Genomic DNA, 56,816 nt, shown 5'->3' on the forward strand with positions numbered 1-56,816 from the left:
GGGCGGCCACCAGGGCGGTGTCGGAGCCGTTCTGGCCGTAGAAGCCGCCCGCGAGGGTGCCGCCGGTCCAGGTGAAGCTGTCGTTGCCGTCGGCCGCGCTGGCCGTGCGGTCGTCGCCGTAGATGTTGCCGCTGAAGCTGCCGCCGGTGAGCGCCAGGCTGTCGTTGCCCAGGCCCAGGATGGCGTCGCCGGTGACGGTGCCGGCGGTGGTGACGACGGCGTTGCCGCCGAGGGTGTCGGTGCCGGTACTGGCGGCGTCGCCGTCGCGGATGGCGATGCCGGAGGCGGCGCCGTTGACCACTGCGGCTGCGCCGATGTTGATGGTGCCGCCGGCTGCTGCCAGGGTGTGGATGGCCGCGGCGGTGCCGCTGCCGCTGGTCACGCTGCCGCCGGTGGCGTCGACCTGGTAGGTGCCGCCAGCCGAGGTGGCGCGCAGGCCGTCCGCATTCGCGCCCGTCGCCGTCACGGTGCCCGCGTTCATCTGAATTGCAGCCAGGCCAAGGGCGGTGTTGGAGCTGACGATGCCCGAGGCAGAGGTGCCTGATGTGCTGACCGTTCCGCCGTTCATGATCGCCGTCGCCGTCGAGGTGCTGTTGACAGTTGCGACGCTCGCTGAAATACCAACCGAATCTTGGCCGACCGTTGTGATCGTCCCTGTGTTCAATGCCGTTGCATTGCCCACAGCGCCCTGATCGACTGCTGCCTGCAGGCCTTGGGCGGCGATACCGGTGGTGGATATCGTCCCTTGATTCACGGCCGTGGCGTCACCTGCACCGTAAAGCACGCGGGCTGCCGTGCCTTGCGCGAACTGCCCCTTGGTGGCGATGGCCCCCTGGTTGGTGGCAATCGCGTCCCCATAGCCCATGACGTCTGCAAAGACGCCGATGCCGTAGGGCGACCCATTGGTCGCGACGGTTCCACCGGCCTGGAGCGTCGCAATCGCAGTGCCGTGCTTCGACGAATCACCGTTGTCGATATGCGCACCGATCCCGGTGGAGTAGGGACCGTTGGTCGTGACGGCGCCGCTCGAGGTGGCTGTTGCAATGCCGTTTCCGGTCGTTGCGGCGTAGACGCCGTAGCCGAACGTGCCGCCTGTCGTGATGGTTCCGGTGTTGCCCGCAGTGGCGTTGCCGCCCGTAGCCAATGCGTAAGTGCCGAAGTTGCCATCGAGACCCGAGGCGCCGGTCGTCAGTATGGTTCCAGCGTTCGTCGCTGTCGCATTGCCGGTTCCCATGGCGTGGGCAAGGATCCCCTTGGCGCCGTCGGTACCGCTGGTCTGAATGGAAGTACCCGCCGAAGAACTGGCGACGGCATCGCCGGCCCCCGCTGTGCCGGCATAGACCCCGTAGCCGTAGCTGCCCGCAGTGCTGATGCGGCCGTTCAGCAGCGTGGCAGTGGCCGTGCCATTGCCTTCGTTGCGTGCGTAGATACCGGCGGCGCCGGTCCCCAGTGTGGTGATCGTCGACGCTGCGGCATCCATGGTTGCCGTTGCCGCGGCCGTGCTGGCCGGGTTCACGACAGCGGCCCAGATTCCGTAGCCGTTGCTGCCCTTGGTCGCGATACTGCCACCTGTCATGGACGCGGTCGCGGCGCCCGTGCCGACGGCCAACGCGGCCAGCCCGACGCCGTCCGCTCCGTTGGCGATCACCGTTCCCCCCGTCTGGCTGGTAATCGCGTCGCCGGACCCGTAGCCGACCGTGGTAACGACCGAGCTGGCGCCGTTCGTCGTCGCAGTGCCGCCAGACATGGTGGCGTACGCATCGCCGGAGCCCTGTGTCGCGGCGACGACGACCGAGTTACTCTTGGCCTGTGTGGTGGCCTCACCGCCCGTCATGGTGGCCACAGCATCGCCATTGCCACGCGCCAGCGCGAAAGCCGCGTGCGACCCGCCTGCCGCAGTGCCGGTGCTGATCGAACCGCCGTTCACCGTGACCGTCGCCGTGCCCGTGCCTTTCGTTTCGGCATGCAGACCGACCCCTGAACCCTGCGTGCCGTTGGTGGAGATGGAGCCGCTGTTGAGGATCGAGGTGGCATTGCCGTTGCCGACGACGCTGGAGGCGACGCCAGAAGCGTATTCGCCTTTGCTGGTGATGTTCGCACCATTGATGACGATGCTCGCATCACCGTTAGCGCCGCTTGTGAGTGAGTTGGCCAGCACAGCCCAGGCTGCACCGGACGCAGGATTGCCCGCCGGGGTGGTCAGATTGATCGTGACGGGGCCGTTGACTTCGATCAGTCGATTGCCTGTGCCGAAACCACCCGAATAGACAGCATTGTTGGTTACCGGCGCGGTGACCGGCGCGATGGTGAAGGGCGCTGCGGTGCCGTCCACGATGACAGTGATGCCGTCGGTGCCATATGCAATGCCGGTGGTGTTCGGGTTCGCATCCCCCACTGGCGTTCCGTCACCGTTGCAGATGACGGTTCCACCAACGGCGACAGCTCCGCACTCATTGGCCGCCCAAGCGGACGATGCGCCGCCGAAAACCGCCGCCGCCAGGAGGGCGGTGCCGAGCGCGATGCTCGAGGATTTCTTGCCGCGTGCGGCGCAGACCTCACTTGCAGCAACCCATGTGCCCAGTGCCTCGTTATAGACACTCTTATAGAACGTATTCATGTTGTCTGGAACCTCCCTAAGGTCCAAGACGGTGCGGTCTGTCAGACCTATTTCCGGCAATCCCACCGCTTGGAAAGCGCCATACGTGCGCTTGCGGCGGAGACTAGTTGTTTAACTTTGTTAACGCCAAGGAACTAGGTCACGCTTATTTATCGATAGCGTGAAGCGATCAGAGCCCGTGCCAGTTTTTTCACACTTTGTGGGTTGGACTGCGGAAGTTCGGGGCGTGGCCGAGGGTGGGCCAGTGGGAGCAACACTCCCGCCGGATGCGTAGCGGGGAGTTCGGAGACCGAGCACCAACTGAAGGGGGGGCTAGACGCCGGAGCCGAAAAGCAAAATGCCTGCAACAACCGAAGTCATTGCAGGCATTCACTTTTTTTCTTGGTCGGGGCGAAAGGATTCGAACCTTCGACCCTCTGGTCCCAAACCAGATGCGCTACCAGGCTGCGCTACACCCCGACAAGCCTTCCATTCTAGCTTGAATATCGAGGCTCTCAGCGCTTCTCGTACTGAGTCTTGCCGAAAAGAATCTCGCGCTCCTTGTCGCCGGTGATCGGCTGGCGCAAATCGGCCAGCACTTTCACGCCCCGCTGCACTGCGGGCCGTGCGGCAATCGCGTCGAACCAGGCTTTCAGGTGTGGGTAGTCGGTGAGGGTGATGCCCTGCTTGTCCCAGCTGCGCAGCCACGGGAAGATGGCGATGTCGGCAATCGAATAGGTCTTGCCTGCGATGAACTTGTTCTTCGACAACTGCTTGTCGATCACGCCGTAGAGCCGCTTGGCTTCGTTGCTGTAGCGCTCGATGGCGTAGCTGATCTTTTCAGGCGCATACATGCGAAAGTGATGCGCCTGGCCGAGCATGGGCCCCACGCCGCCCATCTGGAACATGAGCCACTGCAGCACGTCGTAGCGCTCGCGGTCGGTCTTGGGCAGCAGCTTGCCGGTCTTGCCCGCCAGGTACACGAGGATGGCGCCCGATTCGAAAAGCGAGATCGGCTTTCCGTCCGGCCCGTCGGGGTCGGTAATCGCGGGGATCTTGTTGTTCGGACTGATCTGCAGGAAGTCGGGCGCGAACTGGTCGCCCTTGCCGATGTTGATCGGGCGTGCGTTGTACGGCAGGCCGCACTCCTCCAGCATGATGTGAATCTTGTGGCCATTGGGCGTGGGCCAGGAATAAACCTCCATGGGCGATGCGGGCATGTCTGGCGCTCCGATATGCGGGTTGTGATTTGGGGGTTGTGATTCGAGGCAGGCAGCATATACGCGGCCATTCAAATGCGTGCAGCGCCGGGAATTGCAGCGCGCCGCGCCACCGCCTGGCGAAGCCGCTCAGGCAACGGCCGAGTTGGACGACAGGTGCTGGTGAATCAATGCCACCACCGCAGCCCCTTCGCCGATGGCGCCGCCCACGCGCTTGACCGAGCCCGAGCGCACATCGCCCACGGCAAAGACGCCTTGCACACTCGATTCGAGCGCGGTGGAGGGCCGCGCCGGAAAGCCGCTGCTCGCGGCGGCGCCGGTCAGCACAAAGCCGTGCTTGTCGACCGAAACCCCGCAGCCCTCCAGCCAACTGGTTTCAGGCTCGGCGCCAACGAAGAGAAAGATGTTGCGGGCCGCGCAATCGTGTTCTTCGCCGCTGGTCTGGCAGCGCCACCTGGCGCCGGTAAGGCCTTCGTCGGAGCCGCCGTTCAGCTTGACCAACTGGGTGTGCGGATGCAGTTCGATGTTGGGCGTGGCCTCGATGCGGTCGATGAGGTAGCGCGACATGCTGGCCGCCAGCGAAGGGCCGCGCACCAGCACATTGACCTTGGCTGCATGGCGCGACAAGAACACCGCCGCTTGTCCGGCTGAGTTGCCGCCGCCGACAAGCGCCACCTCTTGCTGCGAGCAGAGCTTTGCTTCGATGGCCGACGCCCAGTACCAGATGCCGCGGCCTTCGAACTCCGACAGCCGCGGCACATCCGGCCGCCGGTAGCGCGCGCCGCTGGCAATGACCACGGTGCGCGCATTGATGGTGCGGCCGTCGGCCAGCGCAATGCGCAGGCTGCCCATCGGGTTGTTGCGCGTGCAGTCCAGTGAGGTGACCTTCACCGGAATGAGCATCTCGACGCCGAATTTCTGGGCCTGCACGAAAGCCCGGCCCGCGAGGGCCTGCCCCGAGATGCCGGTGGGAAAGCCGAGGTAGTTTTCGATGCGCGCACTGGCGCCGGCCTGGCCGCCGAAGGCGCGGCAATCGAGCACGATCACGTGCAGGCCTTCGGAGGCCGCGTACACCGCAGTGGCCAGGCCGGCTGGGCCGGCACCCACCACGGCCACGTCGAACAGCTCGTCGCGCTCGGCGGTGTCCACCATGCCGAGGCAGCGGGCCAATGCATCTTCGGCCGGGTTGACCAGCACCGAGCCGTCAGGGCACACGGCCAGCAGCTTGCAGGTGCCGTACTGTTCGAGCAGCGCTGCGGCATCGGGATCTTCCGCCGCATCGACCAAGTGATAGGGGTGGCCGTTGCGGCGCAAAAAGTTCTCGAGCCGCGCCATGTCGGGCGACTCGGGCTTGCCGATGAGCACCGGTCCGCTCGCGCCCGATTCAATGAGCGCCACGCGCCGCAAAATCAGCGCGCGGGTAATGCGTTCGCCAAGATCCGCTTCGGCCACGAGCAGCGCGCGCAATTGCGCAGGCGGTACCACCAGCGCTTCGACTTCTTCGTCTGCATGGCCGTCGACAAGGGCAGGGCGGCCGCTCAGCTGGCCCACCTCGGCAAGGAACTCGCCCGGCCCCTGGCGAACGATAGGCACCACATGCCCGAGGCCGTCGCGCTGGGTGATGGCGACCACGCCCTTGAGCAGCACGAACATGCCCGGGCCTGTTTCTCCGGCGGTGAAGAGCCTTTCCCCGCGCGCAAACCGCTGCACCGTTCCGAAGCGTGCAATGCGCGCGATCTCGGCGTCGCTGAGAACGGGAAAGGTCTGGTGAAGGCGGTTGTCGAAATTGCTGCTTGCGTCTGTGGCCATTTAAAGAAACTCCAGTGTCGCGACCCACCGCATTAGACAGCCTTGCGGGCCGAATGGGGCAGCCCCGAAAAGGGCCCAAACACGCTGTAACACCGTCATGCAAATGCCATGCCGCTGACATGCCGGTTTCACCGCGAGTGCAGAGACTCCATCGGCAGAAAGGGTTCCCAATGAAAGAACTGCCCAATCCGACGTTTCCGCTGTCGCAGATCGGACTGCGCGCCGCCTTGTGGCCCGTCCCTGCCGTTGCAAACGCTGCGCGCACGTCGGTGCCGGAGGCGCCCGCCGCGGTTCTGGTGCCGCCGGTCGTCGATGCCAAGCAGGGCATCACGGTGAGCTGGGCACGCCACCTCGACGACGTGCGCGCCGCGCAGCGCCTGCGCTATGAAGTGTTCGTCGGCGAAATGGGCGCGCGCGTAAGCACGCCGGTGGCGGGACACGACATCGACCTGTTCGACGACTTCTGCGAGCACCTGCTGGTGCGCGACGAACTCACGCAGCAAGTAATCGGCACCTACCGCGTGCTCACGCCGGCCCAGGCCCGGCGCGTGGGCAGCACCTACAGCGACACCGAATTCGACCTGACCCGCTTGCGCGACCTGCGCGAGCGCATGGTGGAGCTGGGCCGCAGCTGCGTGCATCCCGATCACCGGCAGGGCGGAGTCATTCTTGCGCTGTGGGGCGCGCTCGCCGGCTTCATGCACCGCAACAAGCTCGACACAATGATCGGCTGCGCGAGCATTCCCATGTCACATAACGGCGTGACCAACGGCGACGCGGCGGCCAGCATCTGGCGCCAGCTGTCGGCCAGCCACATGGCGCCGATCCAGTACCAGGTGCAGCCGAGGCTGCCGCTGCCGGTCGAACGCCTGGACAGCGCGCTCGACGTCGAGCCGCCGGCGCTCATCAAGGGTTACCTGCGCCTGGGCGCCAAGGTGCTGGGCGCTCCGGCGTGGGACCCGGATTTCAACACCGCGGACCTGCCGATGCTGATGCGCATCGACGACTTGCCGGCGCGCTACCGCAAGCACTTTCTGGGCGCATGAAACCAGCGGTCGCCCGGCCCGCCGCCAGGCCATCTGCTTCTTCACCCGGTGCGGGAGAGCCGGGTGCAGGGGAATCGTCGTCACAGGGGCGTCACGGAATCGTCACAAACAAGGACGAAACTGTCATATTTCCGCCTATCTGCGCTCCCGTGCCCCTTGCCCCAGAATCAGTGCCCATGGAATCTGCTACCGCTCGCGGGCCGCTTGCGGCCGAGGCATCGGCGCTCACGCTGCTCGACCGCGACCACAGCATCCTGTCCTTCAATGAGCGCGTGCTCGATTGGGCGCACCGGCCCGAGGTGCCGCTCATCGAGCGCCTTCGCTACCTGTGCATCGTTTCATCGAACCTCGACGAATTCTTTGAAGTCCGCGCCGCGCCGCACCTGATTGCCAGCAGCGCCAGCGACCAGAAGGGCACCTACACCACCGAATCGTTCGAGCGGCTTGCCGAGGCTGCCCACACGCTGGTGGGCCGCCAGTACGCGCTGTACAACGACGAGCTGATGCCCACGTTTGCCAAGCACGGCATCCACATCATTTCGCACGGCGAGCGCAATGCGGCGCAGCGCAAATGGGTGAGCGAATATTTCGAGCGCGAAGTGCGCCCGTTGCTGATTCCGGTGGGGCTCGATCCGGCACACCCGTTTCCGCAGGTGGCCAACAAGTCGCTCAACTTCATCGTGCGGCTTGGTGGCAAGGACGCATTCGGGCGCGAAAACCCGATCCAGATCGTCAAGGTGCCGCGCGTGCTGCCGCGCGTCATTCGCATGCCGGCCAAGGTGTCCGACGGCAAGACGCTGTTCGTGGCGCTTTCGAGCGTGGTGCGCGCACATTTGTCGAGCATGTTCCCGGGCCGCGAGGTGGGCGACTTTTCGCAGTTCCGCGTCACGCGGCATTCGGATCTTGCGGTCGACGAGGAAGACGTCAAGAACCTGCGCACCGCGTTGCGCCAGGGCCTGCAGCACCGCCATTACGGCCAGGCCGTGCGGCTCGAGGTGTCGGCCAGTTGCGCCGAGTCGCTCGCGAGTTTTCTGCTGGCGCAGTTCAACCTGCCGCCGCAGGCGCTCTATCGTGTGCACGGTCCCGTCAACCTGGCGCGGCTCACCCAACTCATCGACCTGCTGGACGAGCCACAGCTGCGCTTTCCGCCGTACTCGGCTTCCTACCCGGTCACGCTGTCTCCGGCGCAGTCGTTCTTCGAGCGGCTGCAGCGCGGCGACGTGCTGATTCACCAGCCCTTCGAAAGCTTCGACGGCGTGCTCGCCTTTTTGCGAGAGGCCGTGCAAGACCCGCAGGTGCTGGCCATCAAGCAGACCATCTACCGCACCGGTGCCGATTCGGAACTGATGGACCTGCTGCGCGAGGCCGTGCGCCGCGGCAAGGAAGTGACGGTGGTGGTGGAGCTCAAGGCGCGCTTCGACGAAGAGGCCAACATCAACTGGGCCGAAATGCTGGAGTCGATTGGCGCGCAGGTGGTGTACGGCGTGGTGGGCCTGAAGACTCACGCCAAGATGCTGCTGGTGACGCGCCGCGAGGGCAAGCAGATGCGCCGCTACGGCCATCTTTCCACCGGCAACTACAACCCGCGCACCGCCAAGCTGTACACCGACATCAGCCACCTCACGGCCGATCCGCTGCTGACGGCCGACATGGAAGCGGTGTTCGTCCACCTGGCAAGCCAGAGCCGCCTGCCCAAGCTCAACCGCATGTGGCTGGCCCCGTTCGACCTGCACAAGAACCTCATTGCGCAAATCGATGCCTTGAGCGTGGCTGCCGCAGCCGGAGAGCCCACGCGCATCGTCGCCAAGATGAATGCGCTGACTGACGACCAGCTGGTTGCGGCGCTGATGCGTGCAGGGCAGCAGGGCGTGAAGATCGACCTCATCGTGCGAGGCGCCTGCACCCTGCCGGCGCAAGTGCCGGGGTTGACCGACAACGTCCGCGTGCGCTCGGTGATCGGCCGGTTCCTGGAGCATTCGCGGGTCTTCTACTTCCGCAGCGGCGAGGAAGAGTCGCTTTACCTCTCGAGCGCCGACTGGATGAACCGCAACATGATGCGGCGCGTGGAACTGGCCTGGCCGGTCACCGATCCGAGCCTTCGCCAGCGCCTGATCGACGAATGCCTAGTGGCCTACCTGCACGACGGCCGCGACGCATGGGACCTTGGCGGCGACGGCATCTACACGCGCGTCGACCACGACACCCATCGCGGCGAGGCGGGCGCTTCTCGCGCCGTCGAGGCGCACGGCGCGCAGACCGCGCTCATGAACCGATATGCATCGCGAGGGCATCACCCCGATGCATCCAGCAACTGACCATCGAAAGACGATGAGCATGGACTTGATCTTCTGGCGCCATGCCGAAGCCGAGGACTGGACCGAGGGCTGCGACGACCTGCAGCGCTCCCTTACCGCACGCGGCGAGAAGCAGGCCAAGCGCATGGCAAGCTGGCTCGACCGGCAATTGCCCGACGGCACCCGCATCATCTGCAGCCCCGCGCGGCGCTGCGAGCAGACCGCACTCGCGCTTGGGCGCAAGTACAAGCTGCGTTCCGAACTCGCGCCCGACACCACGGCCGAGGCCATGCTGGGCGCGGCGGGCTGGCCCAACGGAAAGTCGGTGGTGCTGATGATCGGGCACCAGCCCTCGGTGGGGCAGGCCATTTCGCTTCTGCTGGGACTCAAGCAGGACAGCTGCCCAGTGCGCAAGGGCGCGCTGTGGTGGATTCGCACGCGCGAGCGCGATGGCGACGTGCAGACCGTGGTGGTCACCGTTCAGTCGCCTGAGCTTCTCTGATGGCGACAAGGGCAGAAAATTTGCCCGAAACTGTAAACTAATTGGCCAAATCCGGGCCGCGCGGCAGCCATATGTAGGCACAATGGCCGCGCCAGATGCATTTAGTCACAAATTGCATCCATAACTTACAACCACAAGGCGATTGCGCAGCAAGTGCCTTGTGTGCCGCGGATTTCCGGGCGACGGGTGTCGGAGGCTGTTGCAGCCGTCTTTCACCGCGGATGCCCCATGAAAGCACTCGTTTCCCTGCTGGCTGCTGCAGCCCTCCTTGCCGGATGCGCCACGAGCACGCCCGAGCCTGCACCGCAGGTTCGCCACGACGCCGCCCGGTCGATCTCGAAGATCGAACTCGTCTACAACGATCAGGACCAGCTCACGGTCATGGACGGTGGCGGCTCCGCCATCATCGGATGGGCTGGGGTTTTCGGGCCAGTCGGTAGCTTGGTGGCGCTTGGCGTCGAGGTCGGCACCCGGGTGACCAAGGCCAGTCGCATGGAGCGGCGCACCCTCGAGTTCACGGCCGCCGTAAAGAACAGCGGGGCGGCGTCGCTCAACCGGCAATTCGCCGAGCAGCTGGCGGCGCGCCTGCGTACCGGAGGCCGCGAAGTCAAGCTGACGCCCGCGCCGCGCGTGGACGGCGAACTCGCGCAGTTGCACGCAGCCGGCTTCCAGCCCACGCCCGGCTACAGCACGTTGGTGGTTCGGGTCACCACAATCTATTCGGCGCCCGACATGACGTCCAGCTTCAAGCCCTTCGTGGCCATCGAGCAGTCGCTCAAGAACGAGCAGCAGGCCGTTCTCTACCAGACGACCCACACTTCCGACTTGGAGGAGCCGGCCTTCCTGGCCTACGACGGCCTGCTCCAGGACAACGCCAAGGCGCAGGACGGCCTGCGCCAGGGGCTTTCGAAGATCCTCCATCCTGCCTATGCGGGCATGTTCGGCGAAGACGAGTCGTCCCGCCTGGCCAGTGCGGAAGTTACCCGCACGGCCGGCCTCGAGGCGAAGTGAACCGGCTCAGGCGCCGTTGAGTTCCACGCGCCAGTTGCTGGTCTTCTGCCAGGCCAGCACTTCTTCGCGCAGCAAGTGCGCGGACTGGGGGTAGGCATCGGCCCAGTCGGGCGCACAGACGATCGTGAAAGCCCTGGCGCCCAACGCCGCGAGATGCAGCGCCTGCGGATCGGGATCGCGGCGCGCGTGGCACAGGATCACTGCCAGACGCAGGGACAGCAGCTGCATCACGAAGGTCTCGTCGTCGAGAGCGGCCTCGAGCTTGCGCAGCTTGCCGCGCTGGCCCAGAACCAGCTGGCCGAGCGCGTGCAGTTCATTCACGGCAAAGCCGGGCGCGTCGGTGTTGTCCAGAATGTAGGCGCCGTGCTTGTGATAGTCGCTGTGCGACACCAGCGTGCCAATTTCATGCAGCTGCGCCGCCCAGCCCAGTTTGCGCAATGCCCGCCCGGCGCGGCTGGTGGAGCTGCCGCCGCGTGCCGCCGGCGCCAGTTGCACGAAGAGCGCCGCGGCCGTTTCGCCCACACGCTTGGCCTGGGCCGCATCGACCGAGAAGCGGGTGGCCAGCCGCGCCACGGTGGCGGTGCGCAAATCGGCCACGCCTTCGTCTCGTTCCAGCAACTCGTAGAGCACGCCGTGGCGCAGCGCGCCCTGGGCTACTTTCATTTCCTCGATGCCGAGCAGGTCGAACACCGCCCGCAGCACGCTCACGCCGCCGCCAATCACGGGCTTGCGGTCTTCGCGCATGCCGTCGATGCGCAGCTTGTCGGCGCTGCCGGCCTTGAGCAGGCGGTCGACGAGCCAGTCGAGCCCGTCGCGGGTAATCAGCCCGGGCTCGCCGCCGGCTGCGGCCAGCACGTCGCCCACCGCGCCGATGGTGCCGGAGGCACCGTAGGCCACGTCCCACTGGTCGCGGGTGTAGCTTGAAAGCGCATCGTCCAGCACGGCCTTGGCAGCCACCTCGGCGGCGCGGAATGCGGCGGGGGTGAAGAGGCCTTCGGCAAAGTGCTTCATCGACCACGCGACGCTGCCGACGCGGTAAGACTCCATGAGCTTGGCCTCGAGCGCCTGGCCGATGATCATTTCGGTCGAGCGCCCGCCGATGTCCACCACCAGGCGGCGCTCGCGGTCGGAGGCGTCGGTGTGCGGCAGCATGTGCGCCACGCCCTGGTAAATAAGGCGGGCTTCCTCGCGCCCCGGGATCACGTCGATGCCGAACCCCAGGATGGTGCGCGCGCGCAATAGGAATTCTTCGCGGTTGCGGGCCTCGCGCAGCGTTTGCGTGGCCACGGCCCGCACCTGCGAGCGCTTGAAGCCGGCCAGCCGCTCGCCGAAGCGGGCGAGCGCGTCCCAGCCGCGCTGCATGGCCTCGGGCGTGAGGTTGCGGGCGCTGTCCAGGCCGTTGCCCTGGCGCACCGTCTCCTTGAGGTATTCGGTGCGGTGAATCTGACCGTGGTCGACCTGTCCGATTTCCAGCCTGAAGCTGTTCGAACCGAGATCGACCGCTGCGAGGCGGGTGCCGTTTTGCATTTTGTAGTGAAGAGGGCGGGGCTGTGATCGTAGCGCCATGGCCTGGCGCGCCGCCCCGGTCGCGTAGCGGCGAGGGTTGGAAGGCTAGAGACCCTGCATGACGGTTCCATGACAGCGTCACAAAAGCTCTCGCCGCAAAGATGGCTTTTCCCTCTATGGCAGGGTGTCACATTGATGTCACACAAGCTTTCTAGAGTCCGTCCCAAGCCCGAAAGGGACTACTTCTTACTTCTAAAAAAGGAAGCCTTATGAAAACGACTTTCAAGTTTGCAGCTGCCGGCCTCGTGGCCGCGGCCTTCGCCCATGTTCCCGCTTTCGCACAAGATGTGACCGGCGCCGGCGCCAGCTTCCCGGCACCGCTGTATGCCAAGTGGGCCTCCGATTTCAACAAGAGCACCGGCGTCAAGATCAACTACCAGTCGGTCGGCTCGGGTGCCGGCCTCAAGCAGATCGAAGCCAAGACGGTCGATTTCGGCGCTTCGGACGCCCCCCTGAAGGACGAAGAACTCCAGGCCAAGGGCCTGATGCAGTTCCCCACCGTCATCGGCGGCGTGATTCCCGTGGTGAACATTCCCGGCATCAAGCCGGGCGAGCTGAAGCTCAACGGCCAGGTGCTGGGCGACATCTACCTGGGCAAGATCACCAAGTGGAACGACCCGGCCATCAAGGCGCTGAACGGCTCGCTGGCCCTGCCGGACGCTGCCATTGCACCGGTTCGCCGTGCTGACGGTTCGGGCACCAGCTTCCTGTTCACCAACTACCTGAGCAAGGTCAACGCCGAGTGGAAGAGCAAGGTCGGCGAAGGCACGGCCGTGAACTGGCCCACCGGCGCGGGTGGCAAGGGCAATGAAGGCGTCGCCGCTTTCGTGAACCGCCTGCCCAACTCGATCGGCTATGTCGAATACGCCTACGTGAAGCAGAACAAGATGACGTACGCCCAGCTGCAGAACGCCGCCGGCAACTTCGTCTCGCCGGAAGACACGGCCTTCAAGGCCGCTGCCGCTGCTGCCGACTGGAGCAAGAGCTTCTACCAGGTGCTGACCAACCAGGCCGACAAGGGCGCATGGCCGATCACCGGCGCGACCTTCATCCTGCTGCACAAGGCGCAGGACAAGCCCGCCAACGCCACCACCGTGCTGAAGTTCTTCGACTGGGCCTACAAGAACGGCGACAAGACCGCCGACGAGCTCGACTACGTGCCGATGCCCGATACGGTGAAGGCCACGATTGCCAAGGCATGGGGCGAGGTGAAGGACGCATCGGGCAAGCCGGTCGCGTTCAAGTAAGCAACCCACCCACCCAGCCCAGAACGGCGCATCCATGAGCAGCACACCGCTCCAGGATGCGCCGCATTCGTCTTTGCCGGAGCGACCCGTGTCATCCACTTTTCCTGCTTCCGCATCCGCGCTCGACCTCGCTGCCGAGCGCGGCCGCGCCACTGCTCCACCGCCCGCCAAGGCACCGCGCTCCGGCCCCATGGCCGACCGCCTGTTCGGCTGGGCCGCCAAGGGCGCCGCGCTGCTCACGCTCGCGATGCTGATCGGCATCCTGCTGTCGCTGATTGCCGGCGCATGGCCCGCCATTTCGAAATACGGCCTGGGCTTTCTCACCAGCAGCGTGTGGGACCCCGTACAGAACGAGTACGGCGGCCTGGTCATGATCTACGGCACGCTGGCCACCTCGATCATCGCGCTGGTGATTGCGGTGCCGGTGAGCTTCGGCATTGCACTGTTCCTTACCGAGCTTTCGCCCAGCTGGCTCAAGCGCCCGCTGGGCACGGCCATCGAGCTGCTCGCCGCCGTGCCGTCCATCGTGTACGGCATGTGGGGCCTGCTCGTGTTCGGCCCGATTCTTTCCACCTGGGTGCAGCAGCCGCTGCAGAAGCTGCTTGCCGGCGTGCCGTACCTCGGCGCCCTGGTGTCGGGCCCACCGGTGGGCATCGGCATTCTGTCGGCCGGCATCATCCTCGCGATCATGATCATTCCGTTCATTGCCTCGGTGATGCGCGACGTGTTCGAGGTGACGCCGCCGCTGCTCAAGGAGTCGGCCTACGGCCTCGGCTCCACGACCTGGGAAGTGGTCTCGAAGGTTGTGCTGCCCTACACCAAGGCCGGCGTCATCGGCGGCATCATGCTCGGCCTTGGCCGGGCCCTGGGTGAGACGATGGCGGTCACCTTCGTGATCGGCAACATGAACCAGCTCAATTCGCTGTCGGTGTTCGAGGCTGCCAACAGCATTACCTCGGCGCTTGCCAACGAGTTTGCCGAAGCCGGCGCCGGCCTGCACCAAGCGGCGCTGATGTACCTGGGCCTGGTGCTGTTCTTCATTACCTTCGTGGTGCTGACGCTCTCCAAGGTGCTGCTGGCCCAGATGAAGAAGAGCGAAGGGACCAAGTCATGAACACGAGCACTGCACAAAACCTGCTGAGCGCCAAGGCACTTGCCGAAACGCGCCAGGCCAAGTTCGCCTCGCGCAAGCGCGTGAATCAGATCGCGCTCACGCTGTCGCTTGCCGCGATGATGTTCGGCGTGTTCTGGCTCATCTGGATTCTTTGGGAAACGCTGCGCCTGGGCCTTGGCGGCCTGGCGCTTGCCACATTCACCGAAATGACCCCGCCGCCGAACGAGGCCGGCGGCATCGCGAATGCGATCTTCGGCTCGTTCGTGATGGTGGCGCTGGCCACCTTCGTGGGCACGCCGATCGGCATCATGGCCGGCATCTACCTGGCCGAGTACAACCCCAAGGGCTGGCTCTCGTCGGTCACGCGCTTCGTCAACGACATCCTGCTGTCGGCCCCGTCGATCGTGATCGGCCTGTTCGTGTATGCCGTGGTGGTGGCGTACTTCAAGACCTTCTCGGGCCTTGCGGGTGCGCTTTCGCTAGCGCTGATCGTGATTCCGGTGGTGATTCGCACTACCGAGAACATGCTGCAGCTGGTGCCGCCGGGCCTGCGCGAAGCGGCCTATGCACTTGGCACGCCGAAGTGGAAGGTGATCTTGAGCATCACGCTGCGCGCCGCGCGTGCCGGTGTGGTCACGGGTGTGCTGCTGGCCGTGGCGCGCATTGCCGGCGAAACCGCGCCGCTGCTCTTTACCGCGCTGAACAACCAGTTCTGGACCGCCGACATCAGCCAGCCAATGGCCAGCCTGCCGGTGACGATCTTCAAGTTTGCGATGAGCCCGTACGAAAACTGGCAACAGCTGGCCTGGGCCGGCGTGTTCCTGATCACCGTGGCCGTGCTTGCCCTCAACATCCTGGCGCGCGTTCTTACGCGCAACAAACTCTGATTCAAGAAGAAGTAGCAACCATGCCAAACACCGTCGCACAACCGTCGCGCTCGAAGATCTCGGTCAAGGACCTGAACTTCTACTACGGCAAGTTCCACGCGCTCAAGGGCATCAACCTCGAGATTCCCGAGAACAAGGTCACGGCCTTCATCGGCCCGTCGGGCTGCGGCAAGTCGACCCTGCTGCGCACCTTCAACCGCATGTTCGAGCTCTATCCGGAGCAGCGCGCCGAAGGCACCATTGCGCTGGACGGCGAGAACCTGCTCACGTCCAAGCAGGACGTGGCGCTGATCCGTGCGAAGGTCGGCATGGTGTTCCAGAAGCCCACGCCGTTCCCGATGTCGATCTACGACAACATCGCCTTCGGCGTGAAGCTGTTCGAGAACCTGAGCGCCAGCGAAATGGACGACCGCGTGGAGTGGGCGCTCAAGAAGGCCGCCCTCTGGACCGAAGTGCGCGACAAGCTGCAGCAAAGCGGCTCGGGCCTTTCGGGCGGCCAGCAGCAGCGCCTGTGCATTGCACGCGGCATTGCCATCAAGCCCGAAGTGCTGCTGCTCGACGAACCGTGCTCCGCGCTCGACCCGATTTCGACCGCGAAGATCGAAGAGTTGATCGCCGAGCTGAAAAACGAGTACACCGTGGTCATCGTGACGCACAACATGCAGCAGGCCGCACGCTGCAGCGACTACACCGCGTACATGTACCTGGGCGACCTGATCGAGTTCGGCGCGACGGAACAGATGTTCTTCAAGCCGCAGCGCAAGGAGACCGAGGACTACATTACCGGCCGTTTCGGCTGATGCCAAGGAGGCACACATGACTGAAAAACATCTCTCCAGCCAGTTCGACAGCGAACTCAACGGCGTTTCGTCGCGCGTGATGGAGCTCGGCGGCATGGTCGAGGCGCAAATCCACCAGGCGGTGTATGCGCTGCTGCAGTTCGACCCCGAGGCGGCCGACCGCGTGATGGAAACCGAGCACCGCGTCAACGCGATGGAGATCGAGATCGACCGCGAGCTGTCGTCGATCATTGCGCGGCGCCAGCCGACCGCGCGCGACCTGCGCCTTCTGATCGCCATCTCCAAGACCACGGCCAACCTGGAGCGCGTGGGCGACGAGGCCAACAAGATCGCACGCATGGTCAAGTCGATCATCGAGAGCGGTTCGGCCCGCGCGCTGCCTTCGAACGAACTGCGCATTGCCGCCGACCTGGCCTCGGGCCTGCTGCGCACCGCGCTTGACGCATTCGCGCGCCTGGACACGGCCGCCGCGCTGTCGATCCTGAAGGACGACGACCTGATCGACAAGGAGTTCGACGGCTTCGTGCGCAAGCTGGTCACCTACATGATGGAAGACCCGCGCACGATCTCGGCCAGCCTCGACCTGCTGTTCCTGGCCAAGGCCATCGAACGCATCGGAGACCACGCCAAGAATATCGCCGAGTTCATCATCTACATCGTCAAGGGCGCCGATGTACGGCACACTTCGATGCAGGAAATCGAATCGGCGCTGCAGTAACAACGAGCGCCAGACTCCCCAGAAAGCATGAAGAAACCCCGAGTCCTGATCGTCGAAGACGAGTCGTCGATCGCCGAGCTGATCGCCGTCAACCTGCGCCACAACGGCTTCGAGCCGATCTGGTCGGAAGACGGTGCCGCAGCCCAGCGCGAGATCGACGCTTTCCTGCCGGACCTGATCCTGCTCGACTGGATGCTGCCGGGCCAGAGCGGCCTGCAGCTCGCCCGCCAGTGGCGCAAGGACGCACGCACCAAGGCAATCCCGATCCTGATGCTGACCGCGCGCGGCGACGAGCCCGACAAGGTGGCCGGCCTGGACGCGGGTGCCGACGACTACATCACCAAGCCGTTCTCCACCCAGGAAATGCTCGCGCGCATCCGCGCCGTGCTGCGCCGCCGTGCGCCCGAGGTGGTGACCGAGCGGGTTGAAATCGGCGAGCTCGCGCTCGACACCGCCACGCATCGCGTCACCTGGCAGGGCAATGCGCTCAAGGTGGGCCCGACCGAGTTCAAGCTGCTGGCGTATTTGATGCAGCATGCCGAGCGCGTGCACAGCCGCGCGCAGTTGCTCGACAAGGTCTGGGGCGACCATGTCTACATCGAGGAACGCACGGTCGACGTGCACGTCAAGCGCCTGCGCGAATCGCTGGGCGCCGCGGCACCCATGGTCGAAACCGTGCGCGGTGCCGGCTATCGCCTGACTGCCCAAGTCACGGTTTGAAGAGCGCGGTGTTCATCGACCGCGGGCGCGGATAATCGCGCGCCATGCCTTACCGTATTGCTACTTTTCTTATAGCGTCCATCGTCTTGGGGTTGGGCGCTGCAGCCATTTTTGGCTGGAAGTTCGGGTGGCTGGGCGCCTGGCTGGGCGCGGTGCTCTGGCTGGCGCTGGACGCATGGCGGGCCGAGCGCCTGCTGAGGGTGCTGCGCAACAACGCCTCGGGGCTGCCCACGCGCGGAGCCGGCGTATGGGGCGAGCTCGCGGAACGCATCCGCAAGCTGCTGCGCGAGCGCGAGCAGCAGACCCGGCAGGCCGAAGAGCGCCTTCAGGAGTTTCTGGCGGCCATCCAGGCGTCTCCCAACGGGGTGATCCTGCTCGATGAGCAGGGCCGCATCGAATGGTGCAACCAGACGGCGGCCGCCCAGTTCGGCATCAACGCCGAGCGCGACCTTTTGCAGCACCTTGCAAACCTGGTGCGCGACCCGGCCTTCGTGGCCTACCTGGCCTCGTGGAACTACAGCCGCGACGTCGTCATCGATGCCTCGGGCCACGGCCAGGCGCAGCAGCGCAGCCATCCGGTACGGCTCTCGGTGCAGGTGCACCCCTATGCCGGCAACCGCCGCATGCTGCTCACGCGCGACATCACCGCGGTAGAGCAGGCGGAGGCGATGCGGCGCGATTTCGTCGCCAATGTTTCGCATGAAATCCGCACGCCGCTGACGGTGCTGGCCGGCTTTGTCGAAACGCTGCAGAACCTGCCGCTCGATGCGGAGGAGCGCACAAGGTATCTCTCGCTGATGAGCCAGCAGTCGCACCGCATGGAAACGCTGGTGAATGACCTGCTGACGCTCTCGCGCCTCGAAGGCAGCGCGCCGCCTTCGGGCAGCCAGTGGATCCGCATTCGCGCGCTGCTTGCCCAGTGCGAGGACGAAGGGCGCGGGTTGTCCGGCCGGCTGGTGCCGCAGGGGCATCGGCTTTCCTTCACCATCGAGGCCGAATCCGAAATCTCCGGCGCGCCGACCGAGCTGCAAAGCGCCATGTCGAACCTGCTGACCAACGCCATTCGCTACACGCCCGGCGGTGGCGAGGTGGCGGTGACCTGGCGGCGCCTGCCCGACGGGCGCGGTGAATACGCGGTGCGCGACACCGGCCCCGGCATTGCCGCCGAGCACATTCCCCGCCTGACGGAGCGCTTCTACCGAATCGACCGCAGCCGCTCGCGCGAGACTGGCGGCACCGGGCTGGGGCTGGCCATCGTCAAGCACATTGCGCAGCGACACGGGGCTGAACTGCGCATCGAGAGCACAGTGGGCAAGGGCTCCCGCTTTGCGCTGGTTTTTCCGGCGAACCGGGTACGGGAAGCGCGGCTGCTAGCGAAGTGAACGCCGCATCGTCCACCGCAGCAGGGCGCCGAACAGCACGGCAGTGACCGTGAGCGCGCCCGAGCCCATGAGCCAGAACGCAAGCGGCGACTGCATCGCGGGCCAGGGCCCCAGGCCGCGGTAGGCCAGCAGATAGCTGCCGCCAAGGCCCAGGCCCCACAGCAGCGTGCAATAGATGACGAGCGGCGCCAGCGTGACGCGGTAGCAGCGCAGCACGAAGACGCACAGCGTCTGCAGCGCGTCGGCAAAGTGATAGACCGCCACCACCAGCAGCAACGCCGCGGCAATCGCCACCACGGCCGGGTTGTCCGAATACACGTGGGCCAGCTTGAAGCGCAGTGCCACCATGGCGCCAGCGAAGAACAGTGCGCACAGGGCGGTGAGTTCAAACCCCATGCGGCAGGCGCGGCGGGCTCGTGCCGCATGGCCGGCACCCAGCCAGAAGCTCACGCGCGCGCTGGTGGCAATGGCCAGCGAAAGCGGCACCATGTAGGCCACTGCCAGCAGGTTCGAGGCAATCTGGTGCGCGGCGGCCGCGGCCGTGCCGAGGCGGGCGATGAACAGCGCCATCAGGGTGAACGAGGTCACCTCTACCAGCACCGCCAAACCGCCGGGAATGCCAAGGCTCGCAAACTGGCGGATCTGCCGCCAGTCGGGTGCCTCGATGCGTTCCCACAGCCGGTAGTCCTTGTAGAAGGAACTGCTGCGCAGCAGCCATGCCGCACAGGCCAGCATCGCCCAGTTCACGCACAGCGTGGCCCAGGCGCAGCCCACCAGGCCCATGGCCGGCAGGCCCGCGCCGCCGAAGGTGAACCAGATCGACAGCGGCAGCTTCACGAACAGCGAGCCGAGCTGCAGCCAGGTGACGACCTGCGGCTTGCCGAGGCTCTGGTTCAGCGTGCTGAACAGACGGAAGAGCAGGGCAGGCGGCAGCGCAAATGCCAGCACCGCAAGGTAGGCCTCCACGCCGGCGCGCATTTCGGGAGGCACCTGGGTCCAGCGCAACACGGCGCCAGGGAACAGCAGCACCGCCATGCCGACGGCAATGGTGATGGCGCTCAGGTAAAGCGACTGCCGCACCGAGCGGCCGACTTCGCTCCTGCGGTCGGCGCCGTGCAGTTCGGCCCACACGGGCAGCAGCGCCTGCAGCACGCCCATCAGCGAGACGAACACGCTGATGAATACGGCCGCGCCCACCGACAGCGCGGCGAGGGCGCTCTCGGCATAGCGCCCGGCCACGATGGTGTCGGTCACGCCGAATGCCATCACGGCCAGCTGGCCGACCAGCACCGTGCCGGCGTGCCGCGCGATCAGACCTCTTTCGCCACTCACTTGCTACGGTGCGATCTTTTGATAGAGCAGCAGGTCGTCGGTCGCGCTGCTGGGCCGGCGCAGCGTGCCGCTGAAACGCCATTGCTCCAGGGGAATGATGGTGTGCAGCCGCTCGATGGTTTCGGGGCTCACCAGCAGCCACGGGCAATTGGTGCCAAGGAGCAGCGGCTGCAGGTTGAAGCGGCCATGGTGCTGCAGGGCCGCAATGTGCGCACGGCTGAGCGCCAGTTCGGCAACGCAGCTTGGCTGCCCGACCCGCTCGGCCACCGCGCGCACTTGCGGAACGTAGCTGCGCGCATAGTCGATGGAAGGCAGCCAGAGCGTCATCAGCAGCATCCAGCACAGCGCCGTGCCGCCCGCCGGGAGCACCAGCGTTTTCCAGAGCGCGGCTTGGTGCCGCCCGGTGCGCCAGCGCACCACCCAACACCAGGTAATGGTTGCGGCCAGGGCCAGAACGAACGGAACGATAGAGAACTCGGGCACGAAGCCTGGCACCAGGCGTGCCACGCTGGCCGCCGGCTTGGGCGGCACCCCGGTCTGCATGGCGATCCAGTAGACCCAGCCCAGCACGGCCAGGCCGCTGAAGAACAGCACGTTGAACCAGTCGATCAGCGCCGCCGCGCTGCGCCGGAAGGTCGGCAGCGCAAAGGCCGCCAGCGTGGCGAGCGCGGGCAGCGCCAGCAGCAGCGACCGGTCGGAATAGTCGGTGGTCCAGGTGGCGGCCAGCGGCACCAGCGCAAACCAGAAGGGCAGGGCCACGTGGCGCGCGGTGAGCTGCCGGCGCCAGCGCCAGAGCGTCCAGATGGCAAGGGGCCACACCGGCCAGGTGAACCACACCAGCAGCTTGGCCTGGCTGCGCACGTCGCCCAGCACGGAGGTGCTGCTCGGGTGCCTGCCCGGCAGCTGGATTTTCCATTCGAGCAGACCGAGGCCGATGGCCAGCGCCGCAGCCACCAGCGCGACTGCAACCATCGTCGCGAGCGCGCCCCGTGTGTAGCCGGGGCCTTCGTCCGTCGTTGTGTCGGCCTTGCGCGCGGTGCGCCGCTCGGAGGCCATGAAGAGCGCACTACCGATCGCCAGTGCCAGCCCGACCGTGGGACCACCGCTCAGCGTCATGCCGACCGTGCCGACGATCAGCGCGATCACGGGGCCGACTCGGCGGTATGGCAGCGCGGCCACGCCGTAGAAGAGATGCGATGCGAAGTACAGCTGCGCCAGGGCCGGCGTGGTTTCGTGGCCGAGCTGGGCCAGGCCCAGGCAGGCGATCAGCGCCAGCAAGCCGCCGTCGGCGATGGCGCGTGCGTAGTCGGTGGGGCGTGCCTCACCGCCGAAGGCAAAAGCCACCGGCTGGGCCCGCGAGGTGCGGGCGAGGTAGTAAACCGCGTACCAGGTGGCGGTGAACGTGCCCCAGAGCATCAGCGCAAAGACGACGCGCACGGCAAGGTCGGGGTGCACCCAGGAGGGCGCGATCTTGATGGCCCAGGCGCCGATCCAGTACGGAATGAGCGCCGGTGTTTCAGGGCGCAGGCCCAGCAGCATGGGATCGAACCAGCGCGCAATGCCTTCGGTGGTGCGCGCCAGTTCGGCCATGTAGCCGAACGACGTGATATCTGCGCTCTTCCACGGGCCGCGTCCCACAAGGCCCGGCAGGAGGTAGGCGGCGCATAACAACAGCAACGCAATGCGCGGCAACCGGCGCACGGCGCTCTGGGCAACGATCGCAGGAGTGGGTTGATTCACAAAGATGAGCGAACGGCGGTTTTGGGAAAGAAAAAGGGCAGCGCGGTAAACCGGGCTGCCCTCAGTGCGAAAGCGCGTGCTTTACTTGGAAGCAGCGCCGGTCGTCTTGCCGAAGCGGTTGCGGAACTTCTCGACGCGACCGCCCATGTTGTCGACCGACTTTTGCGTGCCGGTGTAGAACGGGTGCGATTCGCTCGTGGTGTCGAGCTTGAACAGCGGCAGTTCGCGGCCGTCGTCGGTCTTGCCCATTTCCTTGGTGTTCGCGCACGAACGGGTCACGAACTTGAAGCCGTTCGACATGTCGACGAACAGAACTTCGCGGTAATTCGGGTGAATGCCTTCTTTTGCCATGGTGTTTCCTTTGGGGTCGATGCGAGAGCCACAAGCGTGCCGGCAGGGGGCAGGCTGTTCCTTGGGGAAGCGCCGGGCAAAACGCCCAGCCGCACTTTTCGCGGAGCCGTCGATTATCGCATACTGGCCGTTTCGAGCGAAAGGCCTCCGTAGATGACCTCCAGAACCTTGCGCACCGGCCTTGTCGGCTACGGCTTTGCCGGCCAGACTTTTCATGCGCCCGTGCTTTCGGCCGTGTCGGGGCTCGAACTGGCGGCCGTGGCCAGCTCGCAGCCGCAAAAAGTCAATGCCGACTGGCCGAATGCAGCCGTGGTGCCCGACGTGGAGGCGCTCGTGGCCCGCCCGGACATCGACCTGGTGGTGGTCGCCACCCCCAACGCGCTGCACTATCCGGTTGCCAAGGCGGCGCTGGCGGCCGGCAAGCACGTGGTGGTGGACAAGCCTTTCACCCTCGACGTGGCCGAGGCCCGGGATCTGGAAGCGTTGGCTCGGCGCAACAACCGGGTGCTGGCGGTTTACCAGAACCGGCGCTTCGACGCCGACTACCTCACGCTCAAGGACGTGCTGGCCAGCGGCGAACTCGGCCGCCCGGTGTACCTGGAATCGCATTTCGACCGCTTCCGCCCCGAGGTTCGGGACCGCTGGCGCGAGCAGAAGGTGCCCGGCGCGGGCCTGTGGGTCGACCTGGGTGCGCACCTGGTCGACCAGGCCGTTCAACTGTTTGGAAAGCCCGATTCGCTGCAGCTCGACACCGCGGCGCTGCGCGACGGGGCGCAGGTCGAAGACTACTTTCATGCCGTGCTGCGCTACGAAAGCGGCCCGCATGCGCCGCTGCGCGTGGTGCTTCACGCCACGACGCTGGCGGCCCATGCGGCGCCGCGCTACATCATCCACGGCACACGCGGCAGCTACATCAAGCATGGCGTCGATCCGCAGGAAGACGCGCTGCGCGCCGGACAGCGGCCGCCCATGGCGGGGTGGGGCGCAGACCCGCAAGACGGCGAACTCGTGGTGCCCGGCAGCGACGGCGGCGAGCCGCAGCGCCGCGTTTGGCCCACGCGGGCCGGCAACTACGTCGACTACTACGCTGCGGTGCGCGATGCGATCCTTGGCACTGGGCCGAATCCGGTGCCTCCCGAGCAGGCCGTCGCGCTGATGGAACTGCTCGATATCGGCCAGCAGAGCGCGGCCGAGGGGCGGGCGATCCGCATCGTCGAACGCCCATGAAAAAAGCGCGTTGACCGGGAGGGTCAACACGCTTTTGCGGCGAGCGTGGGAGCTCAGCCGCCGCGACGCATCATGTCGAAGAACTCGACATTCGTTTTCGTCGCCTTCATGTTCTTGAGCATCAGCTCCATCGACTCGATCTCGTCCATGTTGTACATGAGCTGGCGCAGGATGCGGGTCTTCTGCAGGATCTCGGGGGCGAGCAGCAGTTCTTCGCGGCGCGTGCCGCTGCGGTTGAGCTGGATCGACGGGAACACGCGCTTTTCGTACAGGCGGCGGTCCAGGTGGATTTCGGAGTTGCCGGTGCCCTTGAACTCTTCGAAGATCACTTCGTCCATGCGGCTGCCGGTGTCGATCAGCGCGGTGCCGATGATGGTCAGCGAGCCGCCTTCTTCCACGTTGCGCGCGGCGCCCAGGAAGCGCTTGGGGCGCTGCAGCGCGTTGGAGTCGACACCGCCGGTCAGCACCTTGCCCGACGAGGGCACGACGTTGTTATAGGCGCGGGCAAGGCGGGTGATCGAGTCGAGCAGGATCACCACGTCCTTCTTGAGCTCGACCAGGCGCTTGGCGCGCTCGATCACCATTTCGGCCACGTGCACGTGGCGCGCGGCGGGTTCGTCGAAGGTCGAGGCAATGACCTCGCCCTTCACGGTGCGCTGCATTTCGGTCACTTCTTCAGGCCGCTCGTCCACCAGCAGCACCATCATGTGCACTTCGGGGTAGTTGGCGCTGATGGCGTGGGCAATGTGCTGCATCATCACCGTCTTGCCGCTCTTGGGCGGCGCCACCAGCAGGGCGCGCTGGCCCTTGCCGATGGGGGCGATGATGTCGATGATCCGGCCCGTGATGTTCTCGTCGCTCTTGATGCCGTCGCGCTCGAGCTTCATCTGCTCCTTGGGGAACAGCGGCGTCAGGTTTTCGAACATCACCTTGTGCTTGTTCTGTTCGGGCGGACCGTCGTTGACCTTGTCGAGCTTGGTCAGCGCGAAGTAGCGCTCGCCGTCCTTGGGCGTGCGCACTTCGCCTTCGATCATGTCGCCGGTGTGCAGGTTGAAGCGGCGCACCTGGCTCGGCGAAATGTAGATGTCGTCCGTGCTGGCCGTGAAGCTGGTGTCCGGGCTGCGTAGAAAGCCGAAGCCGTCGGGCAGGATTTCGAGCACGCCGTCGGCGAAGACCTGCTCGCCGGCCTTGGCGCGCTTCTTGATGATCGCGAACATCAGCTCTTGCTTGCGCATGCGGCCGACGTTTTCGATCTCAAGCGCTTCAGCCTGCTTGAGGACTTCAGACACGTGGAGTGCCTTGAGTTCGTTTAAGTGCATGGAATGACCCCTCGCGGGGTAATCGATCGGAAAACGGGGGGAGGTTAAACGTGAAGCGAGAACTGCTTCACTAACCGGGGAACTCGAACCGGTTGCCTGAAAGGGCCGGTGATCTGTGGGAGATTATGACAGGAAAAATCGTCCGGCCAACGCATTGCGCGCTGGCCGGTTGAAATGTCTCAGGCTAGCTGCTGGTCGATGAAGGCCGTGAGTTGCGCCTTGCTCATGGCGCCGACCTTGGTGGCGGCCAGCTGGCCGTCCTTGAACAGCATGAGCGTGGGGATGCCGCGGATGCCGAACTTGGCCGGAATGTCGCGGTTTTCGTCCACGTTGAGCTTGGCGATCTGCAGCTTGCCTTCGTAGGCGGTCGACACTTCATCCAGGATGGGTGCGATCATCTTGCAGGGGCCGCACCATTCGGCCCAGTAGTCGACCAGCACGGGCTGGCTGGACTTGAGCACGTCGGCTTCGAAGGAAGAATCGGAGATGTGTTTGATCAGGTCGCTGGCCATGTGATGTGTCCTTGTGCGCGGAGAGTTTCGGTGCAGCTAAAGTGCTGGTCATTGTGACAGAAACCAAGGGGTGGGGTGCCGTGCGGGAACGCTATGGCGCCGATAGCAAAAGCCCTTTGCGCGTCGCGCCCCCACGCCCTCCAACCCCTCGATAGAACATGAACGAAGGCCACCCCGTCCAGGCCCTGTGGTGCGACCCCGCCGACGGCGTGGTTGCCCGCATTGCCGCCGCTATTGCAGAGCGCCAACTGCACGCGGCGCGCACCGTGGTGCTGGTGCCCTATGCGCAACTCATGGGAGTCGCCCGCGGCATGTGGGCGCGCTGCGGCAGCCCGGGCTTCGTGCCCCGGTTCGAAACCACGCGCAACTGGGCGCGCAGCTCGGGCGGTTTCTTGCCCACGGGCTACGACATCGCATTCGACATGGCGCGCGACCTGGTAACGGCACAGGCGCTGCTGTCGCAGGCCGGCTTTGCCGCCGAACGCTTTGCGCTGGCGGGGCGGGTGGTCGAGCTGGCCTACCAGCTGGCTCCGCTGGCGGCCGCCGCGTTGCCGCAAGAGCGCGGCAGCGAATGGGCGCAGAAGGCGGCCCACGTGGCCGAAGCGGGCAACGAGTCGGAGTGGTTTCGCATCGAAAGCGCGCTGATCCGCGTTGCGGTGGCCTGGGCTGCCAACTCGGGCTATGCCACCGATGTGCTGCTGCGCGAGAACGTGCGCACGCAGGTCGATGCGCTCATCGTGCTCGAAGGCTTCCAGACCGATCCGCTCACGCAGACGCTGTGCAACTTGTGGGGCGACCGCGCGATTCATCTCTCGCTGGTGCCCACGGCGCCGCCCGCCGCAGCCGCGAGTGCGCATGTCGCTGACGACCCCGAGGACGAGGCGGAACTGGCCGCCGCGTGCGTGCTGCGGCACCTGGCAGAGGGCCGCGCGCCGGTCGCGCTCATCACCACCGATCGCGCGCTCACGCGGCGCATCGGCGCGCAGCTCCAGGCGCACGGCATCACGGCGCACGACGAAACCGGCTGGAAGCTTTCCACCACGCGCGCCGCCGCCACCGTGATGAGCGCGCTGCGCGCCTGCGCCCACGACGCGGGCAGCGACCAGGTGCTCGAATGGCTCAAGAGTAGCGCCGACGGCGATGCGCTCGCCGTGCAGGCACTCGAGGTGCGGCTGCGGCGCGAAGGCGTGCGCGAGTGGTCCGCCTGGTGCGGACAGGCCGCCCGCAGCGAAAAGCCGCAAGACATCGCACTGTTGCCCTTCACAGAAGCAGTGGAGGGCCGCCGCATGGCCATGGCCCGTTCCAGGCCGCTCGCCGACTGGCTTCGCGCCTTGCGCGAGCTGCTCGAAGCCGGCGGGCAGTGGGAGCCGCTCGCCGCCGACATGGCCGGTGGCAAGGTGATCGGTGCCCTGTGGCTCGACGCCGGCGCGCACGGCGATGACGACGAATTTCCCGGTGGACGCCACACGCTGGCCGAGTTCACCGCGTGGGTGCGCGACGTGCTCGAAGACGCCAGCTTTGTGCCGCCAGCCGGTGGCGACGTGCCCCAGGTGGTGGTGTTGCCGTTGCACCAGCTGTTGGGCCGGGCCTTCGGCGCGGTGGTCATTCCAGGCTGCGACGACCGGCGCCTGCCTGCCTCGCCCGAGCCGCCCGGCAACTGGAGCGCCGCCCAGCGCGCAGAACTCGGCTTGCCCGCGCGCGAAACGCTCGAGGCCGCGCAACGTTCGGCCTGGTCCGCCGCCTTGTGCAACCCTTGCTGCGAACTGCTGTGGCGCCGATCCGATGCCAGCGGTGAACCCGTGCGGCCGAGCCCGCTGGTGCAGGCGCTGCAGCTCGACCATGCGTTGCAAATGGCGGCCGACCCACGCACGCCGCGCGAGGTTGCGCTGCAGCCGACCTTGTACCCGACGCCCTCTGGAGCGCTACTGCCGCTGCGGAACATTTCGACCAGCGTCTACGAAGACCTGCGCCGCTGCCCCTACCGTTTCTTCGCGTTGCGGCAACTGGGCCTGCGCAGTGCCGATGAGCTCGATGCCGAGGTCGACAAGCGCGACTTCGGCAACTGGCTGCATGCCGTGCTGGGCCACTTTCATGAGGCGCTGAAGGAAACCCCCACCAATGAGATGGCGGAGCGGTTGGCGTACATCACCGCCGCAGCCGAGCGCGCCACGCACGAGTTCGCGCTCTCCGATGCCGAGTTCCTGCCGTTCGCCGCGGCGTGGCCGGCGGTGCGCGACGGCTACCTGCAGTGGCTCGCCGGCCATGAGGCAAGCGGCGCGGTGTTCGCCGAATCGGAACCGTGGATGGAGCAGCCGCTGGGAAACCTGCAACTGGTCGGCCGGCTGGACCGCATCGACCGCATGCCCGACGGGCAAGCCTTCGTGATCGACTACAAGACCGAGTCGGCCGCGGTCACCAAGGAGCGCGTGAAAGATCCGACCGAAGACACGCAGCTGGCCTTCTATGCCGCGCTGGTGGCCGACGACACTCTGCGCGCGGCCTACGTCAACGTCGGTGAGAAGTCGTCCGGCACGCAGACCGTCGAGCAGCCTGTGGTGGTCGAGGCGCGAGATGCGCTGGTCGCGGGCATCCTCGACGATTTCACCCGCATTGCCGAGGGGGCGGCGCTCCCGCCATTAGGGGAGGGTGCCATCTGCGACTACTGCGCGGCACGGGGGCTTTGCAGAAAAGACTTCTGGGAGATCGAACAACCTCCGCCTTCGACTGACGCTGTGCCCGGAGGGCCCGCCCAATGAACGGCGCCGCCTACGAACACAACGGCCGGCACGTCACGCGCGAGGCCTTCTACACCGTCGCCTGCGATCCGCGCCGCTCCGTTGCGGTCGAAGCCTGCGCCGGCGCGGGCAAGACCTGGATGCTGGTGTCCCGCATCTTGCGCGCGCTGCTCGAAGAGGGCGAATCCGCCTGCGAGCCGCACGAGATTCTGGCCATTACCTTCACCAAGAAGGCTGCTGGAGAGATGCGTGAGCGGCTCGACCAATGGCTGGAGCAGTTCGCCGAGCGCAGCCCCGAAGAGCTGGTGCGCGAACTGGTGATGCGCGGTGTCGATCCCGCGGCCGCGCTTGCCGCCGTTCCGCGCCTGAAAGGACTTTACAGGCGCTTGCTCGAAGGCGGCCGGCCGGTGCAGTTCCGTACCTTCCACGCCTGGTTTGCGGGGCTTTTGCGCAACGCGCCATTGGCAGTGTTGCGCGAACTCGGCCTGCCTGCGAACTACGAACTGCTCGAAGACGATGCCGAGGCGCGCTCACGCACCTGGCGCCCCTTCTTCGAGGCCGTGACGGCTGACAAGGAGGCGTTGGCCGACTACTACGCCGTCGTGGCCACCTACGGCCGTTCGCAGACCGCCAAGGCGCTGGGCGAAGCGCTCACGCGCCGTGTCGAGTTTGCGCTGTCCGACCCGGCGTCGGCGGTGCAGCACTTCAGCGCCATGCATCCCTCGCTCGAAGGCCTGGACGAACCGACCGATGCCTTGAGTGGAGACCTCGTCCGGCGCCGCTGGCTCGACCGTGCCGCCGCACTTGGCCGCGAAGCCAACAAGACACCGCAAAAGGCCGCCGAGGCGATCATCGACGTGTTCGGCACCGGCGAGCCGCCGACGGAGTCACGTGCCGCCGCCCTGGCGCACCTGCGCAAGAATTTCTTCGTCGCGGCGGAAGACCGGCTCACCAAGAACCTGCAGAAATTCCCTGCCGCGCAAGAAGCCGAAGCCGAGCTCCAGACCCTGTGCATGGCACAGGCCCAGCACGCGGCGTGGCTCTACCAGCAGCGCATGACGCGTCTCACGCGCATCCTCGTCTCCGCATTTGCCGAAGTGAAGCGCGCCCACGGATGGGTCGACATGAACGACGTCGAGCAAGCCGCTCAACTGCTGCTCGGCCAGTCGGCGCTGTCGGGCTGGGTGCAGGAGCGGCTCGATGCACGCATCGCCCATCTGCTGATCGACGAGTTCCAGGACACCAACCCGCTGCAGTGGCAGGCGCTCTACGGTTGGCTCAGCGCCTACACCGGTGCGGGCGGCAAGGCGCCGCGCGTTTTCATCGTGGGCGACCCGAAGCAGAGCATCTACCGCTTTCGCCGTGCCGAGCCGCAGGTCTTCATCGCTGCGAAAAAATTCGTGCGCGAAGGCCTGGGCGGCGAACTGCTCAACTGCGACCACACCCACCGCAACGCGCGTGCGGTGGTCGGCCTTGTCAACCAGGCGATGCTCGCCGCACAGCAAGCGGGTGAGTTCGACGGCTACCGCGCGCACACCACCGAGCGCAACGACGAGGGCGAACTGCTCAAGCTCCCGCCCATCGACCGCGATGCGGTCAGCACGGCCGCAGCCGCGCCTGCCGACGACGGCATGCTGCATTGGCGCGACAGCCTCGTTACGCCCCGCGTCTTGCCTGAAGAGCAGTTGCTGCAAAAGGAATGCGAGCAAGCGGCGCGATGGGTGGCGCAACGCATTGCCGACGGCACGCCGCCGCGGCAGATCATGGTGCTGGCGCGCCGGCGCAACCGCCTGTCCGCCATGCAGGACGCGCTACGCGAGCGTCACATTCCCGTGCAGCAGCCCGAAAAGAACGAGCTGCACGATGCGCCTGAAGTGCAGGACGTGGTCGCGCTGATCGATGCGCTGGTCTCGCCCGCGCACGACCTCTCCCTGGCACGTGCGCTCAAGTCGCCGCTGTTCGGCATCGGCGACGACGCGCTGGTGCAGTTGGCGCTGCGCCAGCGCGAGCAACCTTCGTCGAGCTGGTTCGCGTTGATTCAAAAGGGCGAAGACCTGCCGCCGGAACTGGTCGAGGCGGGCGCCAAGCTCAAGCAGTGGCGGCGCTGGCTTGCTGCGTTGCCACCGCACGATGCGCTCGATGCGATCTTTCACGATGGCGATGTGCTCGCCAGGTTCGGTGCCGCCATGCCCTCGGCCATGCGCCAGAGTGCCTTGGCCAATCTGCGTGGGTTGCTGGCGGCATCGCTCGAAATCGAAGGCGCCCGCTACGCCACGCCTTATGCGCTGGTGCGCGCATTGCGCGCCGGGGGCGTCAGGGCGCCGTCCGTCGCCGTGCCCGATGCGGTGCAACTGCTGACCGTGCACGGCGCCAAGGGCCTCGAGGCCGACACCGTGCTCATGCTCGACTGCGACGCGCCGCCTCCGCGCGCCCAGACCATGGGCGTGCTGGTCGAATGGAAGGGCAGCGACAGCGCACCGACGCGGTTCGTGTTTCTGGCGAGCGAGAAAACGCCGCCGGGCTGCGCCACCACGTTGCTTGAAGAAGAACAGCGCGCACGACACCGTGAGGAGCTCAACGGTCTTTACGTGGCGACCACCCGGGCGCGCGAGCGCCTTGTGCTGTCGTCGGTGCAGCCCGCCCGCGCCAACGAGGGCAGCTGGTGGGCGCGGCTCGAATCGATGTGCGAACCCGCCGAAGCCGACGAGCCGCTGATCGTGTTGCCGGCGGCTTCCGGCGCAGGCAGCTTCCCGATGAAGCAGATGCCCGTGCTCGCGCCAGCGGTCAAGGAACCCGTGGCGATCAAGAAAGCGGCTGACACTACCGTCGATGCGCGCGCTGCCGCGTTCGGCCAGGCGGTGCACCGCTTGCTCGAATGGGCCGAGCCGGGCGAGCCGTTGCCGGCCGCGCACGTGCGCGCCGCGGCGCGCGAGTTCTTGCTCGACGCGCAGCAGGCCCGCGGCGCCGCGGTGCTCGCCGAGCGCATTCGCGGCGGCGCCGGCGCATGGGCTTGGAATGAGCGCATGATCGACTGGCACGGCAATGAAGTCACCCTGGTGCACGAAGGCGAAACGCTGCGCATCGACAGGCTGGTGCGCGAGCGCGCCACCGGCGCCTGGTGGATCCTCGACTACAAATCTGCCGCCCGCCCCGAGCGCGACGCGGCACTCATCGCACAGATGCAGCGCTACCGCGCCGCCGTGCAACATGCCTATCCCGGTGCCACGGTGCGCGCCGCGTTCCTGACCGGGCAGGGCGAACTGGTAAATCTCGAATGACTCTTTCCCATACCGTCGCCGTGATCGGCGGCGGACCTGCCGGCCTCATGGCGGCCGAAGTCTTGAGCGCGTCCGGCGTGCAGGTGCACGTGTACGACGCCATGCCCTCGGTGGGCCGCAAGTTCCTGCTGGCCGGCCGCGGCGGGCTCAACCTTACGCACTCCGAGCCCTTCGACATCTTCATGAGCCGGTTCGGCGACCGGCGCGCGCAGCTCGAACCCATGCTCACCCACTTCGGCCCGGAGCAGGTGCGCCAATGGGCAGCGGGCCTGGGCATCGAGACCTTCGTCGGCACCTCGGGCCGCGTCTTCCCGACCGACATGAAAGCCGCGCCGTTGCTGCGTGCGTGGCTGCAGCGGCTGCGCGCAGCGGGCGTGCAGTTTCATATGCGCCATCGCTGGCTTGTGGGCGGAGATGCGCCGATAGCTGCGGCTTCGCTGCGGTTTGCCACCCCGGCCGGCGAAGCCACCGTGAAGGCCGATGCGGTAGTGCTCGCGCTCGGTGGTGCCAGTTGGGCGCGGCTGGGCTCCGATGGCGCATGGGCGCCGTGGCTCCAGGCGCGCGGCGTCGGCGTCGCACCGCTGCTGCCCGCCAATTGCGGCTTCGATGGAGCAGGGTGGAGCGAACATTTCTCCAGCCGGTTCGCGGGCCAGCCTTTCAAGTCTGTCGCCATTTCGTTCACCGACAGCCAAGGCCGCCGCTTTACGCGCAAGGGCGAGTTCGTTGCGACTGCCACCGGCATCGAGGGCAGCCTGATCTACGCAGCATCGGCATTGCTGCGCGACGAGATCGCCGCGCACGGCAGCGCCACGCTGCTGCTCGATCTGCTGCCAGACCGCAGCGCCGAACAGGTGTTGGCCGCCGTCACGCATCCGCGCGGCGCCCGTTCGCTCAGCAGCCACCTCAAGAGCCGGCTCGGCCTGGAAGGCATCAAGGCCGGCGTGCTGCACGAAGTGCTGAGCCGCGAGGCCATGCAAGACCCTGCGCAACTGGCAGCAACCATCAAGGCCGTACCGCTGCGCCTGGTTGCAGCACGCCCGATCGATGAAGCCATCAGCACCGCGGGTGGTGTTCGCTTCGATGCGCTGGACGAAGGGCTCATGGCAACTGAATTGCCCGGCGTGTTCGTTGCGGGAGAAATGCTCGATTGGGAGGCGCCGACCGGCGGTTACCTGCTGACGGCCTCCATGGCCAGTGGTGCGGCTGCGGCCCGCGGAGCCATCAAGCAACTGAGCCTTTGAAGGCATAGCTGAATACTTTTGTATTGTTTATTGCGCGCACAAGGAATAAGCTGCGGTCAGACAAAAACAAAAGGAGCAGCGATGACCAGCGTTCCATCGCCGCGCGCCGCGCGCGGGCTTGCCTATGCATCCCTGGTGTTCCTGGTTTGGTCCGGCGGTGACACCGGAGGCGGCGCCCGCGCGCAGGGCGCAAATTCGACGCTGGCGGGCACGTCCGCATCGGCAAACAGGCCGGCGCCACCAGACGGACAGCCGGCGTCCCTCACCAGTCCGTCCCCCGGCACCAAGTTCGCCAGCCGCAGCGCGACCTTCGTCTGGAGCAACACGGGTGCCAACCAGTACGGCTTGACGATCCTGTCGGCCTCTTCGGCGACACCGGTGGTGGACACATCGACAAGTGCGACAACGCTGACGGTGACAAACCTTCCCATAGACGGCGCGGGGCTCGTGGTCCGGCTGCGCTCCCGATTCAAGGGGAAGTGGCTGCCGGCCAACGAGTACCTGTTCACGGCAGCCGGATACACCGCGGCGCAATCGACCGCCGCGGTGAAGCCCTGGTCCGATCTGATCGCGCTGCCACTCGTGCCCGCATCGGCCGCCAACCTCCCCGACGGCAAGCTGCTGCTGTGGGCAGCCCGCTCGCCCACCAGCTTCAGCACGAGCAGCAACGAGGCGTACACCTACACCTCGGTGTTCGACCCCGTCACGCGAAGCGCCAGCCCGCTGGTGGTCACGGCCACCGGCCACCAGATGTTCTGCCCTGGCCTGAGCATGCTGGCCGATGGCAGCGTGCTGGTCAGCGGCGGCAGCGATGCGACGAAGACCTCGATCTACGACCCGGCGCTGGGCGGCTGGGTGACCGGTGCGCAGCTCGGCATCGCACGTGCCTACCAGTCGAGCACGACGATGTCCGACGGCTCCGTGTTCACAGTCGGTGGATCGTGGAACGGCGGGCAGGGCGGCAAGTACGGCGAGGTGTGGTCGGCCGCCACCAAGACCTGGCGCACGCTGTCCGGCGTACCGGCCCACATGCCCGATGCGAGCAATGTCTCGAACCCGCCGCTGGCCGGACCGGACGCGGCCGGGGTCTACCGGGGCGACAACCACATGTGGCTGTTCGGCGCCGCCAACGGATGGGTATTCCACGCCGGGCCTGCTGCCGCAATGCACTGGATCGACACGCGCGGCAGCGGCGCCATCCTGCAGGCCGGGCTACGCAGCGACGACCCCTATGCCATGACTGCCAGCGCCGTGATGTACGACATCGGCAAGATCCTCAAGCTCGGCGGCGCGCCCAACCATGACAGCGGCAACGCCTTCAAGACCGCCTACATCATCGACATCAGCGCGGGCGCGCCGGCAGCGCCCACGGTGCGCAAGCTTTCGCCAATGGCCTATGGCCGAACCTTTGTCAACAGCGTGGTGCTGCCTAACGGCGAGGTGTTCGTGATAGGCGGACAGACGCAGCCCGTTCCGTTTTCCGACTCCTACAGTGTGCTGGCGGCCGAGCTGTGGAGCCCGGTGCTGGAGAGCTTCATCACGGTGCCGCCGATGCAGAAACCGCGCAACTATCACAGCGTGGCCCTGCTGCTGCCGGACGCACGCGTGCTGACAGGCGGCGGCGGGCTGTGCGACTGTGCGGGCGACCACCCGGACGCGGAGATCTACACGCCACCGTACCTGCTGGCGGCGGACGGTTCGCCGGCGTCCCGCCCGGCCATCACTGCCGCGCCGGCCAGCGCCACATGGGGGAGCCAGATCGCCGTGGCCACCGACCGCGCGGCGGCCCATTTTTCGCTGGTGCGCATGGCATCGGCCACTCACTCGGTCAACACCGATCAGCGCCGCATCCCGCTGTCATTCACGGGCACGGCAGGCAACTACCAGTTGGGCATTCCGACCGATCGCGGTACGGTGCTGCCGGGCAACTACATGCTGTTCGCACTCGACAGCAGCGGGGTGCCGAGCGTGGCGCGCACCATCAACATCCAGTAGCGGCCGGCGCGCGTCGCGAAGCCGAGGCTTTCGATGATGATGCTGGCGCTGGCGCTCGGAACCGCACTGGCCGTTGGCCCGTCGGAAAAGACTGAAGCCGCGGTGCCTTCGTCGGTGGCGCGTGGCGCGCGACTGTTCGATGGCACCGAGCCACTCGCCGGCACGCTGTCCGGCCACAGCGTGCCGCTGCCGGGCGCAGCGACGCGCTGCATCCAGTGCCACGCGGGACCCGGCAAGTCCACTGCCGCTGTCTACGGTTTTGCGCCGCCGCTCGACCGGCGCCAATTGCGCGAAGTCCTCCCGCGCCGCGGCGGACCGCCCGTCGCGTACGAGCGCGCATCCTTCTGCCGCACGCTGCGCACCGGCATCGACCCAGCCCATGTCGCGCTGCCCCGAGCCATGCCGCGCTTCGATGCCGACGAAGGCCAGTGCGCGGCGTTGTGGGACTACCTGACGCAAGCCCTTGCTCGATGAACGCGAGGAACCCAATGAACGCGCAGGACCTCTTCATACCCTCGCGGGTTGCATCCTGCGGGCGCCGGCGTCTGCTTGCCGCCGGTGCACTGGCGTGGCTGGGTGTGCCTGCGGCCCGCGCAAACACCAGCATCGGCCCGGTGCTGCCGGCGGTGTCGGCTCCGGCCCTGTCGCTGCGGCGCCACGACGGCGCCAAACCGATGCTCGCGGCGCAGTTGCGAGGCGCCCCAACCGCCGTTCAATTGATGTTTACCGGATGCAGCACGGTCTGCCCGATCCAGGGTGCCTTGTTCTCGACGCTGCAGGCGGCATTGCTGCCCGAGCGCTACACGGCGGTGCGCCTGCTGTCGCTGAGCATCGACCCGCTGTCCGACGACCCTGTTGCACTGAGCGCCTGGTTGCGACGCTTCGGCGCACGGCCAACGTGGAGCGCGGCGGCGCCAGCCCCCGAGGCACTTGAGTCGATGCTCTCGCTGTTCACGGGAGGCGCGGCAGCGGGCGACCGCCATACCGGCCAGGTTTTTCTGTTCGATCGTCAGGCCCGGCTGGTCTGGCGAACCAGCGAGTTGCCGCCGACCGAAGAGGTCATGGCCGGATTACGGCAGATTGCTTAGTTGGATGCAGCGCCTGGGTCTCTGACGGTTTCGCGCGGCTGCGGCGGGGAACGCCTCAGAGCCGCGCTGCAGTCCGGGTGTCGGCAAAAGCGCTGCGGCCCAGCCAGCGCCACAGGTCGCGCGTATCGGATTCGCTGCCGATGACGCGAAGGCGCCGCTCGCGCAACGCAGCCTCGGCATCGAGGTCGCCGGTCCAGATCTCGGTCAGCGTCCGCACGGTCGATTCGACAATCAGCGTCGGTTCGTCGCCGGGGTTGTCTCGGCAGAGGTCGGCGCTGCCGTGATCGACGACCAGCCACCAGCGCCGCTCGCCCTCGGCCGCGTCGGTGAAGCGGAAGTGGATCACGATGCAGCGAGCGCGCGGGCACTCGTCGATCCGCACGAAGCGGCGGACGTCCCACATCAGGAAGCCGGCATCCAGCTGGTCGCGCTTGAGCCGGCTGCCGATCCAGCGCGCACCCCAATGGCCCAACGCCATCACGATCGGGCGCAGCTCCTCGCCCGCTGCGGTCAGGTGGTATTCGGCCGTGCTGCCGTCGCCCTGGACTCGCGTGATGACGCCTACTTCCTCGAGCTTGCGCAGGCGCTGTGCCAATAGCGAGCCCGACATGCGCGGCACGCCGCGGCGGATGTCGTTGAAGCGCGTGCTGCCGCACAGCAGCTCGCGCACGACCAGCGGCGTCCAGCGCTCGCACAGCACCTCGGCGCCGCGCGCCACGGTGCAAAACTGGCCGTAGTCGATCATGGTGCCAATTTAGTCCTTGAGGCGAGCCGAGGCCAGTACAAATTCTGGACTGGCGAAGCTTGGGCCGCGCTGCCATTCTTGAGGCTCCCTCACTCGATGGAAACCCATCATGACCACCGTCACAGCCCCACCGGCATTCAACGCCGCCGCCTTCAAGACCACCACCCGCGCTCAGTGGCAGGCCGCCGCCGAGGCCTGGCATCGCTGGGGACCGTTTCTCGGCCGCTGGCTGGGCGATGCAACGGAAACGATGTTCGATCTGGCCCGCATCGGGCCCGGCAGCCGGGTGCTCGACATTGCGGCCGGTGCGGGAGAGCAGTCGATCGGTGCTGCGCGACGCGCGGGTGCCAGCGGCCATGTGCTTGCAACTGACATCGCGCCGGCCTTGCTCGAGCGCGCCGCGGCGGATGCCAAGGCCGCGGGACTGTCGAACCTCGAGACCCTTGAACTCGACGGCGAGGCGCTCGACGCGCTGCCCGCCGGCAGCTTCGACGCGGCAATCAGCCGCGTGGGCCTGATCTACTTCCCCGACCAGCAGCGCGCGCTCGCCGGCATGCGGCGCGCCTTGCGTCCGGGCGGGCGGGTGTCGGCGGTCGTCTACTCGACCCCCGAGCGCAACGGGTTCTTCTCGATCCCCGTGAAGATCATCCGCGAACGCGCGCGGCTTCCCGCGCCGCTGCCGGGGCAACCCGGACCGTTTTCGCTCGGCGCCGAGGGTGCGCTCGAGGCCGCGTTTGCCAAGGCCGGCTTGCGCGACATCGAGGTGCTTCGGGTGCCGTCGCCGGTGCGGTTGGCGAGCGCGGCCGAATGCGTGCGCTTCGAACGCGAATCCTTCGGAGCGCTGCACCAGATGATGGTCGGGCTCGACGAGGCCGAGCGTGCGAGCACCTGGAATGCCATTGAAGAGGCGCTGCGCCAGTTCGAGGGTAGCGAAGGCTTCGTCGGGCCGTGCGAGATGCTCGTTGGCGCGGGAAGCACGTGAGGGTGGGAGAGGGGCCTAGAGCCCCGCTTTCAACGCGCGAGTTCTTGTCTTGAGAACTCGCGGTTTTTTGATGTTAGGTTGACGAGCCTTACCCCTGGCACTGACTACGCAGTTAGGGCTGCTTGGTTCCCCACCTGACCCGGTTGGCCACTTCACCATGCAGGGAGGCCCGTCAGCACTTATTGTAACCCCCCAGGCTGCGCGCACTTCGTGTCGCTTCGCCCACCCCCCTGCTGGGGGCGATACCAGCGGCCCGGCAAAGCCGGTTCCGCGGTATCCCGCGAGAAGGCAGGGCTTTTTTGATTGCGGGGGAGCTCTGGGAACGGGGGCTGCGCCTTTTAGAATGCCCCCAATGTCTTATCTCGTGCTCGCTCGCAAGTTCCGTCCGAAAACCTTTGGTGAGATGGTCGGCCAGGGGCACGTGGTGCAGGCGCTCGAGAATGCGTTGACCACGCAGCGCCTGCATCACGCCTACCTTTTTACCGGCACGCGGGGCGTGGGCAAGACCACGGTTTCGCGCATTCTGGCCAAGTCGCTCAACTGCCAGGGCCCGGACGGGCAGGGCGGCATCACGGCCACGCCTTGCGGGGTGTGCCAGGCCTGCAAGGACATCGACTCGGGCCGTTTCGTTGATTACACCGAGCTGGACGCGGCATCGAACCGCGGGGTGGACGAGGTGCAGTCGTTGCTCGAGCAGGCGGTTTACAAGCCGGTGCAGGGGCGCTTCAAGGTCTTCATGATCGACGAAGTGCACATGCTCACCAACACCGCGTTCAACGCGATGCTGAAGACGCTCGAGGAGCCGCCGGAATACCTCAAGTTCGTGCTGGCGACGACCGATCCGCAGAAGGTGCCGGTCACGGTGCTGTCGCGCTGCCTGCAGTTCAACCTGCGGCCGATGGCGCCTGAAACCGTGCTCGAACACCTGACGGGCGTGCTGCAGACCGAGCAAGTGCCGGCTGAACCGCAAGCGCTGCGGCTACTGGCACGCGCGGCGCGTGGCTCGATGCGCGACGCGTTGTCGCTCACCGACCAGGCAATTGCCTTCGGCAACGGCGAACTTCTCGAAGCCGGCGTGCGCCAGATGCTCGGCAGCGTGGACCGCGGCCATGTGTTCAAGCTGATCGAGGCATTGGCGCAGGGCGATGGCAAGACGGTGGTCGACACCTCCGAGGCGCTGCGGCGCGACGGCATGTCGGCTGCCTCCACGCTGGAAGAAATGACGGCCGTGCTGCAGGCCATGGCCGTGCTGCAGGCGGTGCCTTCGCGCGCGGAGTCGGCCGATTCAGCCACCGACCCGGATGCGGCCGACACGGCGCGCCTGGCGTCGTTGATGCCGGCCGACGAAACCCAGTTGCTCTACAGCCTGTGCCTGCACGGCCGCGGCGAGCTGGGCCTGGCGCCCGACGAGTACGCGGCGCTCACGATGGTGCTGCTGCGGCTGCTGGCCTTCAAGCCTTCGGGCGCCGCAACCTCCGCATCGGCCTCTTCGGGCTCCGCGGAAAAAAAAACTCTGAATGACGCCCCAAGGGCGGTTTTGGCGCCCGCGGCGGCACCTGCGGCTCGGGTTGCACCGGTAGCCGAAGCACCCGCTCCGGCCGCCGCACCGGTACCCTCGCAAGCCAATGCGGCACCGGCGGGCCAGCGCCTTGCGGTAGTCAGTGAACCGATGCGGCAGGGTGGGCCGCCGAGGCCGCAACCTCTGGCGGAGGCGCTGCCCGGCGAAGACCGCTCCAAGGTGCTTGCGATGCCGATTCGCGTGCAGCCGCCTCCAGGCCAGCGGGACGTGCCGCGGCCCGACGCACAGCGTGCTCCCGCCCCGCCCATTCCCCCCAGCGAAGACGGCGATTTCTGGCATGCCACGGTCACGCAGATGATTGCGGCCGAGAGCATCAATGCCCTGGCGCGCGAGCTTGCGCTGCAGTCGCAACTGGTGGCGCGCGACGTCGACCAGTGGATACTGCGGGTGGAGCGGGAGCTGCTCAACCAGCCTTCGGCACGCGAGAAGCTCGCCGACGCGCTCGCGGCCCTGGGCCACAGCGTGAAGCTGGCCATTGAAATCGGCGGCGTGGTCGACAGCCCCGCGCGCCGCAACAAGCACGCGGCCGACGAACGCCAGCGTGTAGCCGAAGAGGCGATTCGCAACGACCCCGAGGTGCAGATGCTGATGCGCGAATTCGATGCGAAGATCGTGCCTGGAACGCTCAAGCCCGCCTGAGCATCGTCTCTTATCCTTCCCCATTTTTCCAACCAATCAATCAGGACCAACGATGTTCAACAAAGGACAACTGGCCGGCCTCATGAAGCAGGCGCAGGCAATGCAGGACAACCTCAAGAAGGCCCAGGAAGAGCTGGCCACCATCGAGGTCGAAGGCGAATCGGGTGCAGGCCTGGTCAAGGTCGTGATGACCTGCAAGCACGACGTGAAGCGCATCACCATCGACCCGAGCCTCCTGGCCGACGACAAGGACATGCTCGAAGACCTGGTGGCCGCCGCTTTCAATGCGGCAGTGCGCAAGGCCGAGGAAACCAGCGAGCAGAAGATGGGCAAGCTCACGGCTGGCATGCCGGGCCTGCCGCCCGGCATGAAGCTGCCGTTCTGAGCTGTTGATGGCGGACGCCAGTTCGCTCGACGCATTGGTCGATGCGTTGCGCCGCCTGCCCGGTGTCGGCGTGAAGTCGGCCTCGCGCATGGCTTTTCATTTGCTGCAGCACGACCGCGAGGGCGCGCAGCTGCTCGCGCGCGCCCTGCAGCAGGCGGCCGGCAACGTGCGGCATTGCGAGCGCTGCAACACCTTTACCGAGGCGCCGGTCTGCAATGTGTGCCTGGACCCGCGCCGCGACGCGAGCAAGCTCTGCGTGGTCGAAACCCCCGCCGACCAGGCGGCGCTAGAGCGCACGGGTGCATTCCGCGGCTACTACTTCGTGCTGATGGGCAAGCTCAGTCCGCTCGACGGCATCGGGCCCAAGGACATCGGCCTGCAGAAGCTCTTCGACCGCGCGCTCGACGGCACGGTGAGCGAGGTCATCCTTGCCACCAACTTCACGGCAGAGGGCGAAGCCACCGCGCATGTGATAGGCGAAGCGCTCAAGCAGCGCGGCCTCAACGTGACACGGCTTGCGCGCGGCGTGCCGGCGGGTAGCGAACTCGAATACGTCGACCTCGGCACCATCGCGCATGCGCTGGTAGACCGCAGGTAGGCACAGACAACCCACATGACTCTTTCACTGCTGACGATTGCCTATTGGTGCGTGTTCATTGCCTGCGGCCTGCCGTACCTGGCGGCATGGATCGCCAAGGTCGGCAGCTTCGGGCCGCGCGACAACATCCAGCCGCGCGATTGGGCCGCAAAGCAGAGCGGCTGGCGTGCACGCGCAAACAGCGCGCAGGCCAACAGCTTTGAAGGGCTGCCGTTCTTCATCGGCGCGGTGATCATTGCGCATCAGCTCGGCGCCGCACAGGCAAGGCTCGACATGCTTGCGGCCGCATACGTCGTCTTGCGCGTGATCTACATCGCGGTGTACATCAAGGGCATCGGCAGCGTGCGCAGTGCAGTGTGGGCGCTCGGATTCCTGGTCAACATCGCGATTCTTTTCATCGCGCGATAGGCGCACGCAGGCCATTTGCAAGAGGCCTCGTAGAGGTCTTCATGTTTACGTGAAAACCCGCACGGGATGACCCCGATGCAGGCAACGCGGGCGCACCCCTAAGCTCGATTCAGTTCACCAGAATCAAAGAGCCCGCAGGACCGCTCCATGCTCCATCGCAGAACCCTCATCACCGCCTCCGCAGTCGCTGCCGCAGCAGTTGCGCTGCCACGGGTCTTTGCGCAAGCCAAGCTCGAGAAGACGAAGATTTCCATCGCGGTCGGCGGCAAGGCGGCCTTCTACTACCTGCCTCTCACCATCTCCGAGCAGCTCGGCTACTTCAAGGCCGAAGGCCTCGAGGTCGAGATTTCAGACTTTGCCGGCGGCGCACGCGCGCTGCAGGCCGTGGTGGGCGGCTCGGCCGACGTGTGCTCCGGCGCCTACGAACACACCATCAACCTGCAGGCCAAGAACCAGTTCTTCCAGGCCTTTGTGCTGCAGGGCCGCGCGCCGCAAATCGCGGTGGGCGTGTCGACCAAGAACATGGCGGGCTACGCCGGCATTGCCGACCTGAAGGGCAAGAAGATCGGCGTCTCCGCGCCGGGCTCGTCGACCAACATGGTGGCCAACCTCGTGCTCTCGCGCGGCGGCCTGAAGGCGAGCGACGTGAGCTACATCGGCGTGGGTGTTGCGGCCGGCGCGCTCACGGCGCTGCGCTCGGGCCAGATCGACGCCATCAGCAACACCGACCCGGTGATGACCATGCTCGAGCAGAAGGGCGACGTGAAGATCATCAGCGACACGCGCACGCTCAAGGGCACGCAGCAGGTGTTCGGCGGGCCGATGCCCGCGGCCTGCCTCTACGCGCCGATGGACTTCATCCAGAAGAACCCCAACACCTGCCAGGCGCTGGCCAACGCCATCGTGCACGGCCTAAAGTGGCTGCAGACGGCGGGGCCCGGCGACATCATCAAGACGGTGCCCGAAACCTATCTGCTCGGCGACCGCGCGTTGTACCTCGCGTCTTTCGACAAGGTGCGCGAGTCGATTGCCACCGATGGCCTCGTGCCGAGCGAAGGGCCGAAGACGGCGCTCACGGCCATATCGAGCTTCGACACAGCAGTGAAGGCCGACAAGATCGACCTCGCCAAGACCTACACCAACGATTTTGCCCGGCGCGCGAAGGACAGGTTCAAAGCCTGACCTCCGGACGTCCTCGCGACCCGGCTTCGGCCGGGTTTTTTCTTGCAGCCAGACATGTCCGACTACGCACTCGAACTTCTCTCCATCAGTTGCACCTTTCACTCGAAGGACGATCCGGGCCAGCGCTACACCGCGGTGGCAGACACCACGCTGCGCGTCAGGGCAGGGGAGTTCGTGTCGGTGGTGGGGCCGACGGGCTGCGGCAAGTCGACGTTGCTGAACGTGGGCGCGGGGCTGCTGGAGCCTTCGTCGGGCACGGTGAAGGTGTTCGGCCAGACGCTTGCGGGCGTGAACGCGCGCGCGGGCTACATGTTCCAGACCGAGGCGCTGATGCCGTGGCGCAGCGCCGTCGCCAACGTGATGGTGGGCCTGCAATATCGCGGCGTGCCCGAGGCCGATGCACGCGAACAGGCCGAGGCGTGGCTTTCGCGCGTGGGCCTATCGGGTTTCGGCGACCGCTATCCGCACCAGCTTTCGGGCGGCATGCGCAAGCGCGTGGCACTGGCGCAAACACTGGTGCTGGACCCCGACATCATCCTCATGGACGAGCCCTTCAGCGCGCTCGACATCCAGACCCGGCAGCTGATGGAAAACGAAGTGCTCGAACTGTGGAGCGCCAAGAAAAAAGCGGTTCTCTTCATCACGCACGATCTCGACGAGGCCATTGCAATGAGCGACCGCGTGGTGGTGCTGTCGGCTGGGCCGGCCACGCACCCCATCGGCGAATTTGCCATTGACCTTGCCCGCCCGCGCGACGTGGCCGAGGTGCGCACGCAGCCGCGCTTTGTCGAACTGCACACGCAGATCTGGGAAGTGCTGCGCGACGAAGTGCTCAAGGGCTACGCGCAGCAACTGAGGAAGGCCGCATGATGCCGCGCCTGAACGAACGCAACGCGCGCTTCTGGCAACTGGTGCTGCTCGTGGTCTTGCTGGTGGCCTGGCACGTGGCCTCGCGCAACCAGCAGATCGCGTTCTTCCTGGGGGAGCCCATTCAGGTGGCCGGCCGCGTCTGGAGCTGGTTTCTGCCTTTCGAAGTGCCGCCGAACCTGCTGTTTCCAGAGGGGCTGAAGGGCAACGCAGACATCTACCGTCACCTGGGCACCACGCTGCTCGAGACGGTGCTGGCCTTCGGCATCGGCACGGTGCTCGGCCTGGCCTGCGGGCTCTGGCTGGCGCTGGCGCCCACGGCGAGCCTGATTCTCGATCCCTACATCAAGGCCGCCAATTCGATGCCGCGCGTGATCCTGGCGCCGATCTTCGCGCTGTGGTTCGGGCTGGGCATCTGGAGCAAGGTGGCGCTGGCCGTCACCCTGGTGTTCTTCATCGTGTTCTTCAACGTGTACCAGGGCGTGCGCGAGGTCAGCCCCGTGGTGCTGGCCAACGCGAAGATGCTGGGCGCCAATCAGCGGCAGCTGCTGCGCACCGTGTATCTGCCCAGCGCCACCAGCTGGGTGTTCTCGAGCCTGCACACCTCGGTGGGCCTGGCCTTCGTGGGTGCGGTGGTGGGGGAGTACCTGGGCTCGGCGCGCGGCGTGGGCTATTTGATACTGCAGGCCGAAGGCACCTTCGACGTCAACACCGTGTTTGCCGGCATCGTGGTGCTCACCGCCTTTGCGCTGCTGCTCGATGGGCTGGTCGGGCTCATCGAGAAGCGCCTGATGAAATGGCAGCCGCGCAGCGGCGAGACTGAAAAGCTCTAGCCGGGTTCAGCGCTTCTTCTTTGCCGGCGTGCCGCCGCGCTTTTCGCGCACGACCTGCTGCTTGCCACTGGACTTTGTCACATTGCCGCGTGCGGCAGTCGCCTTTACCGCGCTGCCGCCGCGCTTCGTGCTTGCGCGGCCGCGAGCCGGTCCTGCGCCCGATCCGACGCGAGCCGCGGGTGCGGCACGAACCGGCAGGTACACGACCACGCTGTAGCCGCGCTTGAATGCATGGTTGGGCTTGACGTCGTTCCACTCGGCCACGTTGGCGGGCGCGAGCTTGTAGCGGCGCGCGATGCTGGCCACGCTGTCATTGCGGCCGGCCTTGATGGTGGTGCGGCGGTTGACGATCTCGGGCTGGAAGCTCAGGTGCCCGCTGTCGGCGACCAGGGCCGTCACGTCTTCCTTGACGCGGGCACCGCGCGGCACGATGAGCGTGGAACCGGCCTTGATGAGCATGCGGGGCGGAATGCTGTTGAGCGCGCGCAGATCGGCTTCGCTCATGCCCGAGCGCTGCGCGGCATCGGCCACCGTCATGGTGTTGGGAACCACCCATGCCGTCCAGCTGGCGTACTGGCCTTGCGAGTAGGCGTCGAAATTGCGCTGGAACACGGCCGCGTTGTCCCAGGGCAGCAGGATCTGCTGCGTTCCGGCCGCAAGCAGCACCGGCTTGTGCGCGGCGGGGTTCAGGGCGCGAAAGTCTTCGAGCCGAACGTCGGCCAGCTTGGCCGCCAGCTCGACGTCGAGGTCGCGCGTGAGCGTCACGGTCTGGAAGTACGGGTGGTTGGCGATCAGCGGCAGTTCGGCGTTGAACGCCTGCGGGTTCGCAACGATGTTCTTCACGGCCTGCAGCTTGGGCACGTAGAGCCGCGTTTCGGCCGGCATGGAAAGATCGCTGTAGGTGGTGGGGAGGCCCAGGCGCTGGTTCTTCGCAATGGCGCGGCTCACGCTGCCTTCGCCCCAGTTGTACGCGGCCAGCGCAAGCTGCCAGTCGCCGAACATACGGTAGAGCTTTTGCAGGTAGTCCAGCGCGGCGCGGGTCGATGCCACCACGTCGCGACGGTCGTCGCGGAAGATGTTCTGTTTCAGGTCGAAGTCGGTGCCGGTAGCCGGCATGAACTGCCACATGCCCGCAGCGCGCGCGCTGGAAATGGCCTGCGGGTTGAATGCGCTTTCGATATAAGGCAGCAGCGCGAGCTCGGTGGGCATGTTGCGCCGCTCGAGTTCCTCGACGATGTGGAACATGTACTTGTTCGAGCGCTCGGTCATGCGCTGGATGTAGTCGGGCCGGCTGGCATACCACTGCTCTCGGTCGCGCACGAGGTCGCTCTCGAGGTTGGGCATCTTGAAGCCACGGCGGATGCGGTCCCACATGTCTGCGGGCGGCGCGAGCGTGACGACGCTTTGCGAATGCGCTTCGCTGCTGGTGATGGGAGTGAGAGGGCCGCCCGGATAGACAGGGGCCGCGCTGCCGGCCACCTTGGAAGCAGTACCGCCCGTGGTGGCGGTGGATTGAGCGGAAGTGCCGGACGAAGACGGGGTCGTGGTGGTTCCCGCGCAGCCCGCGAGCAACAGTGAACCTGCAAGGCAGGCAGCAGCGATAAATTTCATCGGAAGTCGTTTTTCCATTGGCGCAGTGCGGCAAACACATCGGCTTCGCCCGCATTGGCGGAAAGCTCGGCGTGCTCGCGCACCGCTCTAAGGACAGTGGCTTCGCGGCTGCGAAGAAAGGGGTTGATTCGGCGTTCGGTGGCCAGTTGCGAAGGCAGCGTGGGCTGCCCCTGCGCGCGCAGGCTTTCGCAATGCGCGGTGTACTGAGTCAGATCGGTATTGCCGGGTTCCACCGCTTGGGCGAAACGCAGGTTAGCAAGTGTGTATTCGTGCGCACAACATACGCGGGAGTCGCCGGGCAGCGCTGCAAGCGCATCGAGCGAAGCCAGCATTTGCGCCGGCGTGCCTTCGAACAGGCGGCCGCAGCCGCCGGAGAACAGCGTGTCGCCGCAAAACAGCAGCGGCGCCTGGCCTTGGTGTGCGGGCAAGAAGTAGGCAATGTGGCCGGCCGTGTGGCCCGGCACGTCGATGACCTCGAAGCGCAGCCCGAGCACCTCAGCGGTGTCGCCATGCGAAAGCGGCGTGAAGGGTTCGGGGATGCGCTCGCGTGCGGGGCCGAACACCGGCGCGCCGGTTGCCACATGGAGCGCGGCCACGCCGCCCGTGTGATCGGGGTGGTGGTGCGTGACTAGAATCGCGGCGAGCTGCAGCTTGTCGCGCGTCAATGCGTTGAATACCGGTTGAGCGTCGCCCGGGTCCACCACGATCGCGTTGGACCCGTCCTGCAGCATCCAGATGTAGTTGTCAGCGAAGGCGGGCAGCGGAACAAGGGTCATGAGCGGTCAAATTATAGGTTTGCAGGATTGGTTCGCGACCCCCCCCGGCCGCTACCTCCTGGCGTGGGAGCAGGCCCAGTTCGACGAAGCCGTGGCGGATGTCTTCGGCTATCACGCGCTGCAGCTGGGCGCCGCCGAGATCGAGGGACTGCGCGCCAACCGCATGCCGCACCGCTGGCTCGCCTTGAGCGACCCCTTGCAGCAACCCGGCAGGGCCGCGCTGTTCACCGACTTTGCGGCGCTGCCGTTCGCGGCCAATAGTCTCGACCTGGTGGTGCTGCCGCACGCACTGGAGTTGAGCCCCGACCCCCACGCCACCTTGCGCGAGGTGGAGCGGGTGCTGGTGCCCGAAGGCCGCGTGGTGATCTGCGGGCTGAACCCGGCCAGTCTGTGGGGCATGCGGCAGCGCCGCGCGCACCTGTATCGCAAGCTCGGCTTCGGCGAACTGTTCTTGCCCGAGGGTGGTGAGTTCATCGGCTACTGGCGCATTCGCGACTGGCTGCGGCTCTTGAGCTTCGAGGTGGAGTCGGGGCGGTTTGGCGTTTACCGGCCCGCGGTGCGCAGCGAGGCCTGGCTCGAGCGCTGCCGCTGGATGGACACCGCCGGCGAGCGCTGGTGGCCTATTTTTGGCGCGGTGTATTTCCTCGTGGCCGTCAAGCGGGTGCGTGGCATGCGCCTGTTGGGGGCCGAATGGCGCCGCGCCGCAGCGCGTGCGACAGCGCCGGTGCCCCTGGCGGGCAAGGTGCACAAGGCGGACCACGCCGACTGATTGAAGCAATGATCGATTGAAAGAAGAAGGAAAAGAAAGTTTTGAACGAAGTCGTGATCTACACCGATGGTGCGTGCAAAGGCAACCCGGGCCCCGGTGGCTGGGGCGCGTGGCTCAAGTCTGGCGCCACCGAAAAGGAACTGTTCGGCGGTGAACTCAACACCACCAACAACCGCATGGAACTCACGGCCGTGATCGAGGGCCTGGCCGCCCTCAAGCGGCCCTGCAAGGTCATTCTTTACCTTGACAGCCAATACGTGCGCATGGGCATCACCGAGTGGATCCGCGGCTGGAAAGCCAAAGGCTGGCGCACGTCCACCAAGCAGCCGGTAAAGAACGTGGAACTCTGGCAGAAGCTCGACAAGCTGGTGGCGGAGGGCGGCCACGTCATCGAATGGCGGTGGGTCAAGGGCCACTCGGGCGACCCCGGCAACGAGCGCGCCGACATGCTTGCGAACAAGGGCGTCGACAAGGCCCTCGGCCGGATCTAGTCGTCGAGCATCATCACGTCGACTTCATCGCCCGCGGCCACGCTGGCCTGATCGTGGTGCAGCACCACCAGCCCGTTGGCCTCCACCATCGAACTCAGCACACCCGAACCCTGGTTGCCCGCAATGCGAACCTCGGGCAGGGCGCCGGCCACGGCCCTGACGAAGCCGCGCTGGTATTCGGTACGACCGGGCTTCTTGCGGATGGCACCCACGCTGCGTGCACGCAGCAGCGGCCGCGGCGCTGCTGCTATGTCGTGGCAGCCCATCATGCGCAGCAACGCAGGCCGCACGAACGCAAGAAAAGTGACCATCACGGCCACCGGATTGCCGGGCAGCCCGAACAGCACGGCGGCACTTGGCTGCGATGAAGTGGCCTGGTCGCGCGGGATCAGCCCGACGGCCATCGGCCGACCCGGGCGCATCGCAACCCGCCAGAAGGCCATGTCTCCAAGCTGCTGCATTACAGCGCGCGTGTGGTCGGCGGCACCGACGCTCACGCCCCCGCTGGTGATGATGGCGTCCGCCTCGCTGGCGGCGCGCTGCAGCGTGGCGGCGAGCGTGGCGGGGTCGTCGCGTACCAGGCCCAGGTCGATGACTTCGCAGCCCAGCCGCGTGAGCAGGCCGAACACCGTGTAGCGGTTGCTGTCGTACACGGCGCCTTCGCGCGGCGGTTCGCCAAGGCTCAGGATTTCGTCGCCGGTCGAAAAGTAGGCCACGCGCAGGCGCCGCAGCACGGAAACCGAAGGCAGGCCGAGGCTCGCGATCATGCCCAGGGCCGCGGGCGACAGGCGTTCGCCGCGCCGCAGCGCCGGTTGGCCTTGCATCAGGTCTTCGCCCGCGAAGCGGCGGTTGTCGCCGCGGCGGAGCACCTTGGCAGGAAAGCTCACGCGGTCGCCGTCGACCTTGCAGAACTCCTGCGGAATCACGGTGTCGAGCCCTTCGGGCATGACCGCTCCAGTCATGATCCGGACCGCATCGCCCGCACCCAAGGGGCCGCGCCACGCGGCGCCGGCCAGCGCGGTTCCTACAACGCGCAGCTCGATCGATGCATCGATGGGCGCATCGTCGCGCAGGATGGCGCCATCGAAGGCAAAGCCGTCCATGGCGGAGTTGTCGTGCGGAGGCACGCTGACTGGCGAGATGATGTCTTCGGCCAGCACGCGGCCCAGGGCCTCGCGCACGCCGACTTCTTCGCGTTCGGAAACCACGGCCTGGGCGACGAGTTGGGCCAGGAAGGCCTGCACTCCGTCGACGCTCAGCGCCTGGGGGTCATAGCCCGCAAGGGCGGCGGCAATGTCGGCGATGCGGCTCATCGGTTTTCAAGCGCGTGCAGCTCGGCCAGCGTGTTGGCGTTGAAGAAAGCATCGGGCGCGTCGCCGGGCCGGTCGAAGGGCACGAGCACGGTGCGGTGCTGCGCGGTCCATGCGTCGATCTTGCGGCCGCCGGACTGGGTGAAGTTCACCAGGCTTTCGAGCAGCGCCGTGTGCAGCAGGCAGAACACCGGCTGCGGCCGGAGCACCGGCGCCGCGCCGGGTTCGGCGGCGGCTTCGGGGGCGCTGACCATGGCGATTTCCGCGTTGTCGGCAACCAGCGCCTCGGCCATTCGGCTTGCCAGGTCGAGCGGGAACAGTGGCGTGTCGCAAGGCACGGTCAACAGGTAAGGCGTTTCGCAGCGCTCGAGGCCCGTCAAAAAGCCCGCGAGCGGACCCGCGTAATCGGCCAGGCTGTCGGGCCACACCGGCACGCCGAAGGACTCGTAGGCGGCCAGGTTTCGGTTGGCGTTGATCATGACCTCGCCGACCTGCATGCCCAGCCGCAGAACGGCGTGCATCGCGAGCGGCGAGCCGTTGAAGTTCTGCAAGCCCTTGTCGATGCCGCCCATGCGTGTGCCGCGTCCGCCGGCCAGCAGCAGGCCGGTGATCTCGCTGGGGGAAATGGGTTCTTGTGTCTCTGGGGTCATCCGCCGATGTAGCTCATTTCGACGCGTCGCGGCGCCTTGTCGTTGGTGTCGTGCTCGGCGCTTTCGGGGCCGCGAAGCGCGCGCAGTTCGGAATAGCGGTCGGCGCGGCCCTGCCAGATGTGGCCGATGGCGGAGGCGATCTCCTCGTCGGTGGCGGTGCCGCGCAGCAGCGGGCGCAAGTCGTGGCCCGCGCTCGCAAAAAGGCAGAGGTAGAGCTTGCCCTCGGTGGACAGGCGCGCGCGGCTGCAGTCGTGGCAGAAGGCCTGGGTCACACTGCTGATCACGCCGACCTCGCCGCCGCCGTCGGCATAGGCCCAGCGCTGCGCGGTCTCTCCGGGCGCGCTGGCCTCGAGGGGCACCAGCGGAAACTCGGCGCCGATGCGCGCGATGACTTCCGCCGAAGGCAGCACCTCGTCCATGCGCCAGCCGTTGGTGGCGCCCACGTCCATGTATTCGATGAAGCGCAGCACGACCTTGCCGCCGTGGTTGTCGCGAAAGTAGCGCGCCATCGGCAGGATTTCCTGCTCGTTGGTGCCGCGCTTGACCACCATGTTGACCTTGATCGGGCCGAGCCCGGCGGCCAGCGCCGCCTCTATGCCGGCCAGCACATCGGCCACCGGAAAATCGACGTCGTTCATGTGGCGGAACACCGCGTCGTCGAGGCTGTCGAGGCTTACCGTCACGCGCTGCAGGCCGGCGGCCGCCAGCGCCGCTGCCTTGCGCTGCAGCAGCGAGCCGTTGGTGGTGAGCGTGAGCGCCAGTGGCTCGCCGGCCGGGGTGCGAAGCTCGGAAAGCTGCTCGATCAGCCCCTCGATGTTCTTGCGCAGCAGCGGCTCGCCGCCGGTCAGGCGGATCTTGCGCACGCCGTGCGCCGCGAAAAGCCGCGCGAGCCGCGTCATTTCCTCGAAGCTCAGCAGCGCGCTGTGCGGCAGGTATTGGTAGTCCTTGTCGAACACGTCTTTCGGCATGCAGTAGCTGCAGCGAAAGTTGCAGCGGTCCGTCACGCTGATGCGCAGGTCGGTCAGCGGCCGGCCGAGGCGGTCGAGCAGATGGCCGGTGGCGGGCACGGCAACCTCCGGCACCGAAACCGCCGGGCGTGCGCGGCCGATTTCGGAGAGCGGAATGACGGTGGTGCTTTTGCTGTTCATGGGGCAGCGGCCAATTTACTCCATCGGGGATGGGCCGAGCCGGAAAGGGCTACTCGGCAGGTCTGCTAGACGCAGCGCGCGCCGTCCACTTCAATGCACACGCCGCTGATGAACGCGGCCTCGTCGCTTGCGAGGTACAGCGCGGCGTTGGCCACGTCGAGCGCCGTCGAGAAGCGGCCGAGCGGAATGGTGGCGCGGAACTTGGCCTTGCGCTCTTCGGTGAGCGGACCGCCGGCGAATTCGGCGGCCAGGCCCGTGTCGGGGTTGAACACCGGGTTGATGCAGTTCACGCGGATGTTGTCGGGGCCGAGCTCGGCGGCCAGCGACTTACTCGTCGTGATGACGGCGCCTTTGGAGCCGTTGTACCAGGTAAGGCCCGGACGCGGACGCACGCCGGCCGTGGAGGCAATGTTGATGAACGAGCCGCCGCCGTTGGCGCGGAATGCCGGCACCGCGTGCACGGTGGCGAGGTAGATGCTCTTCACGTTGACCGCGTAGCACTTGTCGAATTCGTCTTCGCCGACTTCAAGGGCAGGGCGGTTGCGGTGGGTCCACCCGGCGTTGTTGACCATGGCGTCGAGCTTGCCGTGGCGCTCCACCGCGGCCTCGACCAGGGCCTTGACCTGGGCCGACTGCGTAACGTCGGCCGCGAAGAACGAGGCCCTGCCGCCGTCGCGCAGGATGGCTTCGACCACCTGCTGGCCGGCTGCCGGGTTGATGTCGTTCACGAGCACCTGGGCGCCCTCGGCTGCGAGCCGCTTGGCGATGCCTTCGCCGATACCGCCGCCGGCACCGGTCACGATGATGGATTTGTTCTTGACGCGCACGCTGTGTCTCCTCGAAAAAAGTGCAGCGGGGCAGTGTATCGGGCCGTGCTGCCTGGCGCTTGGGCGCGGCGCTTTTTGCGCGGCTCGCTAAATGCCTGCTGAACGCCTGCTGGACGCCGTTGTTGAGAATTACTATCATTAAGGTGCCTGAGTACGCAGCACTCGAATTGACGCAAAGGGCTCTTTCAACACAAGGAGCTTGCAATCGTGCTTTACATGCAGCGCACCGATCTCTCGGCACGCCAAAGGATAGGTCTGGCAATCGTCTCTGCCGGCGCGCTTGCGCTGGCCTTCCGGTTTTGCGAATTCGTTCGCGCGGACCCGGTCGTCTGGAGCGCGTTGGTGGGTGGTTCGGTTGCGGCGCTGGCCACCGCGCTGGGCACGCTGCCGGTACTCTTCTCGCAGAAGCTCCCTGAGCGGTTGCAGGACACGCTGTTCGGCTTTGGCGCCGGCGTGATGCTGGCCGCATGCGCCTTCTCGCTGATCATTCCCGGCCTGGAGGCGGCGCAAAAGGCAGAGATGTTCGGCGGCGGCAACTGGGCCGCCGGCGGCGTGATGGGCGCGGCCATCCTGCTGGGCGGCATCGCGCTGATGCTGCTGGACCGCGTGCTGCCTCACGAGCACTTCATCAAGGGCCTAGAGGGCCAGACCGCGCACAGGCTGCGGCGCACCTGGCTCTTCGTGTTTGCCATCGCACTGCACAACCTGCCGGAGGGCCTCGCGATCGGCGTCGGCTATGCGGCCGGCAACGGGTTGCGCGCCGACGCGCTGGCCACTGGCATCGCAATCCAGGACGTGCCCGAAGGCCTGGTGGTGGCCGTGGCGCTGCTGGCGGCGGGCTACAGGCGCGGGTTCGCGGTCTTCATCGGAATGGTTTCAGGGGTGGTCGAACCCCTTGGCGCGGTGTTGGGCGCGGCCGTGGTGGGGCACTCCGTCTTGCTGCTGCCGTGGGGGCTGGGCTTTGCGGCCGGGGCCATGCTGTTCGTGATCAGCCACGAGATCATTCCGGAGTCGCACCGCAAGGGGCACGAAAGCTTCGCGACCAGCGGGCTGATGCTCGGCTTCGTGCTGATGATGCTGCTGGACACGGCGCTGGGGTAGCCCTGCGCCGCGGCCCGGCCGACCCGGCCTCTCAACCGTGCTTGATGGCGACGGTCTTGAGGGTGGTGAAGCCGTAAAGCGCCTCAAAGCCCTTTTCGCGCCCGTAGCCCGACGATTTGACGCCGCCGAACGGCAGTTCCACGCCGCCGCCGGCGCCGTAGTTGTTGATGAACACCTGGCCGCTGCGCACGCGCTTGGCCATGCGGAACTGGCGTGCTCCATCGGCAGTCCATATACCGGCAACAAGGCCGAACTGCGTTGCGTTGGCTAGCGCCACCGCTTCGTCCTCATCGGCAAACTGCATCGCTGCAAGCACCGGACCGAACACTTCTTCTTGTGCGAGGCGGTGGTTCACGGGCACGTCGCGCAGCAGGGTGGGGGCTTGGTAGAAGCCGGTTTCGGGTGCTTCGTCGACCACCACGCCGTGGGCCACCATGGGGATGCCGGCCACCTGGGCGTCGCTCAGAAAATCCCACACGCGCTGTTGCTGGGTCTGGCGGATCAGCGGGCCCACGTCGAGGTCCATGGCCGCGGGGCCGACGCGCAGGGCCTCGAAGGCATGGCCGAGGCGTTCGAGCAGCGGCTCGTAAATGCCGCGCTGGATCAGCACGCGCGAGCCGGCCGAGCAGGTTTGGCCGGCGTTCTGCACGATGGCATTGATGATCACCGGAATGGCTGCGTCGAGATCGGCATCGGCAAAGATGATCTGCGGGCTCTTGCCGCCGAGCTCGAGTGTGACCGGGCAATGCCGCTCGGCCGCCACTTGCTGGATGAGCGTGCCGATCTTCGGGCTGCCGGTAAAGCTGATGTGGTCGATGCCTTCATGCCGCGCGAGCGCGTCGCCCACCTCATGGCCGTAGCCGGTCACGATGTTGAGCGCGCCGGCCGGAAAACCGACCTCGGCCGCAAGCTGCGCCACGCGAATCAGCGAAAGGCAGGCGTCTTCGGCCGGCTTCACCACGCACACGTTGCCGGCCGCCAGGGCGCCGCCCACGCTGCGCCCGAAGATCTGCATCGGGTAGTTCCAGGGAATGATGTGGCCCGTGACGCCGTGCGGCTCACGCCAGGTAAAAACGCTGTAGCCGTCCTGGTAGGGAATCGTCTCGCCGTGCAGCTTGTCGCAGGCGCCGGCATAGAACTCGAAATAGCGCACCAGCGCCACTGCGTCGGCACGCGCCTGCTTCACGGGCTTGCCGCAGTCGCGCTGCTCCAGCAGGGCCAGTTCGTCGACGTGCTCGGCAATCTTCTGGGAAAGCCTGTAGAGCAGGCGGCCGCGGTCGGCTGCGCTCACCTTGTGCCACACGCCCTCGAAACAATCGCGCGCCGCGCGCACCGCGGAGTCGATGTCGGCGGCGTTGCTGCGCTGGATTTCGTCGAAAGGCTGGCCGTCGGACGGGTCGAGCACCTGCAGGGTGCGGCCGGAGGAGGACGGGACGTCGGCGTTGGCGATGAAGTTGAGTTGCATGGAACCGGATTTTGCGCGAAGCCGCGCAAACCCGCCGGCGACCCCGGCTACCTTGGTGCGCCGGGGCGCGACAGGGCCCGCACCGCGTTGAGCATGCGCTCCACATGCTTGTCCGGGTTCAGGTTCTGGTAGTAGTAAGCCACCGTGCCGTTCGGCGCAATCACGTAGGACAGGCGGTTGGCAAAGTCCGGCCGCGTCTGCATCAGGGCGTCGAACCCGTTGATGACGGTTTTCGATTCGTCCGAGGCGACGGGAAAGCGGCTTTGGCACGACTTGACCGAGAACTTCGAGAGCGTGTCGATGTCGTCGGCCGAAATGCCGATGACGGTGGCGCCCAGCGCCGTGAACTGGTCGATGGCCTCGGCAAACGCATGGGCCTCGATCGAACAGTCGCTGGAGTCGGCCGCCGGAAAGAAGTACAACACCACCGGCCCTTTGGCCAAGGCTTCGGCAAGCGAATAGCGGAAGGTCTTGCCGCCAAGCGCGGCATTGGCGGTGAACTTGGGTACCGGGTCGCCGATATCGAGGGCGGCGCTGGCGGGGAGCGCCATTGCGGCGGCGACCGACATCAGTGCGATGCGTGAGAGGATCGGTCTTGCCATGGTGTAACTCCGAACAGGTGTGAAGCGAATTCTAGGATGGGCGAGCATTTAAAGATCGCCCGAATGAAACCGGAGGGCGCCGGCCAGCGTATACCCGGCAGCAGTCAAGAAAAACCAAACAAAACCAAAGAGGACACCGTTCCATCATCATGAATGTCTGGTCTCGACTCCTTCGAATTTGCCTAGCGGGCGTGATGATCGCGTCACTGGGAGCCTGCGGGTCGCTGCCGCCGGCGCGCGAGCGGGCGGCGGTAACTGCAGAAGCGGCCGACCCCTCCACCACGCTCGCGAAGATCGTGGCGGCCTCGACGCCGCCCGGGGAGCATTCGGGCTTCCGGCTGATGCCGCTCGGCGTGTATTCGCTGGACGCGCGCATCCAACTGGCGCAGCGCGCCCAGCGTTCGCTGGTGGTCCAGTATTACCAGCTCGAGAACGACGCCACCGGCCGGTTGCTGATGCGCTCGCTGCGCGAAGCGGCGGCGCGCGGGGTGAAGGTGCGCTTGCTGGTGGATGATCTCTACACCGCCAGGAGCCAGCAGCTGCTGCTTGCGCTTTCGCAGACGCCCAATGTGGACGTGCGGCTTTTCAACCCGTTCTGTTGCGGGCGCAACGGATTTCTATCGCGTTTCGCGGCGTCGCCGCACGAGATCGGGCGGCTGAATCACCGCATGCACAACAAGCTATTCATTGCCGACGGGGTGATGGCGGTGGTGGGCGGGCGCAATATCGCCGACGAGTATTTCGTTCTGAGCGAGGCGCAAAACTTCATCGACATGGACGCGCTGGTGGTGGGCAAGGTGCTGCCGCAGCTGGAGTCGATTTTCGATGCCTACTGGAACAGCAAGCAGGTCTGGCCCGTGGCGGACATCGTCCGGGGCGAGGGCGGCCGCATGCCCACCACCGCGGACTTCGACGCCTGGATCGGCATGGCGGCGGCGCCACCGAGGGTCGTGCTTCCGCCTTCCGACATTTTGGGCTACGGGCCGATCGCCGAAGAGCTCGACGGCGGCCGCATGGGGCTTTTGTGGGGCGAGGCCCGCGCCATTGCCGACCCGCCCACCAAGCCGACCACCATGACGGCGGACGAAGCCATTGCCACCAGCGTGACGATGCAGGTCTGGACGCTGTTGATGGACGCCAAGATCCAGGTCGACCTGACATCGCCGTACCTGGTGCCCGGCGAGCGCGGCATGGCAGCCTTCGAAGACCTGGCAAAGCGCAACGTCAAGCTCACGCTGCTCACCAATTCGCTGGCCGCCAACGACGAGCCGCTGGTGCACACCGGCTACGCGCGCTACCGCGAGCGGTTGCTCAAGGGCGGGGCCGACCTGTACGAACTGAGCCCGCAGCGCACCACCGCGGGCGAGCGCTTCGGCATGTTCGGCAAATCGCTGGGGCGGCTGCACTCCAAGACGGCGGCCATCGACAAGACGCGCATCTTCATCGGCTCGATGAACCTCGATCCGCGCTCGGCGAGCCAGAACACCGAAATGGGCCTGGTGGTCGACAGCCCGCAGCTGGCGCGAGAGATGCTGCGCGTCATCAACATCAGCAAGCTGCAGAACTCCTACCGACTGCGCCTTGCCAAGGACACCGGCACGCTGCAGTGGCTCACGAGCGACGGAGAAAAGGAAGTCATCCTGACCTCGGAGCCGGAGTCGACCTTCTTCCAGCGGCTCCACAACATGATCATTGCGCCTCTGGTTCCCGAAATGCTGCTGTAGCCTCGGGGGATGGCGCAAACCTTTACAAATTTGTCCGCCCTCCAGGTAATGTGCTGGGGGCTGGCGTTTTTCGGCTCGATCTACCTGGGGTTCGGCGCACTCAATTGGCTGTTGACCCGCCGGGTGCTGCCGGCACTCGGAATCGGGCGGGTGCTCGATCCACGTCCGCTGCAGCCGGGGCAATTGCGCCGCGAACTGACGCAGTCGGGCGTTTCGGTGCTGGTTTTTGGGCTGGGCATGGTGTTTCCGTGGGGCTTGCTTCAGTTGGGCTGGGCGCGGCTCGACGGTGATGCGGGCTGGCGGCAGATCGCGCTTGAAATTGTGGTGCTGGCGGTCTGGAACGACGTGCATTTCTGGTTCAACCATCGCGTGCTGCACATGCGCTGGCTGCGGC

At 66.4% G+C, this 56,816-nt stretch carries 49 protein-coding genes, 1 tRNA gene and 1 other RNA gene (1 of these 51 running past the window's edge); 31 read left to right on the forward strand and 20 right to left on the reverse strand.

Annotated elements, in window-relative coordinates:
- From V9L21_RS08945 to V9L21_RS08960, 4 genes are all read right to left on the reverse strand, one after another.
- On the reverse strand, positions 1-2,617 hold a 2,617-nt coding region (locus V9L21_RS08945; protein WP_337311062.1), incomplete at its 3' end, for an ESPR domain-containing protein.
- A 382-nt stretch (positions 2,618-2,999) separates the two neighbouring features.
- Positions 3,000-3,076: transfer RNA gene (locus V9L21_RS08950), tRNA-Pro, on the reverse strand.
- Positions 3,077-3,111: 35 nt separating this feature from the next.
- A complete protein-coding gene (locus V9L21_RS08955) occupies positions 3,112-3,816 on the reverse strand; it encodes a glutathione binding-like protein (protein WP_337311064.1) in 705 nt (234 codons plus the stop codon).
- Between the two features lie 129 nt (positions 3,817-3,945).
- Positions 3,946-5,625, reverse strand: a complete 1,680-nt coding sequence (locus V9L21_RS08960) for an FAD-dependent oxidoreductase (protein ID WP_337311066.1) — start codon at positions 5,623-5,625, stop codon at positions 3,946-3,948.
- A 170-nt stretch (positions 5,626-5,795) separates the two neighbouring features.
- Here V9L21_RS08960 and V9L21_RS08965 point away from each other — a divergent pair, with 170 nt between their 5' ends.
- The 4 genes from V9L21_RS08965 (at position 5,796) to V9L21_RS08980 (ending at position 10,478) form a co-directional block, all read left to right on the forward strand.
- Positions 5,796-6,671 carry a GNAT family N-acetyltransferase gene (locus V9L21_RS08965; RefSeq protein ID WP_337311068.1) on the forward strand — a complete coding sequence of 292 codons (876 nt, stop codon included), beginning with the start codon at positions 5,796-5,798 and terminating at the stop codon, positions 6,669-6,671.
- Positions 6,672-6,847: 176 nt separating this feature from the next.
- The gene (gene ppk1, locus V9L21_RS08970; protein ID WP_337311070.1) at positions 6,848-8,986 is read left to right on the forward strand and encodes a polyphosphate kinase 1; all 2,139 of its coding nucleotides are present in this window, start codon (positions 6,848-6,850) and stop codon (positions 8,984-8,986) included.
- 19 nt (positions 8,987-9,005) lie between these two features.
- Entirely contained in the window at positions 9,006-9,467 is a 462-nt protein-coding gene (locus tag V9L21_RS08975; RefSeq protein WP_185868070.1) for a SixA phosphatase family protein, read from the forward strand.
- 228 nt (positions 9,468-9,695) lie between these two features.
- Positions 9,696-10,478, forward strand: coding sequence for a hypothetical protein (locus tag V9L21_RS08980; RefSeq protein ID WP_337311073.1), 783 nt, complete (start codon positions 9,696-9,698; stop codon positions 10,476-10,478).
- 6 nt (positions 10,479-10,484) lie between these two features.
- On the opposite strand, the gene V9L21_RS08985 is transcribed toward V9L21_RS08980, so the two are convergent.
- The gene (locus V9L21_RS08985; RefSeq protein WP_337311074.1) at positions 10,485-12,005 is read right to left on the reverse strand and encodes a Ppx/GppA phosphatase family protein; all 1,521 of its coding nucleotides are present in this window, start codon (positions 12,003-12,005) and stop codon (positions 10,485-10,487) included.
- A gap of 248 nt (positions 12,006-12,253) precedes the next feature.
- Here V9L21_RS08985 and pstS point away from each other — a divergent pair, with 248 nt between their 5' ends.
- The 7 genes from pstS to phoR are packed head-to-tail and all read left to right on the forward strand — an operon-like array spanning position 12,254 to position 18,912.
- On the forward strand, positions 12,254-13,291 hold the full coding sequence (gene pstS, locus V9L21_RS08990; protein WP_337311076.1) for a phosphate ABC transporter substrate-binding protein PstS: 1,038 nt from the start codon (positions 12,254-12,256) through the stop codon (positions 13,289-13,291).
- A gap of 34 nt (positions 13,292-13,325) precedes the next feature.
- Positions 13,326-14,405, forward strand: coding sequence for a phosphate ABC transporter permease subunit PstC (gene pstC, locus V9L21_RS08995; protein WP_126746521.1), 1,080 nt, complete (start codon positions 13,326-13,328; stop codon positions 14,403-14,405).
- The gene (gene pstA / locus V9L21_RS09000; protein WP_126746520.1) at positions 14,402-15,292 is read left to right on the forward strand and encodes a phosphate ABC transporter permease PstA; all 891 of its coding nucleotides are present in this window, start codon (positions 14,402-14,404) and stop codon (positions 15,290-15,292) included. The genes pstC and pstA overlap by 4 nt, the downstream gene beginning before the upstream one ends.
- Positions 15,293-15,312: 20 nt before the next feature.
- Positions 15,313-16,092, forward strand: a complete 780-nt coding sequence (gene pstB, locus V9L21_RS09005; protein ID WP_021007056.1) for a phosphate ABC transporter ATP-binding protein PstB — start codon at positions 15,313-15,315, stop codon at positions 16,090-16,092.
- 16 nt (positions 16,093-16,108) lie between these two features.
- Positions 16,109-16,810 (forward strand): phosphate signaling complex protein PhoU, encoded by a 702-nt coding sequence (gene phoU, locus V9L21_RS09010; RefSeq protein WP_126746519.1) that lies wholly within the window; start codon positions 16,109-16,111, stop codon positions 16,808-16,810.
- Between the two features lie 27 nt (positions 16,811-16,837).
- Complete coding sequence (phoB, locus tag V9L21_RS09015; RefSeq protein WP_126746518.1) at positions 16,838-17,530, forward strand: phosphate regulon transcriptional regulator PhoB; 693 nt, start codon at positions 16,838-16,840, stop codon at positions 17,528-17,530.
- 44 nt (positions 17,531-17,574) lie between these two features.
- Positions 17,575-18,912, forward strand: a complete 1,338-nt coding sequence (phoR, locus tag V9L21_RS09020) for a phosphate regulon sensor histidine kinase PhoR (protein ID WP_337311078.1) — start codon at positions 17,575-17,577, stop codon at positions 18,910-18,912.
- Here the strand turns inward: phoR and V9L21_RS09025 are convergent.
- From V9L21_RS09025 to V9L21_RS09035, 3 genes are all read right to left on the reverse strand, one after another.
- Entirely contained in the window at positions 18,901-20,244 is a 1,344-nt protein-coding gene (locus V9L21_RS09025) for an MATE family efflux transporter (RefSeq protein ID WP_337311080.1), read from the reverse strand. The genes phoR and V9L21_RS09025 overlap by 12 nt on opposite strands.
- Positions 20,245-20,247: 3 nt before the next feature.
- Positions 20,248-21,984 (reverse strand): hypothetical protein, encoded by a 1,737-nt coding sequence (locus tag V9L21_RS09030; protein WP_337311082.1) that lies wholly within the window; start codon positions 21,982-21,984, stop codon positions 20,248-20,250.
- A gap of 81 nt (positions 21,985-22,065) precedes the next feature.
- A complete protein-coding gene (locus tag V9L21_RS09035) occupies positions 22,066-22,335 on the reverse strand; it encodes a type B 50S ribosomal protein L31 (RefSeq protein ID WP_019653042.1) in 270 nt (89 codons plus the stop codon).
- A 153-nt stretch (positions 22,336-22,488) separates the two neighbouring features.
- Between V9L21_RS09035 and V9L21_RS09040 the strand changes: the two genes are divergently transcribed.
- On the forward strand, positions 22,489-23,562 hold the full coding sequence (locus V9L21_RS09040) for an oxidoreductase (protein WP_337311084.1): 1,074 nt from the start codon (positions 22,489-22,491) through the stop codon (positions 23,560-23,562).
- A gap of 53 nt (positions 23,563-23,615) precedes the next feature.
- Here V9L21_RS09040 and rho read toward each other — a convergent pair whose 3' ends face one another.
- Complete coding sequence (gene rho, locus V9L21_RS09045; RefSeq protein WP_012747432.1) at positions 23,616-24,881, reverse strand: transcription termination factor Rho; 1,266 nt, start codon at positions 24,879-24,881, stop codon at positions 23,616-23,618.
- Between the two features lie 179 nt (positions 24,882-25,060).
- The gene (gene trxA, locus V9L21_RS09050; protein WP_012747433.1) at positions 25,061-25,393 is read right to left on the reverse strand and encodes a thioredoxin TrxA; all 333 of its coding nucleotides are present in this window, start codon (positions 25,391-25,393) and stop codon (positions 25,061-25,063) included.
- 158 nt (positions 25,394-25,551) lie between these two features.
- Between trxA and V9L21_RS09055 the strand changes: the two genes are divergently transcribed.
- The 6 genes from V9L21_RS09055 to V9L21_RS09080 all read left to right on the forward strand — a co-directional run bounded on the left by V9L21_RS09055 (position 25,552) and on the right by V9L21_RS09080 (position 35,730).
- Positions 25,552-28,149: a PD-(D/E)XK nuclease family protein gene (locus V9L21_RS09055; protein WP_337311085.1), complete on the forward strand. Its 2,598-nt coding sequence runs from the start codon at positions 25,552-25,554 to the stop codon at positions 28,147-28,149.
- Positions 28,146-31,406, forward strand: coding sequence for a UvrD-helicase domain-containing protein (locus tag V9L21_RS09060; RefSeq protein ID WP_337311087.1), 3,261 nt, complete (start codon positions 28,146-28,148; stop codon positions 31,404-31,406). The genes V9L21_RS09055 and V9L21_RS09060 overlap by 4 nt, the downstream gene beginning before the upstream one ends.
- Positions 31,403-32,647, forward strand: coding sequence for a TIGR03862 family flavoprotein (locus tag V9L21_RS09065; RefSeq protein ID WP_337311089.1), 1,245 nt, complete (start codon positions 31,403-31,405; stop codon positions 32,645-32,647). Before V9L21_RS09060 ends, V9L21_RS09065 begins: the two co-directional genes overlap by 4 nt.
- Positions 32,648-32,728: 81 nt before the next feature.
- The gene (locus V9L21_RS09070) at positions 32,729-34,642 is read left to right on the forward strand and encodes a galactose oxidase-like domain-containing protein (protein ID WP_337311091.1); all 1,914 of its coding nucleotides are present in this window, start codon (positions 32,729-32,731) and stop codon (positions 34,640-34,642) included.
- Between the two features lie 33 nt (positions 34,643-34,675).
- Entirely contained in the window at positions 34,676-35,116 is a 441-nt protein-coding gene (locus tag V9L21_RS09075) for a hypothetical protein (protein WP_337311093.1), read from the forward strand.
- A gap of 14 nt (positions 35,117-35,130) precedes the next feature.
- Positions 35,131-35,730 (forward strand): SCO family protein, encoded by a 600-nt coding sequence (locus tag V9L21_RS09080; protein ID WP_337311095.1) that lies wholly within the window; start codon positions 35,131-35,133, stop codon positions 35,728-35,730.
- A 55-nt stretch (positions 35,731-35,785) separates the two neighbouring features.
- Here the strand turns inward: V9L21_RS09080 and V9L21_RS09085 are convergent, their stop codons facing one another.
- Positions 35,786-36,475, reverse strand: a complete 690-nt coding sequence (locus V9L21_RS09085; protein ID WP_337311097.1) for a helix-turn-helix domain-containing protein — start codon at positions 36,473-36,475, stop codon at positions 35,786-35,788.
- A 109-nt stretch (positions 36,476-36,584) separates the two neighbouring features.
- Here V9L21_RS09085 and V9L21_RS09090 point away from each other — a divergent pair, with 109 nt between their 5' ends.
- Positions 36,585-37,457, forward strand: coding sequence for a class I SAM-dependent methyltransferase (locus V9L21_RS09090; protein ID WP_337311099.1), 873 nt, complete (start codon positions 36,585-36,587; stop codon positions 37,455-37,457).
- 77 nt (positions 37,458-37,534) lie between these two features.
- Here the strand turns inward: V9L21_RS09090 and ffs are convergent.
- Positions 37,535-37,631, reverse strand: an RNA gene (gene ffs / locus V9L21_RS09095) — signal recognition particle sRNA small type.
- Between the two features lie 178 nt (positions 37,632-37,809).
- On the opposite strand from ffs, the gene dnaX reads away from it, so the two are divergent.
- From dnaX to V9L21_RS09130, 7 genes are all read left to right on the forward strand, one after another.
- Positions 37,810-39,675, forward strand: a complete 1,866-nt coding sequence (gene dnaX, locus V9L21_RS09100) for a DNA polymerase III subunit gamma/tau (RefSeq protein ID WP_337311101.1) — start codon at positions 37,810-37,812, stop codon at positions 39,673-39,675.
- 52 nt (positions 39,676-39,727) lie between these two features.
- Complete coding sequence (locus tag V9L21_RS09105; RefSeq protein ID WP_012747441.1) at positions 39,728-40,060, forward strand: YbaB/EbfC family nucleoid-associated protein; 333 nt, start codon at positions 39,728-39,730, stop codon at positions 40,058-40,060.
- Between the two features lie 7 nt (positions 40,061-40,067).
- Positions 40,068-40,658 carry a recombination mediator RecR gene (gene recR / locus V9L21_RS09110; protein ID WP_126746508.1) on the forward strand — a complete coding sequence of 197 codons (591 nt, stop codon included), beginning with the start codon at positions 40,068-40,070 and terminating at the stop codon, positions 40,656-40,658.
- 15 nt (positions 40,659-40,673) lie between these two features.
- Positions 40,674-41,066 carry an MAPEG family protein gene (locus V9L21_RS09115; RefSeq protein ID WP_337311103.1) on the forward strand — a complete coding sequence of 131 codons (393 nt, stop codon included), beginning with the start codon at positions 40,674-40,676 and terminating at the stop codon, positions 41,064-41,066.
- Positions 41,067-41,213: 147 nt separating this feature from the next.
- Positions 41,214-42,248 carry an ABC transporter substrate-binding protein gene (locus tag V9L21_RS09120; protein WP_337311105.1) on the forward strand — a complete coding sequence of 345 codons (1,035 nt, stop codon included), beginning with the start codon at positions 41,214-41,216 and terminating at the stop codon, positions 42,246-42,248.
- A 54-nt stretch (positions 42,249-42,302) separates the two neighbouring features.
- Positions 42,303-43,118, forward strand: a complete 816-nt coding sequence (locus tag V9L21_RS09125; RefSeq protein WP_337311107.1) for an ABC transporter ATP-binding protein — start codon at positions 42,303-42,305, stop codon at positions 43,116-43,118.
- Positions 43,115-43,948: an ABC transporter permease gene (locus tag V9L21_RS09130; RefSeq protein ID WP_443304536.1), complete on the forward strand. Its 834-nt coding sequence runs from the start codon at positions 43,115-43,117 to the stop codon at positions 43,946-43,948. The genes V9L21_RS09125 and V9L21_RS09130 overlap by 4 nt, the downstream gene beginning before the upstream one ends.
- 6 nt (positions 43,949-43,954) lie before the next feature.
- Here V9L21_RS09130 and V9L21_RS09135 read toward each other — a convergent pair whose 3' ends face one another.
- Both V9L21_RS09135 and gloB read right to left on the reverse strand, forming a co-directional pair.
- Positions 43,955-45,559 (reverse strand): transglycosylase SLT domain-containing protein, encoded by a 1,605-nt coding sequence (locus V9L21_RS09135; protein ID WP_337311111.1) that lies wholly within the window; start codon positions 45,557-45,559, stop codon positions 43,955-43,957.
- Positions 45,556-46,335, reverse strand: coding sequence for a hydroxyacylglutathione hydrolase (gene gloB, locus V9L21_RS09140; RefSeq protein ID WP_337311113.1), 780 nt, complete (start codon positions 46,333-46,335; stop codon positions 45,556-45,558). Before gloB ends, V9L21_RS09135 begins: the two co-directional genes overlap by 4 nt.
- Between gloB and V9L21_RS09145 the strand changes: the two genes are divergently transcribed.
- A complete protein-coding gene (locus V9L21_RS09145) occupies positions 46,334-47,104 on the forward strand; it encodes a class I SAM-dependent methyltransferase (protein WP_337311115.1) in 771 nt (256 codons plus the stop codon). The two genes, gloB and V9L21_RS09145, sit on opposite strands and share 2 nt — an antisense overlap.
- A gap of 41 nt (positions 47,105-47,145) precedes the next feature.
- Entirely contained in the window at positions 47,146-47,595 is a 450-nt protein-coding gene (gene rnhA, locus V9L21_RS09150) for a ribonuclease HI (protein ID WP_126746501.1), read from the forward strand.
- Here rnhA and moeA read toward each other — a convergent pair.
- The 4 genes from moeA to V9L21_RS09170 all read right to left on the reverse strand — a co-directional run bounded on the left by moeA (position 47,592) and on the right by V9L21_RS09170 (position 51,530).
- Positions 47,592-48,908, reverse strand: a complete 1,317-nt coding sequence (moeA, locus tag V9L21_RS09155; protein WP_337311117.1) for a molybdopterin molybdotransferase MoeA — start codon at positions 48,906-48,908, stop codon at positions 47,592-47,594. The two genes, rnhA and moeA, sit on opposite strands and share 4 nt — an antisense overlap.
- Positions 48,905-49,555 (reverse strand): molybdenum cofactor guanylyltransferase MobA, encoded by a 651-nt coding sequence (mobA, locus tag V9L21_RS09160; protein WP_337311119.1) that lies wholly within the window; start codon positions 49,553-49,555, stop codon positions 48,905-48,907. Before mobA ends, moeA begins: the two co-directional genes overlap by 4 nt.
- Positions 49,552-50,703: a GTP 3',8-cyclase MoaA gene (gene moaA / locus V9L21_RS09165; RefSeq protein ID WP_337311121.1), complete on the reverse strand. Its 1,152-nt coding sequence runs from the start codon at positions 50,701-50,703 to the stop codon at positions 49,552-49,554. Before moaA ends, mobA begins: the two co-directional genes overlap by 4 nt.
- 65 nt (positions 50,704-50,768) lie before the next feature.
- Positions 50,769-51,530, reverse strand: a complete 762-nt coding sequence (locus tag V9L21_RS09170) for an SDR family oxidoreductase (RefSeq protein WP_337311123.1) — start codon at positions 51,528-51,530, stop codon at positions 50,769-50,771.
- A gap of 216 nt (positions 51,531-51,746) precedes the next feature.
- Here V9L21_RS09170 and V9L21_RS09175 point away from each other — a divergent pair, with 216 nt between their 5' ends.
- On the forward strand, positions 51,747-52,631 hold the full coding sequence (locus V9L21_RS09175) for a ZIP family metal transporter (protein WP_337311467.1): 885 nt from the start codon (positions 51,747-51,749) through the stop codon (positions 52,629-52,631).
- Positions 52,632-52,662: 31 nt separating this feature from the next.
- Here the strand turns inward: V9L21_RS09175 and V9L21_RS09180 are convergent, their stop codons facing one another.
- Positions 52,663-54,096, reverse strand: a complete 1,434-nt coding sequence (locus V9L21_RS09180; protein WP_337311125.1) for an aldehyde dehydrogenase family protein — start codon at positions 54,094-54,096, stop codon at positions 52,663-52,665.
- A 47-nt stretch (positions 54,097-54,143) separates the two neighbouring features.
- Entirely contained in the window at positions 54,144-54,698 is a 555-nt protein-coding gene (locus V9L21_RS09185; RefSeq protein WP_337311127.1) for a peroxiredoxin, read from the reverse strand.
- A 149-nt stretch (positions 54,699-54,847) separates the two neighbouring features.
- Between V9L21_RS09185 and V9L21_RS09190 the strand changes: the two genes are divergently transcribed.
- Complete coding sequence (locus tag V9L21_RS09190) at positions 54,848-56,422, forward strand: phospholipase D family protein (RefSeq protein ID WP_337311129.1); 1,575 nt, start codon at positions 54,848-54,850, stop codon at positions 56,420-56,422.
- Positions 56,423-56,431: 9 nt separating this feature from the next.
- Positions 56,432-56,816 carry the start of a sterol desaturase family protein gene (locus V9L21_RS09195; protein WP_337311132.1) on the forward strand. 404 nt of this gene lie beyond the right edge of the window, so 385 of the gene's 789 nt are visible here — the first part of the coding sequence; its start codon is at positions 56,432-56,434; its stop codon lies off the right edge, out of view.

Source organism: Variovorax sp. CCNWLW235 (genome assembly GCF_037204085.1).
GTDB lineage: Bacteria > Pseudomonadota > Gammaproteobacteria > Burkholderiales > Burkholderiaceae_C > Variovorax.

Bases quoted from the DNA above. Each gene is read 5' to 3' on its own strand.
- V9L21_RS09120 (WP_337311105.1), top strand. From the start codon at position 41,214: ATGCTCCATCGCAGAACCCTCATCACCGCCTCCGCAGTCGCTGCCGCA.
- pstC (WP_126746521.1), top strand. From the start codon at position 13,326: ATGAGCAGCACACCGCTCCAGGATGCGCCGCATTCGTCTTTGCCGGAG.
- recR (WP_126746508.1), top strand. From the start codon at position 40,068: ATGGCGGACGCCAGTTCGCTCGACGCATTGGTCGATGCGTTGCGCCGC.
- V9L21_RS09125 (WP_337311107.1), top strand. From the start codon at position 42,303: ATGTCCGACTACGCACTCGAACTTCTCTCCATCAGTTGCACCTTTCAC.
- V9L21_RS09055 (WP_337311085.1), top strand. From the start codon at position 25,552: ATGAACGAAGGCCACCCCGTCCAGGCCCTGTGGTGCGACCCCGCCGAC.
- V9L21_RS09090 (WP_337311099.1), top strand. From the start codon at position 36,585: ATGACCACCGTCACAGCCCCACCGGCATTCAACGCCGCCGCCTTCAAG.
- V9L21_RS09105 (WP_012747441.1), top strand. From the start codon at position 39,728: ATGTTCAACAAAGGACAACTGGCCGGCCTCATGAAGCAGGCGCAGGCA.
- pstS (WP_337311076.1), top strand. From the start codon at position 12,254: ATGAAAACGACTTTCAAGTTTGCAGCTGCCGGCCTCGTGGCCGCGGCC.
- V9L21_RS09060 (WP_337311087.1), top strand. From the start codon at position 28,146: ATGAACGGCGCCGCCTACGAACACAACGGCCGGCACGTCACGCGCGAG.
- rho (WP_012747432.1), bottom strand. From the start codon at position 24,881: ATGCACTTAAACGAACTCAAGGCACTCCACGTGTCTGAAGTCCTCAAG.
- V9L21_RS09145 (WP_337311115.1), top strand. From the start codon at position 46,334: ATGAGCGGTCAAATTATAGGTTTGCAGGATTGGTTCGCGACCCCCCCC.
- V9L21_RS08985 (WP_337311074.1), bottom strand. From the start codon at position 12,005: ATGCAAAACGGCACCCGCCTCGCAGCGGTCGATCTCGGTTCGAACAGC.
- V9L21_RS09065 (WP_337311089.1), top strand. From the start codon at position 31,403: ATGACTCTTTCCCATACCGTCGCCGTGATCGGCGGCGGACCTGCCGGC.
- V9L21_RS09040 (WP_337311084.1), top strand. From the start codon at position 22,489: ATGACCTCCAGAACCTTGCGCACCGGCCTTGTCGGCTACGGCTTTGCC.
- V9L21_RS09130 (WP_443304536.1), top strand. From the start codon at position 43,115: ATGATGCCGCGCCTGAACGAACGCAACGCGCGCTTCTGGCAACTGGTG.
- V9L21_RS09085 (WP_337311097.1), bottom strand. From the start codon at position 36,475: ATGATCGACTACGGCCAGTTTTGCACCGTGGCGCGCGGCGCCGAGGTG.
- V9L21_RS08960 (WP_337311066.1), bottom strand. From the start codon at position 5,625: ATGGCCACAGACGCAAGCAGCAATTTCGACAACCGCCTTCACCAGACC.
- V9L21_RS09180 (WP_337311125.1), bottom strand. From the start codon at position 54,096: ATGCAACTCAACTTCATCGCCAACGCCGACGTCCCGTCCTCCTCCGGC.
- V9L21_RS09185 (WP_337311127.1), bottom strand. From the start codon at position 54,698: ATGGCAAGACCGATCCTCTCACGCATCGCACTGATGTCGGTCGCCGCC.
- V9L21_RS08965 (WP_337311068.1), top strand. From the start codon at position 5,796: ATGAAAGAACTGCCCAATCCGACGTTTCCGCTGTCGCAGATCGGACTG.
- V9L21_RS09075 (WP_337311093.1), top strand. From the start codon at position 34,676: ATGATGATGCTGGCGCTGGCGCTCGGAACCGCACTGGCCGTTGGCCCG.
- V9L21_RS09080 (WP_337311095.1), top strand. From the start codon at position 35,131: ATGAACGCGCAGGACCTCTTCATACCCTCGCGGGTTGCATCCTGCGGG.
- pstB (WP_021007056.1), top strand. From the start codon at position 15,313: ATGCCAAACACCGTCGCACAACCGTCGCGCTCGAAGATCTCGGTCAAG.
- moeA (WP_337311117.1), bottom strand. From the start codon at position 48,908: ATGAGCCGCATCGCCGACATTGCCGCCGCCCTTGCGGGCTATGACCCC.
- phoU (WP_126746519.1), top strand. From the start codon at position 16,109: ATGACTGAAAAACATCTCTCCAGCCAGTTCGACAGCGAACTCAACGGC.
- V9L21_RS09175 (WP_337311467.1), top strand. From the start codon at position 51,747: ATGCAGCGCACCGATCTCTCGGCACGCCAAAGGATAGGTCTGGCAATC.
- mobA (WP_337311119.1), bottom strand. From the start codon at position 49,555: ATGACCCCAGAGACACAAGAACCCATTTCCCCCAGCGAGATCACCGGC.
- V9L21_RS08955 (WP_337311064.1), bottom strand. From the start codon at position 3,816: ATGCCCGCATCGCCCATGGAGGTTTATTCCTGGCCCACGCCCAATGGC.
- phoR (WP_337311078.1), top strand. From the start codon at position 17,575: ATGCCTTACCGTATTGCTACTTTTCTTATAGCGTCCATCGTCTTGGGG.
- pstA (WP_126746520.1), top strand. From the start codon at position 14,402: ATGAACACGAGCACTGCACAAAACCTGCTGAGCGCCAAGGCACTTGCC.
- ppk1 (WP_337311070.1), top strand. From the start codon at position 6,848: ATGGAATCTGCTACCGCTCGCGGGCCGCTTGCGGCCGAGGCATCGGCG.
- V9L21_RS09115 (WP_337311103.1), top strand. From the start codon at position 40,674: ATGACTCTTTCACTGCTGACGATTGCCTATTGGTGCGTGTTCATTGCC.
- trxA (WP_012747433.1), bottom strand. From the start codon at position 25,393: ATGGCCAGCGACCTGATCAAACACATCTCCGATTCTTCCTTCGAAGCC.
- V9L21_RS08980 (WP_337311073.1), top strand. From the start codon at position 9,696: ATGAAAGCACTCGTTTCCCTGCTGGCTGCTGCAGCCCTCCTTGCCGGA.
- V9L21_RS09070 (WP_337311091.1), top strand. From the start codon at position 32,729: ATGACCAGCGTTCCATCGCCGCGCGCCGCGCGCGGGCTTGCCTATGCA.
- dnaX (WP_337311101.1), top strand. From the start codon at position 37,810: ATGTCTTATCTCGTGCTCGCTCGCAAGTTCCGTCCGAAAACCTTTGGT.
- gloB (WP_337311113.1), bottom strand. From the start codon at position 46,335: ATGACCCTTGTTCCGCTGCCCGCCTTCGCTGACAACTACATCTGGATG.
- V9L21_RS09190 (WP_337311129.1), top strand. From the start codon at position 54,848: ATGAATGTCTGGTCTCGACTCCTTCGAATTTGCCTAGCGGGCGTGATG.
- V9L21_RS08975 (WP_185868070.1), top strand. From the start codon at position 9,006: ATGGACTTGATCTTCTGGCGCCATGCCGAAGCCGAGGACTGGACCGAG.
- moaA (WP_337311121.1), bottom strand. From the start codon at position 50,703: ATGAACAGCAAAAGCACCACCGTCATTCCGCTCTCCGAAATCGGCCGC.
- phoB (WP_126746518.1), top strand. From the start codon at position 16,838: ATGAAGAAACCCCGAGTCCTGATCGTCGAAGACGAGTCGTCGATCGCC.
- V9L21_RS09135 (WP_337311111.1), bottom strand. From the start codon at position 45,559: ATGAAATTTATCGCTGCTGCCTGCCTTGCAGGTTCACTGTTGCTCGCG.
- V9L21_RS09035 (WP_019653042.1), bottom strand. From the start codon at position 22,335: ATGGCAAAAGAAGGCATTCACCCGAATTACCGCGAAGTTCTGTTCGTC.